Origin of the sequence: Geobacter benzoatilyticus (assembly GCF_017338855.1) — a bacterium.
GTDB lineage: Bacteria > Desulfobacterota > Desulfuromonadia > Geobacterales > Geobacteraceae > Geobacter > Geobacter benzoatilyticus.
The window spans coordinates 2027674-2084655 of the sequence record NZ_CP071382.1 but is presented as its reverse complement, the minus strand read 5'-3'; the positions used below and the strand labels follow the sequence as shown (position 1 = coordinate 2084655).

General features: G+C 62.5%; 51 protein-coding genes (2 of these 51 cut by a window edge). 22 read left to right on the top strand and 29 right to left on the bottom strand.

Going from position 1 to position 56982, the window contains the following annotated elements; translation table 11 throughout:
- On the bottom strand, positions 1-992 hold the 5' portion of the coding sequence (locus tag JZM60_RS09850; RefSeq protein WP_207162167.1) for an OmpA family protein. Its footprint begins 199 nt before the window's first position; 992 of the gene's 1191 nt are visible here — the first part of the coding sequence; it begins with the start codon at positions 990-992; its stop codon lies off the left edge, out of view.
- 268 nt (positions 993-1260) lie between these two features.
- Here JZM60_RS09850 and ligA point away from each other — a divergent pair, with 268 nt between their 5' ends.
- From ligA to JZM60_RS09830, 4 genes are all read left to right on the top strand, one after another.
- On the top strand, positions 1261-3276 hold the full coding sequence (gene ligA / locus JZM60_RS09845; RefSeq protein ID WP_207162165.1) for an NAD-dependent DNA ligase LigA: 2016 nt from the start codon (positions 1261-1263) through the stop codon (positions 3274-3276).
- The gene (locus tag JZM60_RS09840) at positions 3273-3551 is read left to right on the top strand and encodes an acylphosphatase (RefSeq protein ID WP_207162163.1); all 279 of its coding nucleotides are present in this window, start codon (positions 3273-3275) and stop codon (positions 3549-3551) included. Before ligA ends, JZM60_RS09840 begins: the two co-directional genes overlap by 4 nt.
- Positions 3552-3657: 106 nt before the next feature.
- A complete protein-coding gene (locus tag JZM60_RS09835) occupies positions 3658-3867 on the top strand; it encodes a hypothetical protein (RefSeq protein ID WP_207162161.1) in 210 nt (69 codons plus the stop codon).
- Complete coding sequence (locus JZM60_RS09830) at positions 3842-4456, top strand: ATPase (protein ID WP_207162159.1); 615 nt, start codon at positions 3842-3844, stop codon at positions 4454-4456. Before JZM60_RS09835 ends, JZM60_RS09830 begins: the two co-directional genes overlap by 26 nt.
- Here the strand turns inward: JZM60_RS09830 and JZM60_RS09825 are convergent.
- Genes JZM60_RS09825 through JZM60_RS09815 form a run of 3 tightly spaced genes read right to left on the bottom strand, consistent with a single transcriptional unit; the run spans position 4453 to position 6905 of the window.
- Entirely contained in the window at positions 4453-5778 is a 1326-nt protein-coding gene (locus tag JZM60_RS09825; RefSeq protein ID WP_207162157.1) for a radical SAM family protein, read from the bottom strand. The two genes, JZM60_RS09830 and JZM60_RS09825, sit on opposite strands and share 4 nt — an antisense overlap.
- 48 nt (positions 5779-5826) lie before the next feature.
- Positions 5827-6351, bottom strand: a complete 525-nt coding sequence (locus tag JZM60_RS09820; RefSeq protein ID WP_207162155.1) for a chromate transporter — start codon at positions 6349-6351, stop codon at positions 5827-5829.
- Positions 6351-6905, bottom strand: a complete 555-nt coding sequence (locus tag JZM60_RS09815; RefSeq protein WP_207162154.1) for a chromate transporter — start codon at positions 6903-6905, stop codon at positions 6351-6353. The genes JZM60_RS09820 and JZM60_RS09815 overlap by 1 nt, the downstream gene beginning before the upstream one ends.
- Before the next feature lie 141 nt (positions 6906-7046).
- Here JZM60_RS09815 and JZM60_RS09810 point away from each other — a divergent pair, with 141 nt between their 5' ends.
- Positions 7047-8141, top strand: a complete 1095-nt coding sequence (locus JZM60_RS09810) for an AAA family ATPase (protein WP_207165561.1) — start codon at positions 7047-7049, stop codon at positions 8139-8141.
- A 110-nt stretch (positions 8142-8251) separates the two neighbouring features.
- Here JZM60_RS09810 and JZM60_RS09805 read toward each other — a convergent pair whose 3' ends face one another.
- The 4 genes from JZM60_RS09805 to JZM60_RS09790 form a co-directional block, all read right to left on the bottom strand.
- Complete coding sequence (locus tag JZM60_RS09805) at positions 8252-8695, bottom strand: DUF2442 domain-containing protein (protein WP_207162153.1); 444 nt, start codon at positions 8693-8695, stop codon at positions 8252-8254.
- A complete protein-coding gene (locus JZM60_RS09800; protein ID WP_207162150.1) occupies positions 8692-8925 on the bottom strand; it encodes a DUF4160 domain-containing protein in 234 nt (77 codons plus the stop codon). Before JZM60_RS09800 ends, JZM60_RS09805 begins: the two co-directional genes overlap by 4 nt.
- Before the next feature lie 33 nt (positions 8926-8958).
- Positions 8959-10251, bottom strand: coding sequence for a geopeptide radical SAM maturase (gene gptM, locus JZM60_RS09795; protein WP_207162149.1), 1293 nt, complete (start codon positions 10249-10251; stop codon positions 8959-8961).
- Positions 10252-10596: 345 nt separating this feature from the next.
- Entirely contained in the window at positions 10597-10722 is a 126-nt protein-coding gene (locus tag JZM60_RS09790; RefSeq protein ID WP_207162147.1) for a geopeptide, read from the bottom strand.
- 228 nt (positions 10723-10950) lie between these two features.
- On the opposite strand from JZM60_RS09790, the gene JZM60_RS09785 reads away from it, so the two are divergent.
- From JZM60_RS09785 to JZM60_RS09720, 14 genes are all read left to right on the top strand, one after another.
- Positions 10951-12726, top strand: a complete 1776-nt coding sequence (locus JZM60_RS09785) for a TonB-dependent receptor plug domain-containing protein (protein WP_241426213.1) — start codon at positions 10951-10953, stop codon at positions 12724-12726.
- Positions 12727-12746: 20 nt separating this feature from the next.
- A complete protein-coding gene (locus JZM60_RS09780; protein ID WP_207162143.1) occupies positions 12747-13601 on the top strand; it encodes an ABC transporter substrate-binding protein in 855 nt (284 codons plus the stop codon).
- 6 nt (positions 13602-13607) lie between these two features.
- A complete protein-coding gene (locus JZM60_RS09775) occupies positions 13608-15173 on the top strand; it encodes a sensor histidine kinase (protein WP_207162141.1) in 1566 nt (521 codons plus the stop codon).
- Between the two features lie 302 nt (positions 15174-15475).
- Positions 15476-16426 carry an IS110 family RNA-guided transposase gene (locus tag JZM60_RS09770; RefSeq protein WP_207162140.1) on the top strand — a complete coding sequence of 317 codons (951 nt, stop codon included), beginning with the start codon at positions 15476-15478 and terminating at the stop codon, positions 16424-16426.
- A 117-nt stretch (positions 16427-16543) separates the two neighbouring features.
- Entirely contained in the window at positions 16544-18559 is a 2016-nt protein-coding gene (locus tag JZM60_RS09765; RefSeq protein WP_207162139.1) for a molybdopterin oxidoreductase family protein, read from the top strand.
- A gap of 25 nt (positions 18560-18584) precedes the next feature.
- Positions 18585-19238, top strand: coding sequence for a Crp/Fnr family transcriptional regulator (locus tag JZM60_RS09760; RefSeq protein WP_241426212.1), 654 nt, complete (start codon positions 18585-18587; stop codon positions 19236-19238).
- A gap of 161 nt (positions 19239-19399) precedes the next feature.
- Positions 19400-20308, top strand: a complete 909-nt coding sequence (locus JZM60_RS09755) for an NADH-quinone oxidoreductase subunit B family protein (RefSeq protein WP_207162137.1) — start codon at positions 19400-19402, stop codon at positions 20306-20308.
- Entirely contained in the window at positions 20305-20841 is a 537-nt protein-coding gene (locus tag JZM60_RS09750; RefSeq protein ID WP_207162136.1) for an NADH-quinone oxidoreductase subunit C, read from the top strand. The genes JZM60_RS09755 and JZM60_RS09750 overlap by 4 nt, the downstream gene beginning before the upstream one ends.
- The gene (locus JZM60_RS09745) at positions 20838-21917 is read left to right on the top strand and encodes a hydrogenase large subunit (protein ID WP_207162135.1); all 1080 of its coding nucleotides are present in this window, start codon (positions 20838-20840) and stop codon (positions 21915-21917) included. The genes JZM60_RS09750 and JZM60_RS09745 overlap by 4 nt, the downstream gene beginning before the upstream one ends.
- Positions 21918-21946: 29 nt before the next feature.
- Positions 21947-22516 (top strand): 4Fe-4S dicluster domain-containing protein, encoded by a 570-nt coding sequence (locus JZM60_RS09740; protein ID WP_207162134.1) that lies wholly within the window; start codon positions 21947-21949, stop codon positions 22514-22516.
- Positions 22513-24420 carry an anaerobic carbon-monoxide dehydrogenase catalytic subunit gene (gene cooS / locus JZM60_RS09735; RefSeq protein ID WP_207162133.1) on the top strand — a complete coding sequence of 636 codons (1908 nt, stop codon included), beginning with the start codon at positions 22513-22515 and terminating at the stop codon, positions 24418-24420. The genes JZM60_RS09740 and cooS overlap by 4 nt, the downstream gene beginning before the upstream one ends.
- 21 nt (positions 24421-24441) lie before the next feature.
- Positions 24442-25320 carry an ATP-binding protein gene (locus JZM60_RS09730; RefSeq protein ID WP_241426211.1) on the top strand — a complete coding sequence of 293 codons (879 nt, stop codon included), beginning with the start codon at positions 24442-24444 and terminating at the stop codon, positions 25318-25320.
- 73 nt (positions 25321-25393) lie between these two features.
- Positions 25394-26332 (top strand): chemotaxis protein, encoded by a 939-nt coding sequence (locus JZM60_RS09725; protein ID WP_207165559.1) that lies wholly within the window; start codon positions 25394-25396, stop codon positions 26330-26332.
- A gap of 121 nt (positions 26333-26453) precedes the next feature.
- Positions 26454-27563 (top strand): TIGR04283 family arsenosugar biosynthesis glycosyltransferase, encoded by a 1110-nt coding sequence (locus JZM60_RS09720; RefSeq protein WP_241426210.1) that lies wholly within the window; start codon positions 26454-26456, stop codon positions 27561-27563.
- Here the strand turns inward: JZM60_RS09720 and JZM60_RS09715 are convergent.
- On the bottom strand, positions 27523-28395 hold the full coding sequence (locus JZM60_RS09715; RefSeq protein WP_207162130.1) for a diacylglycerol/lipid kinase family protein: 873 nt from the start codon (positions 28393-28395) through the stop codon (positions 27523-27525). The two genes, JZM60_RS09720 and JZM60_RS09715, sit on opposite strands and share 41 nt — an antisense overlap.
- 166 nt (positions 28396-28561) lie before the next feature.
- Here JZM60_RS09715 and JZM60_RS09710 point away from each other — a divergent pair, with 166 nt between their 5' ends.
- A complete protein-coding gene (locus JZM60_RS09710; RefSeq protein WP_207162128.1) occupies positions 28562-28990 on the top strand; it encodes a hypothetical protein in 429 nt (142 codons plus the stop codon).
- Between the two features lie 149 nt (positions 28991-29139).
- Positions 29140-30228 carry an Ig-like domain-containing domain gene (locus tag JZM60_RS09705; protein WP_207162126.1) on the top strand — a complete coding sequence of 363 codons (1089 nt, stop codon included), beginning with the start codon at positions 29140-29142 and terminating at the stop codon, positions 30226-30228.
- Between the two features lie 95 nt (positions 30229-30323).
- Here the strand turns inward: JZM60_RS09705 and JZM60_RS09700 are convergent, their stop codons facing one another.
- From JZM60_RS09700 to JZM60_RS09625, 16 genes are all read right to left on the bottom strand, one after another.
- Positions 30324-30737: a YidB family protein gene (locus JZM60_RS09700; protein WP_207162124.1), complete on the bottom strand. Its 414-nt coding sequence runs from the start codon at positions 30735-30737 to the stop codon at positions 30324-30326.
- 76 nt (positions 30738-30813) lie between these two features.
- On the bottom strand, positions 30814-33240 hold the full coding sequence (locus tag JZM60_RS09695; RefSeq protein WP_207162123.1) for a Lon protease family protein: 2427 nt from the start codon (positions 33238-33240) through the stop codon (positions 30814-30816).
- Between the two features lie 87 nt (positions 33241-33327).
- On the bottom strand, positions 33328-33948 hold the full coding sequence (gene lipB, locus JZM60_RS09690) for a lipoyl(octanoyl) transferase LipB (protein ID WP_207162121.1): 621 nt from the start codon (positions 33946-33948) through the stop codon (positions 33328-33330).
- A gap of 11 nt (positions 33949-33959) precedes the next feature.
- Entirely contained in the window at positions 33960-35210 is a 1251-nt protein-coding gene (locus tag JZM60_RS09685; protein WP_207162119.1) for a dihydrolipoamide acetyltransferase family protein, read from the bottom strand.
- 13 nt (positions 35211-35223) lie between these two features.
- Positions 35224-36210 (bottom strand): alpha-ketoacid dehydrogenase subunit beta, encoded by a 987-nt coding sequence (locus JZM60_RS09680; protein ID WP_207162117.1) that lies wholly within the window; start codon positions 36208-36210, stop codon positions 35224-35226.
- Positions 36203-37180, bottom strand: coding sequence for a pyruvate dehydrogenase (acetyl-transferring) E1 component subunit alpha (pdhA, locus tag JZM60_RS09675; RefSeq protein ID WP_207162116.1), 978 nt, complete (start codon positions 37178-37180; stop codon positions 36203-36205). The genes JZM60_RS09680 and pdhA overlap by 8 nt, the downstream gene beginning before the upstream one ends.
- Positions 37181-37256: 76 nt before the next feature.
- The gene (locus JZM60_RS09670; protein WP_241426209.1) at positions 37257-38504 is read right to left on the bottom strand and encodes a CHASE domain-containing protein; all 1248 of its coding nucleotides are present in this window, start codon (positions 38502-38504) and stop codon (positions 37257-37259) included.
- Between the two features lie 87 nt (positions 38505-38591).
- The gene (locus tag JZM60_RS09665) at positions 38592-40262 is read right to left on the bottom strand and encodes a sensor histidine kinase (protein ID WP_241426208.1); all 1671 of its coding nucleotides are present in this window, start codon (positions 40260-40262) and stop codon (positions 38592-38594) included.
- A gap of 67 nt (positions 40263-40329) precedes the next feature.
- Positions 40330-42270 (bottom strand): aconitate hydratase, encoded by a 1941-nt coding sequence (locus JZM60_RS09660; protein WP_207162113.1) that lies wholly within the window; start codon positions 42268-42270, stop codon positions 40330-40332.
- A gap of 11 nt (positions 42271-42281) precedes the next feature.
- Complete coding sequence (lpdA, locus tag JZM60_RS09655; protein WP_207162111.1) at positions 42282-43691, bottom strand: dihydrolipoyl dehydrogenase; 1410 nt, start codon at positions 43689-43691, stop codon at positions 42282-42284.
- A 26-nt stretch (positions 43692-43717) separates the two neighbouring features.
- The gene (odhB, locus tag JZM60_RS09650) at positions 43718-44896 is read right to left on the bottom strand and encodes a 2-oxoglutarate dehydrogenase complex dihydrolipoyllysine-residue succinyltransferase (protein WP_207162110.1); all 1179 of its coding nucleotides are present in this window, start codon (positions 44894-44896) and stop codon (positions 43718-43720) included.
- A 121-nt stretch (positions 44897-45017) separates the two neighbouring features.
- Positions 45018-47702, bottom strand: coding sequence for a 2-oxoglutarate dehydrogenase E1 component (locus JZM60_RS09645; protein ID WP_207162109.1), 2685 nt, complete (start codon positions 47700-47702; stop codon positions 45018-45020).
- A 90-nt stretch (positions 47703-47792) separates the two neighbouring features.
- Positions 47793-50189 (bottom strand): heavy metal translocating P-type ATPase, encoded by a 2397-nt coding sequence (locus tag JZM60_RS09640; protein ID WP_207162108.1) that lies wholly within the window; start codon positions 50187-50189, stop codon positions 47793-47795.
- Entirely contained in the window at positions 50182-51234 is a 1053-nt protein-coding gene (locus JZM60_RS09635; protein ID WP_207162107.1) for an AI-2E family transporter, read from the bottom strand. Before JZM60_RS09635 ends, JZM60_RS09640 begins: the two co-directional genes overlap by 8 nt.
- Before the next feature lies 1 nt (position 51235).
- Positions 51236-52282: an AI-2E family transporter gene (locus JZM60_RS09630; protein ID WP_207162105.1), complete on the bottom strand. Its 1047-nt coding sequence runs from the start codon at positions 52280-52282 to the stop codon at positions 51236-51238.
- Between the two features lie 33 nt (positions 52283-52315).
- Positions 52316-52753 (bottom strand): UPF0158 family protein, encoded by a 438-nt coding sequence (locus JZM60_RS09625; RefSeq protein WP_207162103.1) that lies wholly within the window; start codon positions 52751-52753, stop codon positions 52316-52318.
- A gap of 60 nt (positions 52754-52813) precedes the next feature.
- On the opposite strand from JZM60_RS09625, the gene JZM60_RS09620 reads away from it, so the two are divergent.
- The gene (locus JZM60_RS09620) at positions 52814-53548 is read left to right on the top strand and encodes a UDP-2,3-diacylglucosamine diphosphatase (protein WP_207162101.1); all 735 of its coding nucleotides are present in this window, start codon (positions 52814-52816) and stop codon (positions 53546-53548) included.
- Between the two features lie 6 nt (positions 53549-53554).
- On the opposite strand, the gene JZM60_RS09615 is transcribed toward JZM60_RS09620, so the two are convergent.
- From JZM60_RS09615 to JZM60_RS09600, 4 genes are all read right to left on the bottom strand, one after another.
- On the bottom strand, positions 53555-53791 hold the full coding sequence (locus JZM60_RS09615; RefSeq protein WP_207162099.1) for a YkgJ family cysteine cluster protein: 237 nt from the start codon (positions 53789-53791) through the stop codon (positions 53555-53557).
- A gap of 61 nt (positions 53792-53852) precedes the next feature.
- Positions 53853-55217 (bottom strand): penicillin-binding transpeptidase domain-containing protein, encoded by a 1365-nt coding sequence (locus JZM60_RS09610; protein WP_207162097.1) that lies wholly within the window; start codon positions 55215-55217, stop codon positions 53853-53855.
- A 133-nt stretch (positions 55218-55350) separates the two neighbouring features.
- Positions 55351-56712: a YihY/virulence factor BrkB family protein gene (locus JZM60_RS09605; protein WP_207162095.1), complete on the bottom strand. Its 1362-nt coding sequence runs from the start codon at positions 56710-56712 to the stop codon at positions 55351-55353.
- Positions 56713-56780: 68 nt separating this feature from the next.
- Positions 56781-56982 carry the 3' portion of a YtxH domain-containing protein gene (locus JZM60_RS09600; RefSeq protein ID WP_207162093.1) on the bottom strand. It continues 113 nt past the right edge of the window, so the window shows 202 of its 315 coding nt (coding positions 114-315); its start codon lies off the right edge, out of view — the gene reads right to left on this strand; the stop codon is at positions 56781-56783.

Sequence of the window (56982 nt, the reverse complement as noted above, 5' to 3'; positions counted from 1 at the left end):
TTATCGGTGTAGCCGCCGACCTTGATGGCCACCTGCGGGTAAGCCTTGAGAATAGCAGCAATATTGCCGAGCTGCTCCTGGGACGAGGGCTTCAGCGCGGCGCTGCCGGTCTCGAACTGGAGCCGGTCGAAGGTGAACCACGTAGTCCGGTCAACGACTCTTCCAGCATCCTGAATGAAGGCCAGGAGCTTCCGCTCGATGCCGAATTCGGGGATGTTCAGGGTGACGCCGTCGGGAAGCGTCACGTCACCGAATGCCCCCAGTTTCGGGTCGATCTTGACGGCCGGCATCTCCGCCGCCGGAGGCTGGACCGACGGAGCCTTCATGGAGCAACGCTGGGGCAGAGTGTACATGACGAAGGCTACGGCAATACCTGCCAGAATCCAGACAACCTTGGACATGGGGCCGGAGAATAGCGCGGCCGGAACGGCACCGCCCCCCAGCCCGGAAAAGCCGGAGAGGCCCAAGAGGCCCGCCAGACCCGCCGGGGCGGCCTGCTGGAGGAACGTCCCCTGGCCGGCAAGAAGCCCCGAGAGCCCCACCGGCCCCAAGTCCTTCTCCTCGGCCTCCCTGCCGATAAGCCCAATGACGAAGGGGGCCAGGAGGCCGAGCAGCGACCGGGCGCCCCCCTTTCCCATGCCGCTCAGGGACGAGAGCCAGTCAGCGACCCCGCCTGCCTTGTCGCCGAGGATCGTCCCCACAAGGGCGGTGCCTTTTTCCAGGAGCCCTTTGGTCGCTTCGCCCCCTGCCAGAGATGCCCCCATCCCCGTCAGGGTGTTCTCCCCGAACCCGCCGGAGCGGACGAGATCGAGAAGTTGCGCGGCGCCCCCCATGGTTGTCCCCTTTGAGGCCACACCACCCACCAGCGCCGCAAGTGCCGCCGGCACCCCCTTCTGGACGGCCGTCGTCCCCTCTCCGAGAAACTGGCCGATCTGACCGGCAATATCGCCGGTAAACATACCGTTTAGCTGCTCCATAAGGTTCGTCGCCATGGCTGCCTCCTTTGACGTGGCATTGATGCTTTCTTCCCTGTTCGCACCTGTTTCCGACACACAATGCATTAAAACACAGTCAATGCAACATTCAATCCTTTCGCGGATTTAGCTAAAAACAGGACCCTTGCGCCCTTGTTCTCCACCAGATACCGGCGTTTGTAGCCAATCCCAACAGCGGATGTAAACCGGCCCGACAAATTGCCATGACCCCTGTGCTATGCTATAAGCACTCGGGCAATATTGATTACTAATCACGGAGATTTTCATGGACAAGCCCGCCGCCGTGCGGCGCATCGCCGAGCTTCGCGCCGAAATAAGGCGCCACGACCACCTCTACTACGTCCTCGACCGCCCGGAACTCACCGACGCGGAATACGACCTTATCTATCGCGAACTGGTTAAGCTGGAGGCGGAATTCCCCGACCTCGTCACCACCGACTCCCCCACCCAGCGGGTGGGCGGGGCGCCCCTGGACAAGTTCGAGCAGGTAACCCACCGCATCCCCATGCTCTCCCTGGAGAATGCCTTCACCGACGGCGACATCGCCGAGTTCGACGACCGGGTGAAGCGCTTTCTCGGGCTTTCGGGAGCAGAGGAAATCTCCTATGTCTGCGAACCGAAGCTGGACGGGCTCGCGGTGGAACTGATCTACGAGAACGGCACACTCACCGTGGGCTCCACAAGGGGCGACGGGGTCGTGGGGGAAAACGTCACCCAGAACCTGAAAACCGTAAAGAGCATCCCCCTGCGGCTCGAAGGGGACAATCCTCCGGAGCTCCTGGAGGTGCGGGGCGAGGTATTTCTCCCCCTGGCGGCCTTCCAGAGGCTGAACGCCCAGCGGGAGGAGGAGGGTGAGCCCCCCTTCGCCAACCCCCGCAATGCGGCGGCGGGCTCCCTCCGGCAACTGGACTCGCGCATCACGGCCCGGCGCCCCCTCGCCATGTTCTGCTACGCGCCGGGAGAGCTTCGGGGCGTCGATTTCGATAGTCAATGGGAGTTCCTCTCCGCCCTCCGGCAGCAAGGTCTGCCGGTAACCTCACTGACCCGGCAGGTGACGGGGGTTGCCGGGGTCCTCGCCTACTACCGCGAGATGACCGAACAGCGCGACACCCTCCCCTTCGAGATCGACGGTGTCGTGGTGAAGGTGGACTCCTTCCCTCTCCAGCGGGAGCTGGGTGAAAAGAGCCGCTCCCCCCGCTGGGCCGTGGCGGTGAAGTTCCCCCCCCGCCAGGCGGTGACGGTCATTGAGGATGTCGTCCCCTCCGTGGGGCGCACCGGGGTCATCACCCCCACGGCGAACCTGCGCCCCGTGGAGGTCTCCGGCGTCACGGTCTCCCGGGCCACCCTCCACAACTGGGAGGAGATGGAGCGCAAGGACATCCGCATCGGCGACACGGTGGTGATCGAGCGGGCCGGCGACGTGATCCCGGCGGTGGTGCGGGTGCTCACCGAGAAGCGCACGGGGAGCGAGCGGTTCCTCCCCATTCCCGCCGCCTGCCCCGAGTGCGGCTCCGAGGTGGTGAAAATCCCCGACGAGGTGGCGGTCCGCTGCATGGGGCTCTCCTGCCCGGCCCAGATCCGGGAGTCCATCATCCACTTCGCCTCCCGCAACGCCATGGACATGGAGGGGCTCGGCGAAAAGTACATCGAGCAGCTCCTGCGGCTGGGGCTCGTGGGGAACGTGGCCGACCTCTACATCCTCGGCAGGGATGACTTCATGAAGTTCGACCGGATGGGGGACAAGCTGGCGGAAAACCTCCTGAACGCCATCGAGGCCAGCAAGAAACGGGAACTCTCCCGCTTCATCTTCGCCCTCGGCATCCGCCACGTGGGGGAGCACACCGCTAAGCTCCTGGCCACGGCCTTCGGGAGCATCGACAACCTGGCCCGGGCCACGGACGAAGAACTCCTCTCCATCCGGGAGATCGGCCCCCAGGTGGCCCGGAGCATCACCACCTTTTTCCACAACGAGGGGAACCGGGAGGCCATCCGGCGGATGATTGCGGCCGGGGTGGAGCCGACGGTTGAAGAAAAAAAGGTGGGGGGGAAGTTCACGGGGAAGACCTTCGTCTTCACCGGGGCCCTCACCCGCTTCAGCCGGAGCGAGGCCCAGAAGATGGTGGAGAACGAGGGGGGCCACGCGGCCGGATCGGTGTCGAAAAAGACCGACTTCGTGGTGGCCGGGGCCGAGGCGGGGAGCAAGCTGGAGAAGGCCCGTCAGCTTGGGGTGACGGTCCTCACGGAAGATCAGTTCCTGGAAATGATGGGGGGAGAACAATGACGAAAATTCGCGCCATCGTCACCGTCAAGGGGCTCGTGCAGGGGGTCGCCTTCCGCCACCACACGGTCCAGCAGGCACTGCGTCTCGGGGTCACGGGGTGGGTGAGAAATCTCCACAACGGCGATGTCCAGGGGTGCTTCGAGGGGGAGGAGCCCGGCGTCCAGGCCCTCGTGCAGTGGTGCCACCACGGCCCCTCCCGCGCCAGGGTCGACCGGGTGATCGTGGAACGGGAGGAATTCCGGGGAGAATTCAGCGGGTTCGACGTGCGGTACTGACGGAGGTGGGCAAGCCCTCTGACGGCAGGCTCCATCACCTTTTTATTGAGTTGACCCCATGGAGCGGTTCCGCTAGATTGAATGTGTACCGATTGTGGAGGCAGCCATGAAATCCATTAAAAAGCAAAAAGAATTCCGAGAGCGGCCCAAGGAGCTCTCCGAGAAGGAATTGAACGAAATCATGAGGGCTGTCGCCGAGCGAACCAAGGCGCAGACCATCGAGTTAAAGCAGTTGCTTCGAGACAACCTGCGGCGCGAGCTTGCGTCGGCCAGCGAGGCATTCCAGGCCCATGGCGAAAAACGTTCTCAGGCATAAGCTGATTGTAATTGCGGGGCCAAACGGCTCGGGCAAGACAACCTTCACGAACCAGGTCCTCAGGCACGACTGGTCGGATGGCTGCATTTTCATCAATCCCGATGAGATCGCAAAGAATGAATTCGGGGACTGGAACTCTCCCGAAGCCGTCATGAAAGCTGCAGCCAGGGCTCAGGAACTCAGAGAGGAATGCCTGCTGGGAAAACGGAGCATGCTCCTGGAAACGGTTTTCTCCGTCCCGGAAAAACTGGATTTTATCAAGCGGGCGAAAGAGGCTGACTTTTTCATCCGCTTTTTTTTCATCGGCACCGACAGCCCCGCCATCAACGCAGCCCGCGTCGCCAGACGGGTCATGGCGGGCGGTCACGATGTCCCCATCGCCAAGATCATTTCCCGCTACCAGCGCTCCATTGCCAACAGCGCCCTGGCGATATCAATGGTTGACCGGGCATATGTTTACGACAACTCGATCGACGACCGCGAACCCAAAAAGCTCTTCCGCACCAGGGATGGACGGGTATTCAAGACCTACCGCGATCTGGCTCTGCATGAGTGGGCCAGCATGGTAGTGGAAGGGGTGCCGGCCTAGCGAATCGGCCAGCTCTTCTCCAGCCCCTCCGGGTAAAAGTTATCCCTGGTCCGGTTGTAGTAGCCGTACTGGATCCGGGGGAATTCCCGCTTCACCCGCTCCAGCATCCGGTACATGCCGATCCCCCGCCCCGTGACCCCCATCCGCTTGTTGTAGAAGTCGGGGTCGATGGAGAGGTTCCGCATCTGAATCATGTCGACGCCGGTGTCGCCGATGAACCGCAGGAGCGCCTCCACCTCGTCGGCGTTGTCCGAGAGCCCCGGCGAGACCAGGTAATTGATCATCACGAAGAGCCCCCGCTCCTTGGCCAGCCGCACCGACTCCCTCACATCGGCGAAGCGGTACCCCACCGGCCGGTAGTACTTGTCGTAGAACTCATCCCGCACCGAATTCATGGAAAAGCGCATGGAATCCATCCCCGCGTCGCAGAGCATGGCAATCCGGTCGGGGAAGGAGCCGTTGGAGTTGAAATTCACGATTCCCCGGCTGGTGGCCTTTTTTAGCCGCCGGGTCGCCTCGGCCACGGTGTCGGCCTGCATGATGGGGTCCCCCTCGCACCCCTGGCCGTAGGAGACGATGGGCTCCGGCGCCTGTTCCAGATGGGGCAGGGCCAGCTCCACGATTTCCTCCGGCGTGGGAACGAAGCCGATCCGCTCGTGGTTGGAGGGGCAGCAGTCCGAGGGCTGGAGGCTGATGCACCCCAGACACCGGGAGTTGCAGGCCGGCGACGTGGGAAGCGGCGCCTCCCAGCGGCGGAAGAAGAGGTTCTTGGCGGCGAAGCAGTGGTAATCCACGGCGCAGCGGGCAAGCTGCTCCAGGAGGCGGTTGTTGGGCATCTCCGCCAGCCGCTGCCGCACCAGGGGGTCCAGCTTCCGGTCGTCGTAGTTGTTCGGGTTCCAGTTGTCGTTGGTATCCACCCGGGAGGCGGCCACCACGAAGCAGTCCCGCTCCTCGTCCCACCCCACGGCGGTGTAGGACCAAAGCGGCAGGTGCACCTTCTTCCTGCCGTAATCGCAGGCGGGGAGCAGGGTCCGCACGTACCCCGGTGCCATGAAGGCCGACACCGCCTGCACCGGCAGGGTTCGCCGCCCCTCCCGGACCGTGGCCACGGTCACGAAACGGTGTTGCTTCTCGTCCCAGGCCATGGGGGGGGTATCGGGAATGGTGAAGAGCCGGCTCCCCTCGGGGAGCGGGATCAGCTCCACCCCTTCGGGGAGCACCGCCTCGGGGCCGCTCATGCCGGCCATGCAAAGGGTCGGGTGGTCGAAGATGTTCCCCTGCGCATCGGCGTAGAGGAGTTTGGGAAGGGTTTTTCGTTTCATGGCGTCACCTTATCACGGACCGTCGGCCGTTGCCAACCGGGCAGTTTTTTACTGAAAATGGAGAAAATACCCCAGCGCCCCGGCGCCGAGGATGACGAACAGGGGGCTCACCTTAGTGAACTGGAGGATGGCGAAACCGGCGGCGAAGATGACGAAATCCCTCACTGAAACCAGGGAGGTAGTGCCAAGCTGCCACCCCGCGGCCGCCACCAGCCCCACCACGGCCGGGATGACGCCGTCCAGCACCTCGCGGATCAGGCGGATATTCCGCAGCCGCTCATAGCGCCGCGAGAGGAAAATCATGAGCGCCGTGCAGGGAAGAAAAATGGCGGCGGTCCCCACCAGGGCGCCGGCAAAGCCACCGGCCCGATAGCCGGTGAAGGTGGCGAGAATCGCCAGGGGGCCGGGGGTGAGTTGGGAGATGGCCACGCCGTCCAGAAACTCCTTCAGGGTGAGCCAGCGGTACTGATCCACCATTATCCGGTGCAAAAGAGGGATCAGGACATACCCTCCGCCCACGAAAACCAGGCCGATCTTCAGGAACGTCCAGGCGATGGTGATGAGAGGCCCCATCAGTTATGCCCCTGTTGGAATCGCGCCCGCCCCAGGGACCAGACGGCTGCCAGGGCCAGGAGGGCGAGCCCGTTCACCGAAAAGAACGCGGAGAGTGCAAAGGCCAGTATCGCAACGGCCCAACGCTCCCCCCCCCGGATATTGCGCCCCATGCCGAGAGCCGCCACCAGAATCAGGGCGATGATGACCGGATTCGTCCCCCGCAGGGCCGCCTGAAGTTCCGGAAGCTGGTGATAGCGGAAATAGAGCAGGGAAAGAAGCGAGACTATGAGAAATGACGGGAGAATAAAGGCCGTGGCCGCCACGACACCGCCGATCCTCCCCCGGAGAAAGGAACCGGCAAAGGTGCAGGAGTTGAGAGAAAAGGGGCCCAGGAACTGGCCGAAGGCAAGGCCGTGCATGAACTCCTCGTGGCCGATCCACTTTTTTTCATGGACGCAAACCCGCTCCACCAGCGCCACCACCGCCATGCCGCCTCCGAAGCCGGTAATGCCGATGGCAAGAAATGTGCGGAAAATCTCCCCGAGGGATACATGTCTCTTCGTTTTTTCCATGGAAACTTTTATAGCAAGGGGCATCCGGGGCGGGCAAGGGAAAAGCTCATGCGGTATACATGCTTGCAACTAAACTTCTGGTAAAATTATACTTGCTTGTTTCTGCATGAATCTCAGTTGACAGAGGTCAAGGCAATCGCCATGTGCAAAAAGGTATTCATAGCGGCCACGGGGATGAACTCGGGCAAGACCACCATCAGCGTTTCACTGATGCACCTGGCCCTGAAGAAATACGGCCGGGTCGGCTTCATCAAGGCCATCGGCCCCAAATGCCAGGTCGTCAACGGGTTGACCGTGGATATGGACGCCGCTCTCATGGCGCGCATCTTCGGGCTCGAAGACAACATAGCCCACATGTCGCCGGTGGTTCTGGAGCGGGGCGCCACCAAGAAATTCATCGACGGCGACATATCACCCCTCTGGCCCGCCGAGCGCATCAACGAAGCAGTGCAGGAGCTGGAGCGGAAAAACGACTACCTCATCATCGAAGGCTCAGGCCACGGCGGGGTCGGCTCCGTCATCGGCATGAACAACGCAAAGGTGGCGAAGCTGGTGGATGCACCGGTCATCATGGTCTCCGGCGGCGGCATCGGCAACGTCATCGACTCGGTCCAGCTGAACCTCCCCCTTTACCGGATGGAAGGGGCCGACCTGCGGATGCTCCTGGTGAACAAGCTCATACCCGAGAAGCGGGAGACCTCCCTCTCGTATCTCCAGCGGGCCTTCAACCCCCACAACATCAGCGTCATCGGGGCCTTCGACTGGTCTCCGATCCTCGCCAACCCCACTCTGAACAACATCGCGCGGCTCCTGGCCCACCCCCTGCGGGGAGACCAGAGCCAGGGGACCCGCATCGTCCACCACATGCAGTTGGGCGCCGCCTCGTCCCAGAAGGTCATCGACGGGCTGGAGCAGTCATCGCTCCTCGTGGTGACCAGCTCCCGTGACGAACTCATCGTCACCCTCTCTTCCCTCTACAACATCCCCGCCTACCGGGAAAAAATCGCCGGCCTCGTCATCCCCGGCCACGCCCCGGTATCGGCCATCACCCAGAAAATCCTCGACGACAGCCTCATCCCCTACATCCGCATCCACGAGACCACCGCCGACGTCTTTTCCGCCATGAAGTACCACGTCTCAAAGATCAGCGCCGAGGACACCGAGAAGATCGATCTCGTCAAGGCCCAGGCGGAGGAAGTGCTGGATTTCGACCACCTGGATAGGCTGTTGTCGTAGGGGGATTATCCCCCTCTCCCCTGCCCCTCTCCCACAAGGGGCGAGGGGTGAAATTCCCTCTCCCCGTTGTGGGAGAGGGTGCCCGAAGGGCGGGTGAGGGGGTATTTGATCTACGCCGCCCGGCGCCCCTTGATGGTCTCCCACCCGATGCAGGCAAGCCAGACGTGCCGCGGTATAGGTTTGCTGCCGGTCCGGTAATTGGCCACCATCCTCCGGGACATGCCGATGGCCTCTGCCGCCGACGCCAGGGAGAGGTTGTTGGCCCGCATCCAGGCATCGAACTCGGCCGGCGACGGCTCGCCCGCCTGGGCGCGGCAACGGGAATAGAGCTCGTCCGCGCCAAGCTCAACCCCTTCTCCCCACTCGACGCTGTGCCCGTACCACCCCACCCGTGCCCCGGAAAAGACCGACGCATCCCGCAGCGGCGCCAACAGGGCGAAACGGTTGATCCAGTCGCCGATATCGGCGGTCAGCGTTTCACCCGTAGACCAGCGGATGGTCAGGGTCGCCGGGGGCGTGGCGGTTACTTCCTCGATCCGCGGCGGCTTGTTCATTGTGTAATCTCCTTCCATTTCTCCAGCAACAGTTCCCTATTCTCTTGGGCCCACGCCATTGCCTCGGCCATCTTCCGCATCGGGCGCACTTCGCCGACGAGTATTTCCAGCGTTTCAATGGCGACGGAGCAGCGGTCGCCATCGGTGAATTCCAAATGAAAATGGGGCGTCCCGTGCTCGTTGGGGTAGATGGTCAGTCGGCAGTGTCGGAAATGCTTGATGGTCGGCATATACAGCAATAGTAGTGCAATGGTTTCACCAAGTCAAGATGGCGTCTGATTTCCCTTCTCCACCCCCCGCCGCACCATCGCCTCCACCGTGGCGTCCAGGTGCTCCCGCTGGCACGACACCACGTCCACGGCCCCCGCTTCCGCCAGCCTCATGTAGCGGCAGCCGCCGAAGCAGAGGGGGAGGTAGGCGCAGTCGAGGCACTCATCCTTCTTCCAGATGTCGCGCCCGTAGGCCGGGGCGATGCCGCCAAGATCGTCGCGCAGGTTCCCCACGGCATACCCTTCGTGCCCCATGAAGGCGGGGCACTTGTAGCAGGTGCCGTCGGCATCCACGGCCAGGTCGCTTTCCAGCTCGATCATGCAGGAGAAGGGGCCGGGCTTCGGCACACTGAAGCCCCGTTTCACCAGTTCATCCCGCAGGGTCAGCTCCGCCTCGGCCAGCCACGGCTCCTCGCAGGTGACGCACCCCTCGGCGAAGTGGGGAAGCGCCTTCCCACCCTTTCCCCCCACGGCCGGGGTGAACCGCACCGCGCCGAGCCGCTCGGGGGTGAACCCCTCCGCCAGGAGCAGGTCCAGGAGCACGGGGTACTCCCGCCAGGTCTCCCTGGTGAAGTTCCCCCCCACCTGGATCTTAACCAGATCCGCCACCTCCCCCATCCCCCGCAGGATGTCGTAAAAACTCCCGGCACCGCCGCCGTAGGGGCGGTAGCGGTCGTGGACCGGGGGCGGACCATCCAGGGTAACCTTCACCGACTCGATGCCCAGGGCCGCCAGTTCCGTCATCACCTGCCGGTCAAAGAGGGTGCCGTTACTGACCAGATGGCCGTGGAACAGATCACCCCCGGCCACCTTCAGGGGCGCGGCGATGCGCCGGATCAGGTCCGGCCGCAGGAGCGGCTCGCCGCCGTAGAAATCCAGATCCACCCGCCACTCCTGAGCAAAGCATTCCCGCCCGATCATCGCCACCAGAAGGTCGGCGGTCTCCTCGGCCATATCCCCTTCCGGCGCCTGCCCACCCTCGAAGCAGTAGGGGCAGGCCAGGTTGCAGCGGCGGGTCATGACCGCCACGATCCCCGCGCGGCGCCGCCGGGCGTTGATCCGGTCGAACCAGGAGAGCATCTCTTCACGTTCCGCCTCAGGGCTCGCCACGAGGAAGCCGTGCTTTTCGAGGGGATCAGAAGCGGCAGAGGAAAGGGTACCGGCCCGCGCCGCTTCGAGAGTGGCGGCAGAAACCCGCACCACCGCGCCGGTGCGGCAGGCAAAGAGGAGGAGATGGTCGGGTGAATCGGGGCAAGGGTAGGAGGTGACGTAGCGGGAGAGGATCATGGGGGGCTCCGGAAGAGTGAACCACGGAAGGACCCCCCTCAATCCCCCCTACCTTGTAGGGGGGAAGCGAGCGTGAGCGAAGCAGGGGGGTAGCTGCCTTTGCGCCCTTGCGCCTTTCCCCCTTTGCCGCAGCCGAGTGAGTAAGGCCGGTGCGGAAGAAGGGGGCACCCTGAGCGAAGCGAATTGTGCCCCCGCCGCAGCGGCCGACGGAGCGAGGGAAGCCGCGTCAGCGGCCAAGGCATCGGGGGCGGTTTTCTTTGCGTACTTTCTTTGGCCGCCCAAAGAAAGTACGTGGGGGCCGGGGGGCAAAGCCCCCCAGTCCCTTCGCACTAATTACTACTCGGACTACTCGTCCGGCTGAACCCTAGTGGCTGCTATTGTCGTCTTGCAGCAGGCCATCAGATCCTCCGGAGGCGTCGGACTCCCGGTGTCAAGAACAGTCACCTCGTCAGTTATTTGACTCACAATCATCCCCCCTCCCTCAATAGGCGTTACCTACATAAGCAGATAAAACCGTGGACAATCACCTATTTTATCTGCTATAAAACCGACGCAATTCATAACTTCATATATTTCATTAGAGCATATTGCATGCCAACATCGAGCCCCTTCAAGACTGCGAAAACAGGCGTCGGAACTTTATTCCGGCGCCTATCGTCGCTATTGCTGGGGCTCTTTTGCTTGGTTGTTCTGCCAAACATGATTACCCCCTGCACAGCACAAGCGGAAACCGGCAGCGACCGCGATCTGCTCGGTCTTTACTACGACCCCCAGGAACTGACCGTCACCTCAACCACCCGCTCGCCGCGACCCCTCTCACGGAGCGCCGAGAACATCACCGTCATCTCTGCCGATGAAATTGAGGCGATGAACGCCCACACCCTGGCCGATGTCATCGCCATCGTCCCCGGCGTCCAGGTCACCGGCAATACCGCCCCCGGCTCAAACACCGCCACCGAGTTTGCAGGGGCCACCACCCAGTTTATCCAAATTCTGATCGACGGTGTCCCCATTGACGATCAGGTTGAAAACATGGCTCTCGCCAGCATGGTACCGGTGCAAATCATCGAGCGGGTTGAGGTCCTGAAGGGGCCTGCCTCCTCAAGCTGGGGGTCGTCACTGGGGGGTATAGTCAACGTCATCACGAAGGAACCGGCCCTCCACGCCCCCTTCAGCGGCGCAGCCTCCTTCTCCGGCGGCGAGAACGGCACCCGCGACGGCCGGGGAGAACTCTCCGGCACGGTGGGTAACCTCGGCTACTATCTGTCGGGCGGCAATCTCCAGAGCAACGGCTTCCACCCCTTTAACGCCACCGAAAACAACAATGCTTACGCCAAGCTCCGCTGGAACCTTGCCGACAAAGGGAGCCTCCGTCTCACCTTAAATTCCATGGAAACGTCCCCACAGGTTGGCCTCATCACATACGCCGACTATTCGGATCGATTTAAGCTTCACATACTCCAGTCGACCCTCGCCTTCGATTACACCCTGACCGACCGGCTATCCTTCAATGTCATGATTAAAGGCACGCGGTACGATTATTCAAAAATCAACAACACCATCAGCACCAGCGAACGATTTGCTACCATCACTAACGACGAGAAAACCTCCGGTGGTACGGCCATACTCACCTGGCGCCAGGGGCTCCACACCCTGACCGGCGGGGTTGAGTTCGACCATGGGCAGAGCAAGACAAAGCTCGATTACCCTCTCTATTCATACAAAGATAAGATTTACGCCACAAACGACAAGTGGGGCTTTTTCCTGAACGACACCATCGCCTGGGAACGGCTAACCGTAACCCCGGCGGTCCGCTACGACATGACCAGCCAAACCGGCAATTTCTTCAGCCCCAGCATCGGGGCAACCGTCGACATAACCGGCAAAACCTTACTGCGTGCCTATGCCGCGCGTGGTTACAACCTTCCGGTATTGACTCCAGGTTATTCCAACAAAGACACCGGCTGGACCGTCCAGGCAGGTCTCGAAACCACCGAAATACCGTTCCTCTGGTTCAAGGGCACATGGTTCCGCCATGAGTTCAAGGAGCGGGGCGACACAGTGACAAGAACGCTGAGGGAAGGGTTCGAGATTGAAGCCCGCACAACACCGCTCTACAACACCTGGCTCACTGCCGGTTACGTCTTTACCGATGCCAAAAACCTCGAAACCGACGAAGACATAAATACTGTAGCCCGCCAAACCTGGGATCTTGGCGTCCATTACGACGACAAGACCATTCGCGGCTCCCTCGTCGGCTATTACCGGGATTGGAACACCCCCAGATCCTGGGGCGGCAAGTACAACAATTTCATCTGGGACCTTAACCTGGGATGGCGCTTCTTCAGAAACAACAATGCCGAGGCGGAACTCTTCGCCACCGGCCATAACCTGTTCGACGGCAACCAGTATCACGACGAAATATTCAAAAACCCAAGCCGCTGGTTCGAAGGCGGCCTACGCATCAAATGGTAACGAACACAATTTAGGAAACCATGACCGCACGCATCCTCCACATACTCGCTTTCCTGCTCCTCTGGAGCTTCCCGGCCCTTGCCGCGGAAGTTGCCGTGGTGCAGAGCGAGCGCCTGGCCCCCTTCGACGCCGCAGTGCGCGGCTTCGAGGCAACGGCCGGCGTGCGTTCCGTGGAGCGGTTCGTGCTTTCCGAAACGGGAGGGGTCAACATCGCGCGGGCAGTGCGCGAATCCCGCCCTCGGATCGTGCTGGCAGTGGGACGCGAAGCCCTTGAGCGGGTGAAGGAAATCCGCGAGCTCCCCATCATCTACGCCATGGTGGCAAGCCCCGGCAGAACCGGCAACAACATCACCGGCATTGAGATGAACGTACCGGCGGAGCGCTACCTCTCCCTCTGCAAGAAGGAGCTGGGCGCACGGCGGGTGGGGATAATCTACAACCCGGCCAGAACCGGGGCGCTGGTGCGGGAGGCCCGCGAAGCGGCGGCAAGGCTCGGCATCACCCTGGTAACCCGCACGGCGGATGACCCCCGCGAAGCTGTCCGGGAGCTCGAAGGCCTCCAAACAAACATCGACGCCCTGTGGCTGCTCCCCGACCCGACGGTGATAACCCGCGACACGATGGAGGCCATTGCCGTATTCTCCCGGCAGAACCGGATTCCGGTACTGGCCTTTGCCGCAAAGTACCTGGCGCAGGGAGCCATCGCAGCCTTTGAAGTGGATGCTGCCGACATGGGAAGGCAGGCCGGCCGGGTGGCCCATCGCATTCTTAACGGCACGCCGGTTGCATCACTACAACCCGAACCGCCCGACCGGGCAAACCTGAAGGTGAACCACTCGGTGGCGCGCAACCTTGGCGTCACCCTCAACGAGTAGGTACCCATGGAAAAATCATCGCGCGACGATTCTGCCCAACCAGCGCAAGGACCGAAGCCAACGGGCATTTACCGGAGTTTCCGCACCAAACTCTTCATGGTGACGGCCACCGTCATCGTCATAGCATCTACCGCTCTGACTCTTTTCTTCCTTAGAAGCCAATACACCATACTCCACAACAAACTTGTCACCGAAGGGCAACTGCTGACGGGGCTCCTCGCCCACAATGCCCGGCCGGGGCTTTTTGCCGGCAATCGCCAGCAGCTTGCCGACCTGGCCGCCGGGGTGCTGGCGGTTCCCGACGTATTGAGCGTGACCGTCAGCGACCATGACGGCCAGGCCCTTGCCCATATGGCCCGTTCATCCAATAACGGCCGGGAGAGCGGCATGAGCCGCGTGATTACTTTTTCGAACAAGGTCTTCGCGCTGGAGGGGAAGGGAAGCGAAGAAGAGCTCTTCTTCAATTCCTCCGAGCAACCGGAGAAGAACGGCCAGTTCCTCGGCACCGTTCAGGTCGTGATGAACGGCGAGCAGGTCCACGCCCACGTGGTCCGGCTCACAATGGCGGCCGCCGCTGGGGCCCTGCTGTTTCTGGCTCTGGGTCTCGGCATGGTTTACCTGGTCATCCGCACCATAACCCGCCCCCTCTCCCACCTGGCAAAAGGGGTCAGAACCGTGGAACTGGGGGACAAGATCGAGGTTATCCCCGTTGAGTCCAACGACGAGATCGGCTCGCTCACCGCTTCCTTCAACAGCATGGCAATTGCCCTTCAGCAACGGAAAGAGGAGCGGGAAGCAGCTTTGCGGCAGCTCCGCGAAGTTAACTCCCAGCTGGAAGCAAAGGTTCAGGAACGGACCCACCGTCTTGAAGAGACGAACAAGGAGCTGGAATCGTTCAGCTATTCGGCCGCCCATGACCTGCGGGCCCCTTTGCTGCGCCTCAACGGCCTCTGCAAAGCCATGAAGGAGGACTGCGGCGAGCGGCTTGACGAAGAGACCCGCCGCTACGCCAGGCGCATAGCGACGGTCGGCAAGCAGATGGAGCGGGTGATTTCATCCATGTCCACCCTTTTCAACGTGCAACGGCGCGAAATGGCTCCCAGGGAGATCGATCTGAGCGCCGTGGTGCGGACAATTGTCGCCAATTTGCGGGAGGCCGACCCCCTGAGGGAAGTAGCGGTCAGGATTGACCCGAAGATAACCGCCTGCGGCGATACGGAACTTTTGTGGACCGCCATGGATAACCTGGTGGGGAATGCCTGGAAGTTCACATCCCGCACACCCGATGCATGCATCGAGTTAGGCCGGACCGAGCGTGGGGACGAAACCGTTTTCTTCCTGCGCGACAACGGGGCCGGATTCAACATGGCCTATGCGAACAAGCTCTTCAAGCCCTTCGAGCGGCTCCACACCCCCGACGAGTTCCCCGGCACCGGGGTGGGGCTCGCCATCGTCCATCGCATCATCGAGCGCCACGGCGGCCGCATCTGGTTCGAAAGCGCCCCGGGAGCCGGCACCACCTGTTACTTCTCCCTTCCCGGGTGCCCGCAACCATCCCCGGAAAACACCTAAAAACACTTCCACCACAGAGACACAGAGACACAGAGAAAAATCAAAGATAACGACGGCTCAGGAGTAACACTTTCCGGGTGGATATCTGCAGTTTCGGCAAGCTGCTTTACAACTCCGTGCTCTCTGTGCCTTGTATGTTCAGTATCAAGCAGCTAGTTTTTCTGTGCCGGGCATGGCAGTTTGGTTGTGTCTAGGGCTTCAAGCCCGTCACAGAGCGTAAAGCGCCATGTCCTTTCTTCGCAGCCCGAACGGTTGCCCGGGCTTTATAGCCCGCATCTTCGCAAGAAAGGGACGGGGAAAAAATGGGACTGAACGAATCAGTTGTCGCAGGAGTTGACGTAAGCAAAGAGAATCTCGACGTATGCATACTCCCTCTGGGGATTACGAAGCGGTTCTCCAACGACGAAAGTGGTTGCACCGAGTTGGCGGAAGCTCTTCTCGCAGCAGCCCCAACACGGGTCATTTTCGAATCAACAGGCGGCCTGGAAATGCTAGCTGTCGGTATGCTTTCAGCGGCTTCGCTGCCCGTTGTTATCGTAAACCCGAGGCAGATCCGAGATTTTGCCAAAGCGTGTGGTCTTCTGGCCAAGACGGACAAGCTTGATGCAAAGGTCATAGCCTTGTTCGGCCAGAAGATCGAGCCGGAGATCAGACCTCTCAAAGACGAGGCGGCCCACGAACTCTCCGCTTTGATCTCACGCAGGCGCCAGCTCGTTGACATGCAGGCGGCAGAGAAAAACCGCCTCTCAGCCGCTCCAAAATCGGTGCGCGCGGGGATTGTGCGGCACATCGAATGGCTTGAGCAGCAAATTTGTTCTTTTGATGATGATATTTCCAAGTTCATCCAGTCCTCTGAGCTCTGGAAGGCAAAGGAGCAAATTCTGACCAGCATCAAGGGCGTCGGCCCTGTTACCGCTGCAACGCTGTTGGCAGCGCTGCCCGAATTGGGGACCGTCTCCCGGCACAAGATCAGCGCATTAGCAGGGTTGTGCCCATATAACCGGGACAGTGGTAAACACAAGGGCAAACGAGCCATATGGGGAGGCCGTGCAGCAGTCCGTACCGTTCTGTACATGGCAACACTTGCCGCCATACGATTTAACCCCATCATCAAGGCCTTCTATGACCGTCTAAGAACGGCCGGCAAAGTACATAAAGTAGCCATTACGGCTGCTATGAGGAAGCTTCTGGTCATCCTCAATGCCATGGTTAGAGACAACCGCTATTGGAACGGCAGTATAACTTCGGCTTGACAGAGAACACGGTTGCTCTGTGTTTAAATTGCTTTTTGGGATTGACTTCTCCGTTGCTCCGTTGCTCTGTGTTATTCTTGTTGTCATTCTCAGTTATTCCCCATCCGAGAGGTTCCCATGGCCACTGAAATCAGACGCTCAGTCTGCCCCTATGACTGCCCCGACGCCTGCGGTCTTCTGGCTGAAGTGCAGGACGGCCGCGCCGTACGCGTCTCCGGCGACCCGGAGCACCCTTTCACCCGTGGCACCCTCTGCCCCAAGATGCTCCACTACGAGAAGACGGTCCACTCGCCGTTGCGGCTCACGACCCCCCTCGTCCGCACCGGCGCCAAGGGAAAGGGAGAGTTCCGCCCCGCCCCGTGGGACGAGGCCGTCGCCATGATTGCGGACCGCTGGCGGGACATCATCGCCAACCACGGAGGAGAGTCGATCCTCCCCTACTCCTACGCCGGAACCATGGGGCTCGTGCATCGCAACTGCGGCCACGCATTTTTCCACCGCCTGGGAGCATCGCGGCTGGACCGGACCATCTGCGCCCCGGCCAAGGAGGAGGGGTGGAAAGCGATCATGGGGGATACGCCTGCCCCCCACCCGGATGAGGTGGCGGAAAGCGATCTGGTCATTCTCTGGGGAATCAACGCGGCGGCCACCAACATCCACTTCCTCCACGGGGTGCGGGAAGCCAAAAGACGGGGGGCCAAGGTCTGGCTCATCGATACCTACGAGACCCCCACCGCCGCCGCGGCGGACCGTGTGATCCTTCCCCGGCCGGGGAGCGACGGGGCGCTGGCCCTGGGGATGATGCACGTCATTGCCCGCGAGGGCCTCGTTGACGGGGAGTTCACGGCGGAGCGGGTCCAGGGGTTTGCGGAACTGGCGGACAAGGTCCTCCCCGGCTACGCGCCGGAGCGGGTGAGCGCCCTCACCGGCATCCACCCCGCCGTCATCGAGGAGCTTGCGGTGCTCTACGGCCGCGCAAAGGCCCCCTTCATCCGCCTGGGAAGCGGGCTTTCCCGCTACGGCAACGGCGCCATGACGGTTCGCACCATCTGCGCGCTCCCGGCCCTGACGGGGGCCTACGGGAAACTGGGGGGCGGGCTCCTGGCGTCCACGAGCACCGGCCCGGCCTTTGTCACGACGGAGGTGACCCGGCCGGATTTCATGGCGCGCCCCACGCGGCTGGTGAACATGAACCGGCTGGGGCACGCCCTGACGGAGCTGGACGATCCGCCGGTGAAGTCCCTCTACGTCTACCACTCGAACCCGGCCGCCGTGACCCCGGACCAGAACGCGATTCTGCGGGGGCTTGCCCGCGACGACCTCTTCACCGTGGTCCACGAGCGGTTCATGACCGACACCGCCCGCTGGGCCGACGTGGTGCTTCCCGCCTGTTCGTCCCTGGAGACGGGGGATGTCTACCGGTCCTACGGCACCTACTGCATCCAGCGGGCATGGCCGGCCGTGCCGGCGGTGGGCGAAAGCAGGTCCAACTGGGACACCTTCGCGCTGCTGGCGGCGGCAATGGGATTCGACGAGCCCTATTTCCGCCGGACCGAAGGGGAGATGATCGAGCACCTCATATCCATCCCCACCCCCATGCGGGAGGGAATCGACCTGGACCGTTTCAGGGAAGGGAAAGCGGTGGAACTCCCCCTCCCCCCCGACGCGCCACGCACGTTCAGAACCCCATCGGGAAAGGTGGAAATCCTGAACCCCCTCGACCCGGAGCCCCTCCCGCGCCACCTCCCTACCCACGAGGAACGGGGGGAACACCCCCTCATGCTCATGACCGCGCCGACCCCCTACGCCCTCAACGCCTCCTTTTACGAGCAGGATGAACTGCGGCAGAAACAGGGTGGGATGCGGCTCTTGGTAAATCCGGTCGAGGCGGCGGCACGCGGCCTTGCCGACTGCGAGCCGGTGACAGCCTTCAATGAGCGGGGCGAGGTGACGTTCATCCTTGCGGTGACCGACCGGGTTCCACCCGGCGTGGCCGTTGCCGAAGGGGTCTGGTGGACCGTCCACGCCCCCGGAGACCGGACGGTGAACGCCCTCACCAGCCAGCGCCTTACCGACCGGGGGAACGGGAGCACCTTCTACGATACGCGGATCGATATCCGCGGGAAAGCCTGACAAGGACGCCGCCATGCCAGCCGCCATGAAACTGATCAGCGTGAACCTGCTCCGGCTCTTCGAAACCACGGAAGGCGCAGACCTGGGTAAGGAGTTCAGAAGCCGGCTCTTCCCTCGCAAGGCCCTCATCTACTCCCCTTCCGACGAGGTTGACCGGGTTTTCATCGTCAAGCGGGGCCGGCTTCGGGTCTATCTCTCTTACGGGGACCGGGAATTCACCCTTGCCCTCCTGGAGGCGGGTGACATCTTCAGCACCCACACCAGGGCCTTTGTCCAGACACTGCAGGAAACCGAACTTCTGGTAACCGACACGGCAACATTCCAGAAACGCGTATCGGAGATCCCGGAAGTCTCCCAGGCAATGGTCAAGGTGCTTGGCGAGTTGCTCAAAAATTCTCTGTCGACCATCGAAGGGCTCGTGTTCAAGGATGCGCGGCTGCGCCTGATTGAGTTTCTCGCCACGGCGGCCGCAGACCGGGGAAAACCCGGCAACGGCGGCATAACGGTGGAACTCGGATTGAACACCGAGGATATCGCCCTCCTGGTGGGGACAACGCGGCAGACCATCTCCACCATCATGAACGACCTGATAAAGGCCGGCATCATCGAAAAAATCGACCGGCAGACCATCTGCGTCCGCAGGTTCGATGAGCTGACCGCCTGGAAGGATTCCCTCTAGCAACGCCCCCCGCAGCTTTCCCCATCTTTTTCCCCAAAACTGTCGGCCATACGACAGACCCTTCTCATTTTTTCCCCTAAAGTCGGACTAACGCACGGAGAAAGAGCGACCGCTAACCGGCCGCCATCCCCGGCGTCACCCCCCGATGGAGGGAAGCCACCATGGATACCGTTTGCAATGCCACATCTGACGAGCCCCTGGGGCTCTACCGCATCAATGCCGGCTCCTGCAACGGCTGTGATGTGGAGCTGGCCGCCACCGCCGCCATTGCCCGCTTCGGCGTGGAGCGGCTCGGATGCCGCTACACCGAATCCCCCGAGGAGGCCGCGATTGTGCTGATCACCGGACCGCTTACGGTCCGGGTCAGGGAGAAAATTCTCAGTCTCTACGATGAAGTGCCCGAACCGAAGGTGACGGTAGCGGTGGGAATCTGCCCCGTTTCGGGCGGGGTCTTCCGCGACAGCTACGCCGTGGCCGGCCCGGTGGACCGCTATCTGACGGTGGATGTCAACGTCCCCGGCTGCCCGCCGCGCCCCCAGGCCATCGTTGCCGGCATCGCCGAGGCGGCAACCATCTGGAAGGGCCAGCAGGGGGGGGAGCCGCTTCAGAGGGCGGAAACCGCCGCGAGCCTCTCCGGGGAGGGAGCAACACCGGCCGGGCTGCGGGGGAAGATGCGCTACAACGCCTCCGCCTGCGTCGGCTGCCGCATGTGCGAGCATGTCTGCGCCGGCGGCGCCATCCTCTTCAACGAAGAAGAGGCGGGGCTCCGCTTCACCCTCTGGCACAACAGCTGCGCCTTCTGCGGCCTCTGCCGCCACTACTGCCGGACCGGGGCGCTCTCGGCGACGGAGGAGTGGCAGCTTGCCCACCGTCAGGAGGATAAGTACCGCCTGGTGGAGGAGGGGGTCGTCCCCCGCGTCCCCTGCACCGGCTGCGGCGTGCCGCTCTTGCCGGTGCCCCCGGAGCTACTGCGGGTCGCCTTCCGGGAGACAAACCGGGAGATCTCCCGGCTGGCGGCCCTCTGCCCGGAATGCCGCCAGAAGGAGAGCATTGGAGGGATAAGACGATGACGGACCTGAAGGACAAGGTGCCGGCCGCGCTGGCGCGCCGGATCGGCGAGGAGGTGGCGGTGGAATGGCGCACCGACGCCAAAGGGGTGCTGACCGGCTGGTGCCGGCTTCGGGAGGGGGCGTTCATCCTCCCGGCAGCGGAGGGGGTAGCGGAGCTGGCGGGACGCCTCTCCATGGTGACCGCATCCCGCTTCGACAGAACAAGGGAGCAGGGGGTGCGGGAGGTGGCCTACCACTTCGACCTGGACGGCACAACCCTGACCCTGGCCATTGAGCTCCCCCTGGATGGGGCGCAGGTACCGTCGCTCACGCCGATATTCCGCAACGCCGACTGGAACGAACGGGAATTCATGGAGCTGTACGATATACGGGTTCTCGGCCATCCCGATCCCCGGCGCCTCTTCATCGACAAATCCATCGAGCCGGCGGCCTTCGAGCGGCTCATCCCCTACTCCACCTTCAGCAACGGCGCCAGCAGCAAGGCCCTGTGGGACAAGGTGATGGCCCGCCTTGGCGGGGAGGAGACCCCATGAGCACGGTAATAACCCTCGGCCCCCGGCAGCTCGCCCTGGAGGAGCCGATGTACTTCCGGGTGGAGGTGGAAGGGGAGACCGTGACGGGGCTAGATGTCATGGCCGGGCAGGTCCATCGGGGGATGGAGCACCTGGTGATGAAGCGCAACCTCTACCAGAACATCACCCTCCTGGAGCGCCTCTGCTCCCTCTGCTCCAACAGCCACCCGAGCACCTTCTGCACGGCAGTGGAGGAGATCGCCGGCATCAGCATCCCCCCAAGGGCCGAGTACCTGCGGGCCATTGCCGACGAGATCAAGCGCATCTCCTCCCACCTGTTCAACTGCGCGGTCATCGCCCACATCATCGGCCAGGGGAGCCTCTTCCGGCGGGTGATGGAGATCCGCGAAATCATGCAGGAGACCAAGGAGTCGATCTACGGCAACCGGATGGATCTGGCCGCCAACTGCATCGGCGGGGTGCGCTACGATCTGGGGCCGGAGCAGGCCGGCTGGCTCGGGCGGCAGATGGATCGCATGAAGGGGCCCCTGGAGGAGCTCTACCGGATCTTCGCAGAAGACTCCGCCATCACGGCGAGGACCGGGGGCGTGGGAATCCTGCCGAAGCGGGATGCGGCAGACTACGCAGTGGTGGGGCCAGTGGCGCGGGCCTCGGGCATCGACTACGACGTGAGGACGAAAAGCCCCTACGGCGCCTATGACCGGCTCGACTTCCGGGTGGCGACGGAGGAGGAGGGCGACGTGCGGAGCCGGGCCCTGGTGCGGCTGAAGGAGGCCCGGGAAGCGGTTTCCCTCATCGAGCAGTGCGTGGCCCAGATGCCGGAGGGGCCAGCCTTCGTCGATACCCTGCCGGAAATCCCCGCAGGGGAGGCAGTCGCCAAGTCGGAGGCTCCCCGGGGAGAGCTGCTCTACTACCTCCGCACCGACGGGACGGACATGCCGGCCCGCCTCAAGTGGCGGGTGCCGAGCTACATGAACTGGGACGCCCTGAAGGTGATGCTTAAGGGGGAAAAGGTTTCTGCCATCCCTCTCATCGTGAACAGTATCGACCCGTGCATATCCTGCACGGACCGCTAAGGTGGAGGCCCCATGCAAAGGAGAACGGAATGAAAAAATTGCTGCGCGAGAATGCAATCATCTTTTCCGATCCGGAGAAGTGTCTCGGATGCCATAGTTGCGAACTATCCTGCGCCGTAGCCCACGGCGGGGGCGACCTCCACGCTGCGGCGGTGCAGGGGCAGACGCTCCGCCCCCGCAACCGGGTGGTGGCGGCCGGCGGGGTGACCATGCCGGTCCAGTGCCGGCAGTGCGAGGACGCCCCCTGCGCCTTCGCCTGCCCCACCGGGTCGATCCTCCAGGAGGAAGGAAGGGTCGCCATCCGGGAGAAGAACTGCGTCGGCTGCAAGGTCTGCGTGATGGTCTGCCCCTTCGGCGCCATAAGCGTCAAGGCTGAGGCTGACCCCCCAACCGACGGGCGTACCAACCGTGGGGTGGCGCGCAAATGCGACCTCTGTGCCCACACCGGCAGGGAAGTGCCGGCCTGTATCGAGGCGTGCCCCACCAAAGCCCTCAGTCTCGTCGACCTGGAGGAGTTTCGCCAGAGCCTGCTGGAAGCGCGGGTGGCGGAACTGGCCCAATCCCACAGATATCTCATTCAGAGGAAGGTGAAACCATGACCATGAACTACTCCATCGATCCGTCCGCGGCAACGCTGCTTCCCCTGGCAAAGAAGGAGGGGATCGCCACCGTCTGGGACCGCCACAAAGCCATGCAGCCCCAGTGCGGCTTCGGCCAGCTGGGAGTCTGCTGCCGCATCTGCTGGAAAGGCCCCTGCCGCATCGACCCCTTCGGCGACGGCCCCCAGCGGGGGATCTGCGGCGCCGACGCCGACACCATCGTGGCCCGCAACGTGATCCGCATGATCGCCAGCGGGACGGCAGCCCATTCGGAACATGGCCGCCACGTGGCCCTGGCCATGCTGGGAGTGGCCGAGGGGAAGCTCCCCGACTACACCATCCGGGACGAGGAGAAGTTGCGGGCCGTGGCCGCGAAGCTGGGCCTCGACACCACCGGGAAAGATCTGCATGACATCGCCGGGGAAGTCGCCCTGGTAACGCTGGGAGATTTCCAGAACCAGGACCATGACAAGCCATGCAGATGGATCGCTTCGACTCTCACGGAGAAGCGTCTGGAGCGGCTGGCAGGGCTCCACGCCCTCCCCCACAACATCGATGCGATGGTGACCCAGATCCTGGCCCGCACCCACGTGGGATGCGACGCCGACGCGACCAACCTGATCGTGGGGGGAATTAAGGGGGCCCTGGCCGATTTCGACGGCATGTGCCTGGCCACCGAACTCTCCGACATCCTCTTCGGAACCCCGCAGCCGACAGTTACCGCCGCCAACCTGGGGGTGCTCAAGGAAGACGCCGTCAACATCGCGGTGCATGGCCACAACCCGCTGCTGAGCGAAGTGGTCTGCGACGTGGCCGTGCTCATGGAGGAGGAGGCACGCCGGGCCGGGGCCGGTGGCGGGATCAACATCGTGGGGGTCTGCTGCACCGGCAACGAGGTGATGGTCCGCCACGGCATCCCTCTGGCCGCCAATTACCTTTCCCAGGAACTGGCCCTGATTACCGGGGCAGTGGACGCCATGGTGGTGGACGTGCAGTGCATCATGCCGTCGGTCAGCGAGATCGGAGCCTGCTTCCATACCGAGATCATCACCACCATGGACGACAACAAGATCCCCGGCGCCACCCACGTGCCGTTCCGGGAGCCGACCGCCGCCGAAAACGCCCGGCAGATCGTCACCCTGGCCATCGACGCCTTCCGGCGACGCAACCCGCAGCGGGTGGTCATCCCCGATGCCAAGCAGACCGCAGTGGTCGGCTTCGGCGCCGAGGCCATCGTGGGGGCACTGGGCGCTCTCAATGCCGATGACCCCCTGAAGCCGCTCATCGACAGCATCGCCAACGGCAATATCCGGGGGATCGCCCTCTTCGCCGGTTGCAACAACACCCAGACCACCCAGGACAGCAGCTTTGTCACCATGGCCAAAAAGCTCGCCCGCAACAACGTGCTGCTGCTGGCCACAGGCTGCGGCGCCGGCGCCTTCGCCAAGCACGGGCTCATGACCCAGGAGGCCACCTTGGAGTACGCCGGGGATTCCCTCAAGGCGGTGCTGACGGCGGTAGGAACGGAGGCCGGCCTCGGGGGCCCGCTGCCGCTGGTGCTGCACATGGGCTCCTGCGTCGACAACAGCCGGGCGGTAGCAGTGGCCGTGGCCGTGGCCAATCGGCTGGGGGTCGATCTCGATCAGCTCCCCCTGGTGGCCTCGGCGCCGGAAGCCATGTCCGAGAAAGCGGTGGCTATCGGCACCTGGAGCGTAGCCCTCGGCATCCCTACCCATGTGGGGACCATGCCCCAGATAACCGGCTCGCCGGCGGTGACGAAGCTGCTGACCGAAACGGCCAAGGAGCTCCTCGGCGGCTACTTCATGGTGGAGCTCGACCCGGACAAGGCCGCGGACCGTCTGCTGGCGGTTATCGACGAGCGGCGGCGGGGACTGGGAATCTGAGAAAGGACGGAGGGACAGATCATGTGTGACGGACATCACGGGCACGACCACCATCACCATCATGACGGTGACGCCACGGCAGGCAAAGGAATCAAAATCGCCATCACCGGCAAAGGGGGTGTCGGCAAGACAACCCTAGCGGGGATGCTGGCCCGCGCCTTCGCTGCGGACGGCCGCCGGGTGCTGGCCATAGACGCCGATCCGGACGCCAACCTGGCATCTGCCCTGGGGGTCCCCGCGGAAGAGGGTGCCCGCCTCACCCCCATCTCGAAAATGAAGGAACTGGCCAAGGAACGGACGGGAGCGGGGGACGGCCAGGGGTCGCTCTTCAGGCTGAACCCAACTGTGAGCGACCTTCCCGAGAGGTACGGGATTGAGCACAAAGGGGTGCGCTTGCTGCAGATGGGAACCGTGGAGCAGGGGGGGAGCGGCTGCGTCTGCCCCGAGCACACCATAGTGAAGCGGCTTATGAAGCATCTTCTGCTGGAACGCGATGACGTGGTCATCATGGACATGGAAGCAGGCATCGAGCATTTGGGGAGGGGTACAGCGGAATCGGTGGATGCGCTCGTCATCGTCGTGGAGCCGGGACAGCGCAGCATGCAGACCGCCCGGCAAATCAACGCACTGGCGGGGGATATCGGCATCAAGAACATCTTCCTCGTGGGGAGCAAGATCCGCGATGACGCCGACTGCCGTTTCATCTCCGCCGCCATGCCCCCCGTGTCTCTCTTGGGCTTCATCTCCCTGAGCGAGGAGATCCGGGCGGCGGACCGGGACGGGGAGTCACCCTTCGACGGCGGAGGGAAGGCCCGTTCCGAAGCCCTCAAAATCAAAGATATCCTGACCTCCCAACTCGGACGGAGCGGACCGGCGCACGAAGTCGGTTCAAATCGCTAAAGTTTTACAGACCTCGGCCGATATGTAAATCATGCCTCCGCTCCGGGGGCCATTAATGCGCGAGGTACCGGCAATGGCTGACAACAAGATTCTCCTGGAGAGCGACACCAACGAGCTTGAAATTGTCGAATTCACCCTCAATGAAACCGATGGATCGGGAAAGCTGGTGCCATCCTACTTCGGCGTCAACGTGGCAAAGGTGCGTGAAATAATCCGCAAGCCCCAGATGTGGAAGGTGCCCAATTCGCACCCGGCCATTGCCGGCATGATGAAACTCAGGGACAAGGTAATCACGGTCGTGAACCTGGCCACGACCCTCGGCAAGGGCATTGACTGCCTCGAACCGGACCGGGTCATCGTTCTGGAATTCAACCGGATGGTGGTCGGCGTGCTGGTGAACGGGGTTTCCCGCATCTACCGCATCTCTTGGGAGCAGGTGGAGCCGCCGGTGCGGGCCATCGAGTCGGCCTACGTAACCGGGGTGGTGAAAATGGAGGACCGGATCATCCTGGTCCTGGACTTCGAGAAAATTGTCGGGGAAATCTGCTGTTCGGACATCCTCCACCAAATCGGGCACGACCAGCTCATGGATGAGGTGATCCTGGACCGGAGCCGCTACCGCATCCTCGTGGCGGACGACTCGTCCTTCATCCGCCACAGCATCTGCACGTCGCTGCGGGCCGCCGGCTATAACGTGGAAGAGGCGGAGAACGGCGAAGAAGCCTGGAACATCATCAGCGCCAAGCTGTCCAGCTGCCGGAACGCCGGAACCCCTCTCAGCAACGAGCTCGACCTGCTCATCACCGATGTGGAGATGCCGAAAATGGATGGCCTGCACCTCACATCCCTCGTCAAAAAGGACGATGTCCTCAAGGATCTGCCGGTGCTGATTTTCTCGTCGCTGGCAACCGATGACAACAAGGTGAAATGGAAGGACCTCGGGGCGCTGGATATCATCACCAAGCCCGACCTCCCGAACCTGGTGAAGATTGCCGACGGCATCATGCATTGACGGGCTGCGGAAAAACTGCCGCCATAAAAAAGCCGTCCCGGATGAAGGGGCGGCTTTTGCTGTTTCGGCATCCCAAAGGCGGTTCTCTTTCGGAGCCGGTTACGGTAGTATGCCGGTTGCCATGCAGAGCAGACCGGTCCACCCTGAAATTTCCATCGTCGTCCCGACCCTGAACGAAGCCGACGGCCTGGAACGCCTCTTCTCGACCCTGGAAGCCCAGCGGGAGGTGACGCTGGAGCTGGTCATCGCCGATGGGGGCTCCACGGACGAAACGGTTCAGCGCGCCCGCACCCTGGCGGCATCCACCCCCTTCGCGGCAAAGGTGATTGAAACCGGACGGGGGCGGGGGCGGCAGATGAATGCCGGTGCCGCCGCGGCCGCAAGTGATACCCTCCTTTTTCTCCACGCCGACAGTTTCTTTCCCGACCCACTGGCCCTGCGAAGCGCCCTGGACTCCCTTGTCCGGGAGATTGCCGCAGGGAAAAGCGGGCGAGTCGCCGGGCACTTCCGGCTCCGTTTCCACCGCAGCACAACGGGTCCATCCCTCCCCTACTATTTCTACGAATGGAAGGCCCGGCTCCACCGGCCCGGATGCATCCATGGCGACCAGGGGTTGCTCCTGACCCGTGATTTTTTTGCCGAAGCAGGCCCCTTCCACGAGTCATGCCCGATATTAGAGGACGTGCGGCTGGCCGGGCGAATCGCAGAACTGGGGGAGTGGTTCCTCCTGCCGGCGGAAATCGTCACCTCGGCCCGCCGCTTCGAGGTGGAGGGGTTGCGGGAGCGCCAGACCCTGAACGCCATCATCATGAACTTTGCAGCCCTGGGGGACGATGCACTCCTGGCGGAACTACCCCGGCTCTACGCCACCCAGGACCGAACCGGCCGCCTTGCCCTGGGAGCGGCCCTCGCCCGCATCAACGGCATGATCCGGGGGTTGACGCGCGGGGAGCGGCGGCGTCTCTGGCGCGAAACCGGGCGCTACGTTCGGGCGAACGCCTGGCAGATCCCCTTCTTCCTCGACGTGCGCCGGAATTTTAAGCGGGGGGCGCCAGTCGGCCAGGGTTCGATGCCGCTCCTCCGCCTCCATGACCGCATCTTCGACCGGCTGACCGACAACCGGCTTGGCCGCGGCATCAGCATGATGCTGACTCGGCTCTGGTTCCGGCTGTCGCCGGCCCGTGAGCCCCTCACACCACCATCCGGGCAAGATCCGCCACGGCGCGGATAGTTACCGGGCCGTGGCAGATGAAGTCGCCATCCACCTGCACCGCCTTATTGCCGCCGATGGTCAGCTCGTCAGCGTCGAAAACCGTGACGTCCCCCCCGCCGGGCCCCTTCCCCGCCAACACTTTCAGGGCAATGCCGAGATAATCGCGCCGTCTCGTCCCCTCGATGCAGACCACGCGGAAACCGGGACCGAACATGTCCGCCCCCGGCGCCAGGACGAACTTCCCGCCATAGCGCGCGGCATTGCAGACAATGACGCTGTGGCATGACCGGCGCTCCCCTCCGGCAGTTACCTCCATGGGACGCCCATCCCAGGCAGCGAGGGTTCGAAGGGCCGACAGAACGTAGGCCCCCTTCCCGAACCGCTTCTTTTCCGCGCCGAGCACCCCCTCCACCACGAAACCGTCGAACCCGATGCCGGCCATGAGCAGAAAGCGCCGCTCCACCCCGAACCCCTCGAGGACCCCCACGGAAAGTGGGCGGGTCTCACGCCGGATAATCCGGCGCACCGCCTCATCGACAGAGCCGATGCCGAGCTCCAGGGCGCAGACGTTTGCGGTGCCCAGGGGGATAAAGGCCAGGGTGGCCTTCCCCGGCGCAAGCCCGTTGAGCGCGCCGTTCAGCGTGCCATCCCCGCCAACGGCAATAATGTAGGGGTTCTCCTCCTGTGAACAGGCGCGGGCGGCAAATGCGGCCGCATCGTCGGGCCCGCCGGTCAGGAGCACGGTGGGTTCGAATCCCCCGGCGGCAAGGAGTTCTGTAATCCGCTTGACCAGGGGGCCGGAATAGCTTCCCGAGGTGGGATTGATGATGAGGGTACAGGGAAGGGGCACGGCAAAACTCCTTATGGAAGGGCATTTGGCAGGCTGTCAGCGGCAGTATAGCACCGCAGGCTTGTGGGCCGATACGATTTTTGCCGGCCGGCGTTGTCAACCACCATGACGCTGGGGCGTTTCCATTACTATACGCCCGGCCAATCATGAACAAGGAGGAATAGCAATGAAACGGATCAGATTTGTGTTGACGGTCGCTACGGTTGTCGTAGCCATTGCAGGGATCAACCAGGCATCATTTGCCCAGACCGGCCCCGGAGGAGGGGGAGGAATGGGAGCGAAGCGGGGTGCGGCCAGAATCCAGAAAATGGACCCGGAACAGCGGCTCAAGCGGATGGGAGTGCAGCTTGGCCTCAATGCTGAACAGAAGGCGAAGATTCTGCCGATCCTCCAGGAACAGGGGAAGGAAATGGACACCCTGCGCGCCGACGGCAACCTCACCCGTACCCAGAGGCAGGAAAAAATGCAGGAGATCCGCAACCGGTACCATGAGAGAATAGGCGAGCATCTCACCCCCGAGCAGCGCACAAAAGCCGACGCCATGCGAGAATTGGCCAAGGAGCGTTGGCAAAAGCGCCAGGAAATGATGAAATGACCTCAAGGGCCGCCCGCAAAGCGGCCCTTTTCTGCGTCTGACATCGTCGGCGCTCCTTGACGCATGGACAAAATAGTCTACTCTTTTCGTGAAGCAGGCAAGTGAACGGGAGAGCAAAATCCCGTCAACTGACGCGCAGGGAAGGAGTGATGATGAAACGCTTGTTCAAACTATGGGGGGTGTGTACCGCGATTATGCTCTGTGGTGTACTTGTCGCAGGGTGCGGCGGCGGTGGAGGAGGTGGTGGGGGTGGAAGCTCCGACAGTCCGACGGTTTCCGATCCCGCTCCAACAGTCGTCTACACGACGCCTGTCAATAATGCAACCGATGTGGGAACTGCCTCGAAGATTACCGTAACCTTCAGCGAAGCAATGAACGCCGCGTCGGTCGTGGCGGACAATTCGTTCCAGATCAACGGTGCCAATGTAAGTTTATCCGGCATTTCCTACGATTCGACCAACAAAATAGCAACCATCACCCCTCCTGCCGCTTTGGGGGCAGGGCAGACTTACACCGTCAGAGTCAATGCCGTGGTACAGGACACTTCGGGAAAAGCCATGCAGTCCGCCTATACCTGGACGTTCACCACCGGCGCGACGGTGGGGGTTGCACCGCAACTGGCTTCGAAGGCACCCGTGGCCGGAGCAATCAATGTGGGGACCAATACGGCGATTGCCATGTCCTTCACCAAGCCGATGGACATCAACACTTTCAATTCTTCTGCCTTTACCCTGCAAAAAACTTCGGATGCATCGACGGTAGCCGGGACATTCAGCATAATCGGGCAGGTCGTAATCTTTACGCCCAGCGCCCCGCTCACGGCCAGTACTCAATACACCGCGACTGTAACCACCCAGGCGAAGGATACGAGCGGCATTGCCCTTGCGGCTCCGGCCCCGTGGAGCTTCACCACGGGCAGCGGCGCGGACGCCACTCCACCGGAAGTGGTTAAAGTTGGCGACGTCTGGCAGGTTTCACCCACCGGAACCGTTGCGGATTTAAGGCCTCCCATGTCCATAGCGTTCAACGAACCGGTCTATCCGTTCCTGTTCGGCACCATCGACGGCAAACCGGTGGAAGTAACGTTCGATTACAGCCCGGCGGGGACCACAACGGTGACCATGACCCCTACCGCCGACAGGGCCCCCGGCACGTACACCACTGGAGTAGCGGTGTCGGACCTGGCGCACAACAAGTCCTATACCTACACCTGGAGCTTTACGATCGTTGCGCCTTAGGAGCCGGCAGTTTCGACCGGCATAAAAAAAAGGGGGCGCCGGCCATGCGGTCAACGCCCCCTTCCTCTTTTTTCATCCTCTCCCGAATGCTCAGGCTAGCCCATCTTCCCCTTCAAAAACTCCAGACCCTTCTCAAGCAGCCCCCCCTCGGGAATGGCGCCGTCGGGGGTGAGTTTATCGACAATACCCGGTAGAAACTGGGATAGCTGGGTGCTCAAATCGTCCGGTGAAATCCCCACCTTTGCGGCCAGGTTCCGGATGGTTTCGCTCCCCAGCCCTTCCTTGATCTGATCGGCGTTTATGGGGAGGTTTTCACCCGTGCCGACCCAGGAGGAGACGATGTCTCCCAGCCCCTTGTCCTTGAAGTTCTGGACGAGGCCGCCCAGCCCGCCCCCCTGGCCGCCGGAGAGCATTCCCATCACCTCATCGAGAAGCCCCTGCCCCTCGCCCCCCTGGGCTCCGCCCAGCATCCCGGTCGCCTTCCCCACCAATTCGTCGAGCAATCCCATAAGATCCCCCTTTCACGTCCTGGTTACCAACAAATCCTGCTTGCTGCAAAGATTACCTCTTGAAGCCTCATTTCCTTCAGTCCTGCTTCTTGTCATCTTTATCCGACGCGCCGAACTTTTTCATGCTTTCGATCATCTGCTTCAACCGCATATCGACCATATGGTTGATTGTCCCCTCGGGCCAGGTGCCGTCTGCCCCTTTCTCCCCGGCGGCAACGCCGGTGAGAATCTCGATCCCCTGGTCGATGGTCTCCACGCTCCAGATGTGGAACTTGCCGTCGCGCACCGCCTGCACCACCTCGTCGTTGAGCATCAGGTGCCGTTCGTTGGATTTCGGGATGATGACCCCCTGCTCCCCCGTTAGCCCCTTGGCCTTGCAGACGGCGTAGAAACCCTCGATCTTGAAGTTGACGCCGCCGATGGGCTGGATCATACCATGCTGGTTGACGCTGCCGGTGACGGCGATTCCCTGCCGGATGGGCACCCCGGAGAAGGCGGAGAGAAGGCAGTAGAGCTCAGTGGAGGAGGCGCTGTCCCCCTCGACCCCCTCGTAGTTCTGCTCGAAGCAGATGGAGGCGGAGAACGACAGGGGCTTGTCGTGGGCGAACTTCCCCCCCAGGTAGCCGGTGAGTATCAGGACCCCCTTGTCGTGGATGGGACCCGAGAGCTTCACCTCCCGCTCGATGTTGACCATGCCGGCCCGCCCCAGGTAAACCCGTGCGGTGACCCTGGAGGGACGGCCGAAGGTGTGATCGGCAAGGGAGATTACCGAGAGGCCGTTGATCTGGCCCGGCACTTCCCCCGCCACGTCCACGAGGATGGTCCCCTCGTCGAAAAGCTCCTGCATCCGTTCTTCGATCCGGTTGCTCCGGTAGACTTTCTGCTCGATGGCATTGGCTACGTGGGCATGGGTGACCGGGCCGCCCCCGTCCTTCCCGGCCCAGTAGCTGGCCTCCCGGATCAGGTCGGCGATCTCCATGAACTGGGAGGAGAGCTTCTCCTGGTCTTCCACCAGGCGGGCCGAGTATTCGATGAGGCCGGCCACGCCGCTTCTGTCGAAGGGGAGGAGCTTCTCGTTCTTGCAGTGGGTGGAGACGAAGAGGGCGTAGTCCTTGAGCACTTCGGGGGTGCGGGCGATGCGGCTGTCGAAATCCACCTTCACCTTGAAGAACTTCCGGTAGTCGGGTTCAAGGTGATAGAGAAGGTAGTAGATCCAGGGTGAGCCGATCATGATGATCTTGGCCTGGAGCGGCATCGACTCCGGTTTCATGGTGGCGATGGTAATGAAGCGGTACTGCTCCAGGGGGTCCTCGATCTTGATCTCGGCGCTCCGGATGCAGCGTTTCAGCGACTCCCACGAGAAGGGGTTCACCAGAACCTCGCGGGCGTCAACGATGAGATAGCCGCCATTGGCCTTGTGGATCGCCCCCGGCTTGATCAGGGTAAAGTTGGTGGTGGCCGTCCCACCCATCTGCATTACGTGCTCGATGCGGCCGAAGAGGTTGCTGTAGGTGGGGTTCGTCTCAAAAACCACCGGCGCCCCCTGGGCATCGTGATTGTCGACGAAGATGTTCACCTCGTACCGCTCGAAGGAGGGCTCCTGCCGGGGGAATTTCAGGCCGGGGATGGGGGACTGCACCGGCTGCTGGGGCTTGAAATCCTCCAGATTGGCGATGATGTCCTCCTGGACGGCGTTCAGGTACTCCACCACCTTGGGATTGTCGCCGTATTTCTCCCGGAGGGGATCGATGTGATGCCCCACCGAGGAATTGCCCAGGTCGCGGTCCAACTGGGAGAGGCTGTCCTTGGTCAGCTTCTCGTTGTCGCGCACCTGCCGGAGCACGTCGTTGAGCTTCTCGGTCAGCTCCTGCCCCACCTCCTCCAGCTTCTCCTTTTCCGCGTCGCTGAGGGCCTCGTACTCATCCTGGGTGTAGTTGCGATCCTCTTTCTGGGGGACCATGACCAGGCCCGAGACGGTCCGCTGGAGCGCAAAGCCGCGCTCCTTGGCCTCGGCCTCGAGCTTCCCGAAAAGCTCGTTGTTTTTCTCCTGGTAGGCTTCGATGATGGTGGACTTGTTGGTCTCATACTCCTTGCTGTCCAAAGCCTTTGGGATGATTGAGCGCACGGCGGTTATCAGCTCCGACATATCCTTGGCAAGCTCGGTTCCCATGCCCGCCGGCAACGCCAGGGCAATGGGGAGGTCGGGGGTCTTGAAGTTGTTCACGTAGACCCAATCGGAGGGGGTCGGCTCGGTCCTGGCTTTCTTCTTCAGGATGTTCTTGATGGTTGACGTGCGTCCCGTCCCCGGCTCGCCGGCCAGGAACAGGTTGAAACCGCTCTCCCGGATATCCAGCCCGAAGTCGATGGAGGTGAGCGCCCTGGCCTGTCCCAGTGTTCCTTCCAGCTCGGGGAGCTCGTCGGTTGTGGCAAAATCGAACTGTCCGGGATCGCAGGTCCAGCGGAGCTGTTCGGGAAGAAGTTTCCTCTGCGTGGTGACTGACATTTTAAGCCTCCTTATTTCATTGCATTGGAATGGCTCAAGTATACCACGTCTTCCAGCTTTAGGATTTTACGCCATGGTTTTCGGAGATTACCGCCACGGAAGCCATGCATCGAGGAGATGGGGAAAGAGCTCCGCCACTGAATTGCGGACATCATCGAGGAAGACGGGGCGGCAAAGGATGGCGGAAAGGGAGACAATGGGACATGAAGCGATGCCGCAGGGGTTGATGGCGCGGAAGGGGGTTGTTTCGTTGGCAACATTGAGGGCGAAACCGTGCATCGTAACCCAGCGGCGGACACCTACCCCGACGGATGCCAGCTTTCCCCCGCCGGTCCAGACTCCGGTCCGGCCCGATACCCGGTGGGCGGCGACGCCGGCACCGGCTGATACGTGAATGAGCAGTTCTTCCAGAAAGCGGAGGTATAGATGCACGTCGCGGCCGCGCCCCCCCAGGTCGATAATCGGATACCCCACCAACTGCCCCGGCCCGTGGAACGTCACATCGCCGCCGCGATTCGTTTCCACTACGCGGACAGCCGGATCGAGCACGTTTGCCCGGCTCTTGCCCCGGCCGATGGTGTAGACCGGCGGATGTTCCGCCAGGAGAAGCGTCTCCGGAACCGTTCCCGATGCAACCCCGGCAGCCAGGCTCTCCTGGATGGCGAAGGCTTCGGCGAAATCGATGGTGCCGAGGTCCCTGACCCTCATATGCCGCCTGATCACACAAGCATCAGGACCGGATTTTCCAGGACCCGCCTGAGCTCGCCCAGGAACTGGGCTGCATAGGCTCCGTCAACGATCCGGTGATCGCAGGAGAGGGTCACCCGCATGGTCTTTGCCGCAACAACCCGGCCATCCTTCACAACGGGCCGGTCTGCCACCGCCCCCACGGCGAGGATTGCCGCCTGGGGCGGGAAAATCACCGCGACGAATTCATCGATGCCGAACATCCCCAGGTTGGAGATACTGAAGGTGCCGCCGGCAATCTCGTCCTGGCTGATTTTGCCGCTGCGAGCCCGGTCACCGAGGCGCACCGTCTCCATGGCAATCTCCTTGAGGGCAAGCCCCTGGCACCCCTTCACCACCGGCACCAGAAGCCCGTTATCCACCGCCACGGCTATGCCGATATTCACATCGCCGTGGGTCACAAGCCGGTCGTTGACAAAAGAAGCGTTAAGCTTCGGATACTTCAACAGTGCCATGGCTGACGCTTTGACCACGAGATCGTTGTAGGTGACCTCGCTGCCGCTCCCCTTCAGCTCCCGGATGATCTCCCCCGACTCCTTCATGGCAATCTCGATGGTTTCGTAGAAGTGGGGGATGGTCTGCCACGACTGGGTCGTTACGCGAACGATGGCGCGTCGCATCCGCGACAGGGACTCGCCCGCCGACTCCTCCCCGGCGGCAACGGCAGGGGTCTCCGACTCCGGCCGCTCCGCCAGATACCGTTCCAGATCTTCCTGGAGGATTCTCCCCTCGGGGCCGCTGCCGGTCACGAGACCGAGGTCGATTCCCCGCTCCCTGGCCATCCGCCGCACCATGGGGGCGGCCCGTTCCCCCTCTCCCCGTTCCGCTTCCGGCGCAGATGGAGCCGACGCCTGCTCCTCGGGGAGCTCCATGACCTTCTCGGGGACATCTCCCGCCGTGGCGGCCGGCGTCGTTTCAGGCGGCGGCTCCTGCTCGTCCTCCACCGGCGGCTTCGACTCCTCGGGCGGTGCCGGGGCAGCCTCTCCCGCCTCGCCGATGACGCCGATCACCGTTCCGACGGCAACCAGTTCTCCCGGCTTCGCCCGCTGTTCGGCGAGGGTTCCGGAGGCGAAGGCCTCCAGCTCCATGGTGGCCTTGTCGGTCTCCACCTCGGCGATGATTTCGCCCCGCTCCACCCGGTCGCCGACGCTCTTTTTCCAGGAAACGAGACGCCCTTCGGTCATGGTGTCCGATAGTTTGGGCATGGTGATATCGGTTGGCATCCGTGCCTCCTTTTCAGTATTTCTGGCTCAAGGTCTCCCGCACCGCCGCGGCGATTGTCTCCACCTGCGGGATGCAGAGCTTCTCGATCTTGCGGGAGTAGGGCATCGGCACATCCAGCCCCGACACCCGCCGCACCGGGGCCAGGAGCCGGTCGAAACACTCCTCGGCGATGATGGAGGCCAAGTGCCCCCCAAGGCCGGCAGCGTGCCAGCACTCCTCCACCACCACGGCCCTGCCGGTCTTTTTCACGGAGGCAACGAAGGTTTCCGAGTCCAGGGGGGTAAGGGTCCGCAGGTCCACCACCTCGCAGGAAATTCCGTCCTTTTCCAGCTCCGCAGCCGCTTCCAGGGCAAGTATCGTCATCCGGGAATAGGCGACGATGGTAACGTCCCTCCCCTCCCGCTTCACCTCGGCTTTTCCCAGGGGAATCAGGAACTCCGGGTCGTCGGGCACATCCCCCTTGCTGTTGTAGAGCAGTTCGTGCTCCAGGAACATGACCGGGTTGTTGTCGCGGATGGATGACTTCAAAAGCCCCCTGGCGTCGGCGGGTGTGGCAGGCACAGCCACATAGATGCCGGGGCAGTGCATGAAGTAGGTCTCCAGGCTCTGGGAGTGCTGGGCTCCCAGCTGGCTCCCCCCTCCCCCCGGAGCCCGGATCACCATGGGGAGATGGGTCTGCCCCCCGAACATGGAGCGGATTTTGGCCATGTGATTCACGATCTGGTCCATGGCGAGAAGGGCGAAGTTCACCGTCATCAGCTCCGCCACGGGTCTCAGCCCCCCCATGGCCGCGCCGATGGAAACCCCCACGATGGTGTTCTCGGAAATGGGGGTATCCCTCACCCGCTCCTCGCCGAATTCGGCCAGAAGACCCCGGGTCACCTTGAAGGAGCCTTCGTACAGGGCCACGTCCTCTCCCCAGACCACCATGGACGGGTCGCGGCGCATTTCTTCCTTCAGGGCAAGATTAAGGGCATCGCGGTAGGTCATGTCAGACATAGATATCCTCCCACACCTCGCCATCCTCGGGCCACGGCGACTCCTCGGCAAAGGCCACTGCCTCGGCAACCGTCGCCAGGGCCTGTTGCCGGATTCCCTCCAGTTGCGTCTCGGTGGCTATCCCTTCCGCCACCAGACGGTTCCCGAAAGCGGGAATGGGGTCGCGGCTCTTCCACAGCTCAACCTCGGCGAGACTGCGGTACTTGCCCGGATCGGCCATGGAATGCCCACGGAAGCGGTAGGTAATCGCCTCTACGAGGAAGGGGCGGTTGTGCTCCCGCACCCACTCGGCCGCCCACTTGATCGCCTCGTGCACGGCAACCACGTCCATGCCGTAGACCCGTTCCGACGGAATGTCGTAGCCGCAGGTCCGCCGATGGATGTCGGGCAGGGCCGAGGCCCGCTCCACCGAGGTGCCGATGCCGTAATGGTTGTTCTCGCAGACGAAGAGGACCGGCAGCTCCCAGAGCCGGGCCCAGTTGAGGGATTCGTGGAAGGTCCCCTGGTTCACGGCGCCGTCGCCGAAAAAGCAGGCGGCGATACGCCCCTCTTTCCTGAATTTGGCGGCAAAGGCGACCCCCACGGCAATGGGGAATTGCCCGCCGACGATGGCGTATCCCCCCATGAAGGAAAGAGCTGGAGCGAAGAGGTGCATGGAGCCACCCTTCCCCTTGCAGATGCCGGTGGCTTTGCCGAAGAGCTCTGCCATGACCCGCAGCGGCTCGGCCCCCCTGACGATGGCCTGGGCATGCTCCCGGTAGGCGGAGAGGATGTAGTCGTCCCGGCGGAGGGCCGCCGTGGCTCCCACGGCCACCGCCTCCTGGCCGCTGTAGAGGTGGAGGAAGCCGGTGATGTGCCCCTTGGCGTACTGCTCGGCGCACGACTCCTCGAACTCGCGGGAGAGGACCATCTGCTCGTACATCCTTAAGAGATCATCATCGGAAAGAATGGCACGGAGTTTTGATTCCATGGAAACCTCACGGGCGGAGCGGGCGTGCCTCCTCCACCTTGTTCAGTTCTGCTGGGGAAATAAGACATTCCGGATTTCAGCCTTGCTTCGGTCCGGAAGTTGCGGTCGCCCCCCGAGTATCGGCCTGAGGCTGCAAAGGGCTCATTTCAACCTGGGCCTTTTGCAGCAGGCTGTCGACATGCAGCTTCATGCGCTGGATCTCGGCAACTATCCGCTCCAGGCACTGCCGCCCCCCTTCATCGATCTGCGCGGCATGATCTTCCGCAAGGATGCTGCTGAAACTCTCCATGTGCCGCAGGGGAGCGCGCAGGTCATGGGACACCGAATAGCTGAACGACTTCAGTTCCTGGCTGGAGCTTTCAAGTTCCGCGGTCCGTTCTGCCACCCGCCTTTCAAGAGCGGCATTGAGGCGGCGCACCTCCTCCTCGGCAATCTGCCGCTCCCGGATTTCCGCCTCCAACTGCCGGTTGGCATCTTCCAGGTCCGCCGTCCGCAACCGTACTTCCTGGCGCAACAATGCCGGCTGCCGCAGCATCAGATAGGCGAGAAGCGCCAGGATGCCGCTGATGCACCCCACAAGAAGGTATTTAAGGGGAAGGAACGGTGACTGCTTCCATCCGCTCTTAGGCGCCACGGCCAGCTTCCATTTGCCGTTGGGAACCTCGATGGTGCTTTCCACCGGCTCCTGCAGCGAACCGCCGGCGGTGGCGAAGGATTCCCACTTCCCGGTATCCGGATTAAGCCTGGCGAGTTCGTACCCATACCCCCCTTTTTCGAGATCGTCCAGATTGCTCGCCGCGAGCAGGTCCGGGAGGCGCATCAACACGTTGACAAAGCCCCAGAAACGCTCCTCTTGCTCCCCCTCCGGAACGAAAACCGCCAGCCGGCCGATGACCCCGACTCCCCCCTGCCTCAACTCGAAGGGACCGGCAAGGGCCATTTGCCGGCTCTTGACCGCACGTAGCGCCTCGGTGCGGCGCTGGGGGTCTTTGAGCAGATTGTGCCCAAGGGCCTTTTCGTTGCCCGTCAGGGGATAAATTTGGGTGAGTACTCCCCCCGGCGCCAGCTGGAGGCTGTTGATCCCGCCATAGACCCGGATCATCTCGGTGGCGAGGGAATCGAAATCCCTGATGGTGCCGGACTGCCGGATAATGGCCGAAAGAGCATAGGTGGCGGAAAGAGACCCGGATATCTGACGCTCCAGGGAATAGGCCGAACCTGCGGCAAGCTGGGTCACGCTACTGCGCTGTTCATGGTGGCGCCAATGCTCAACCTGATACACAAAGGCGGAACCGGCTCCCGTAAAAAGCGCGAAGAGCAGCATCGCTCCCCCTATCGGACCCCAGTTTCCCATGCCTGAATCCCCCGCCCGGCTGTCGAATATGCCTCTCTCAAACCGCAACAACCGCCCTCATCCAAGGGTAAAGAAGAAGGTGGCCCCTTTGCCGACGGCTCCCTCGGCCCATATTCGTCCACCATGACGAATGATTATCCGCTGCACCGTGGCAAGCCCGATGCCTATCCCTTCGAACTCCGACGCGGTATGTAGACGTTGAAATACCCCGAAGAGCCTGTCGGCGTACTTCATGTCGAATCCGGCGCCGTTATCCCTGACGAAGAAAACCCGCTCGCCGCCGCTCTCAAAGGAGCCGAACTCAATCAGGGCACTCTCGGTGCCACCGGAATATTTCCAGGCATTGCCCAGGAGATTTTCGAAGGCAACCCGCAATAGCCCTTCATCCCCCGACGCCCGCACCCCGCCTGCAATTATGAAGGTCGCTGACCGGCCGGGATCGCCCCCCTGGAGCTCAGCGGCAATCTCCCGCACCATATCGCTGATATCGATACTCTGCCGGACCAGTTCGCCACGATTCACCAGGGACAGCTCGAAGAGGTGGCCGATGAGTTCCTTCATACGGTCGCCGGCCTTGCAGATCCGCCTCAGCAACTGCATGCCGTTCTCGTCCAGGGAACCGGCATGCTCTTCCCTGAAAATCCGGAGGATGTCTTCAATGTTGCACAAAGGAGCCTGCAAATCGTGAGAAACCGAGTGGCTGAACGATTCCAGCTCCTGGTGCGCCGTTGCCAGCTGGGAGGTTCGCTCGGCTACGCGCTGCTCCAGCTCGGCATTGAAACGCCGCACCTCCGCCTCGACCATTGCCCGCTCGCGGGCTTCTCCCTCCAGCCGGTTCCGGGCCGACCGCAGCTCGGCCGTCCGCTTCGCCACCTCTTGCCGCAACAGCTCGGGCCGGCGTTGCACCACATAGGTAAGACCGGCAAGGGCGAGGCTGAAGCCAAAAACCATGGAGCCGTAAAAGATGATGTCGGAAACCTTGAACCACCCTGCCACCGGCGACACCGAGAGGACCCATCTGCCGTTGGGAACGTCGAAGGCGAATTCAACCGGGTCGACGGGGGCAATGCCGCCCCCCCGGGCAAAGACTATGCTTTTTCCGGTACGGGGATTGATACGGGAGACCTGGTACACGTAGCCGTTCTTTGCAAGCAGACCGAGATTGCTTGCGCCCTTCAAGGTCGGCAAGCGGATAATCGCCGCCGCAAACCCCCAAAACCGCTCACCGCCCCGGCCGTCATCAAGAAACACCGCCTGTCTTCCAACGACCGCCACCCCTCCCTGTATGAGCTCGAAGGGACCGTCCAGCGTCAACCGGCGCGAATTGATGGTCCTCTCTGCCTCGATGCGCCGGGCCGGGTCCCCCAGGATATTGAAACCGACGGCCCTCTCGTTGCCGGCCAGGGGGTAGACCTGGGAGATAACCCCACCTGGCACCAGCTGGAGGGCATCTATCCCCCCGTAGACGTTGATCATCCCGGCTGCAAGGGCATCGAAATTTTCAATCCTGCCATTTTGCCGCAGAATCGCGGCGAGGGCGTTGGTGGCCGACAGGGAGCGGAAGAGCTGGCGCTCCAATGAGCGGGCGGCGTTTGCCGCTATCTGCGACACGGTCTGCCGGCGCTCCTGCTTCTGCGCACGCAACCGCTCTCCGGCAAACAGCGCACCTATCCCCATGAAAATAAAAAACACCAGCAGGGCCCATTGGGCTGCCCTGTTCAAGCGCACCGGTTTTTCTCCGTTCCACGCTTCATGGCAAACCATTATCAACTGCAGGGCGGTCCCGGGACCAGCCCTACACGTTCCCTTTCTTCACGTAGTTCAGAGTCCCTCCGGCCAACAGCTCCTGACGCTGCCGGTCGGAAACATCCAGGACAGTGATGATCTCCCGCCCTGCCACCTGCACCGGAATTTCCACGGCACCGGAGGCCACGAGCCTGCGCACATCGGGAAGTGTCAGCCGGTCCCCCTGCTTCAGGAGATCATAGTCGGCGGCATCTTTGAAGATGAGGGGGAGGATGCCGAAGTTGACCAGGTTCGCCTTGTGGATCCGCGCGAAGCTCTTGACGATCTTGGCCCGGATGCCGAGATAACGGGGCGCCAGGGCCGCATGCTCCCGGCTCGACCCCTGGCCGTAGTTCTCCCCGCCGACGACCACGCCGTTCCCCTTCTCCCTGGCCCGCTTATGGAAATCGGGGTCCAGCTGTTCGAAGACGAACTGGCTGATGGCCGGGATGTTGCTCCGGTACGGCAGCACCTTGTTCCCAGCAGGCATAATGGTGTCGGTGGAGATATTGTCCCCCACCGCGAAGATAACCTCCGCCTCCAGGGTTTCCGGCAATTCCTCGAAATCGGGGAACGGGACGATGTTGGGACCGGTGACTATATCCACCTTTTTCGCCTCCTCGGGCGGCAGGGGGAAGATGATGCTGGAGTCGTCCAGCACATACCGGGCCGGGTTCTGCACGTCGGGCCACGCCATGAGGCTTTCCAGCTTCCGGGGATCGGTGACCACGCCGAAGATGCCGGCGGCGGCCGCCGTCTCGGGGGAGCAGAGGTAGACCTTGTCGTTCTTGGTGCCGCTGCGGCCGGGGAAGTTGCGGGGAAAGGTGCGGAGGCTCACCTGGTCGGTCCCGGGCGCCTGCCCCATGCCGATGCAGCCGAGGCACCCCGGCTGGTGGATCTGGGCACCGGCCAGAAGGAGCATCATCACCCCCCCCTGGTCGGCCACGTTCTCCAGCACCTGACGGCTGCCGGGGTTCACGTTGAAGGAGACATGGGACGCCACGCGGCGGCCGTCCAGGATGCGGCAGACGGTCATGAGGTCCCGGAAGGCGGAGTTGGCGGAACTCCCCACCAGCACCTGATCCACCTTGAGCCCCTCCATGTCGGCCACCCGCACCACGTTGTCCGGCGACGACGGACAGGCGATGAGGGGTTCCACTGTGGCGAGGTCGATCTCTTCGTACTCGTCGTAGGCGGCGTCGGGGTCGGCCGAGAGCTCCTGCCAGACCTGGCCCCGCCCCTGGGCCTCCAGAAACTCACGGGTCCGGTGGTCCGAAGGGAAGAGGGAGGTGGTGGCACCCAGTTCCGCCCCCATGTTGCCGATGATGGCCCGATCGGTGGCCGAGAGGGTCGCCACGCCGGGGCCGTAGTACTCGATGATTTTCCCCACGCCCCCCTTCACCGTGTGGCGGCGAAGCATCTCCAGGATCACATCCTTGGCCGAGACCCAGGGCTGGAGCCGGCCCGTGAGCTTCACCCCCCAGATCTTCGGGCAGGGGAGATGGAACGGGTGCCCCGCCATGGCCAGGGAAACGTCGAGCCCCCCGGCTCCCATGGCGATCATGGCGAGGCCGGCGGCGGAGGTGGTGTGGGAGTCGGCCCCGAGCATGGTCCGGCCGGGAACGCCGAAGCGCTCCAGGTGCACCTGGTGGGAAACCCCGTTCCCCGGCTTGGAGAGGTGGATGCCGAACCGCTGGGCCGCAGTCATGAGAAAAATATGGTCATCGGCATTGCGGTTATCGGTCTGGAGCAGGTTATGGTCGATGTACTGGGCCGCCAGCTCCACCTTCACCCGGTCCACCCCCATGGCGATGAACTCCAGCATGGCCATGGTGCCGGTGGCGTCCTGCAGCAGCGCATGGTCTATCTTCAGGGCGATTTCCGTGCCCGGCTTCAGCTCGCCCTTAACAAGGTGCGCTTCGAGAATCTTAGTTGCGAGGTTCTTGCCCATGGGGATCTCCTTTACGCGTGTATCGCCCGCTTCTCCACGTCCAGGGCCGCTTCCTTCATGGCTTCAGACAGGGTAGGATGGGCATGGAAGGTCATGGCGATATCGGCGGCGCTGCCGCCGTAGGTCATCACCGTCACCGCCTCGGCAATCAGGTCCGATGCCCGTGGCCCGATGACGTGGATGCCCAGGACCCGGCCGCTGTCGGGTGTGGCGAGGATCTTCACGAACCCTTCGGTCTCGTCCATGCACTTGGCCCGGCCGTTGGCCATGAAGGGGGACTTGCCGACGCGGTACTCGACCCCGTCGGCCTTGAGCTGTTCCTCGGTCCCACCCACTCCGGCCGCTTCGGGCCATGTATAGACGATACCAGGGATGAAGCCATAGTCCACCACCGAAGCCTGCCCCGCGAGCCGCTCGGCAAAGACCTCCCCTTCAACCATGGCCTTGTGGGCCAGCATGGGGCCGGGGATCAGGTCGCCGATGGCGTAAATGCCCCGCACGGAGGACTGGTAGTTGTCATCCACCTTGATCCGCCCCCCTTCCAACCCCACGCCCAGTTCCTCCAGGCCGAGCCCGGCCGTAACGGGGCGCCGTCCCGCCGCCACCAGCACCTTGTCACAGACGATTTCCTCCTTGGCATCGCCCGCCTCCACGGTAACCACCGCCTTGCCGTCCCCTTTGGCAAACCCGGTAACCTTCGTTTCCATCCGGAAGGCGATTCCCTGCTTTTTCAGGGAGCGCATGAGCGTATCGGCCACCTGGCCGTCGGTATTGGGGAGCATCTTGGGAAGCACCTCCACCACCGTTACCCGGCTCCCGAGCCGCAGCCAGACCGACCCCAGCTCCAGCCCGATGTACCCCGCCCCCACCACCAGGAGGTGTTCCGGCACCCGGTCGAAGCAAAGGGCCTCCCGGGCGCTCACCACCGTCTCGCCGTCAAAGGGGATGGAGGGGATAGCCGCCGCCTCGCTCCCCGTGGCCAGGAGCACCCGTTTCCCCCGGAGCTGCTGCGGCCCCTCCGGCGTCGTCACTTCGACCCCATGGGCGCCGTCCCGCTCGCCGGTGAGCCGGGCCGTCCCCTGAACCCGGGCGATTTTGTTTTTCTTGAGGAGGAAGGCGACCCCGTCGGTCAGCTTCTTCACCACCTCGTCCTTGCGGGCCATCATCCGGGGGAGGTCAAGCCGCGGCGGGTCGATGGCGATGCCGTGGCCGGCGAACTTGTCCCGGGCCTGGGCGAAGAGCTCCGAGGAGTCCAGGAGCGCCTTACTGGGAATGCACCCTTCGTTGAGACAGACCCCGCCGAGAGTCTCCCGCTTCTCCACCACCGCCACGGCCAGGCCGAGCTGGGCCGCACGGATGGCGGCCACGTAGCCGCCGGGGCCGGCGCCAATGACGATGAGGTCGTAAATCTGTTCTGCCATGATTCCTCCCGGATTGCTGGTCGTTGCTATCCCTCGAGGAAGAGCTCTTCCGGCTCCTCCACGTACTCCTTCACCTTTTTCAGGAACCCCACCGCCTCCCGGCCGTCGATGATCCGGTGGTCGTAGGAGAGGGCCAGGTACATCATGGGGCGGATGACGATCTGGCCGTCGCGGACCACGGGGCGCTCCTGGACGGCGTGCATGCCGAGGACCCCGCTCTGGGGCGGATTGAGGATGGGGGTGGAGAGGAGGGAGCCGTAGACTCCGCCGTTGGAGATGCTGAAGGTACCCCCCTGGAGGTCCGACAGCTCCAGCCGGTTGGTCTTGATCTCCTCCACGAACCCCGCGATGGCCGCCTCGATCCCGGCGAAGGAGAGCCGGTCGGCATCACGGATGACCGGCACCACCAGCCCCTTCTCGGCGCCGATGGCGATGCCGATGTGGTAGTAGTGGTGGTGGACGATGTCGTTGCCATCGATGGCGGCGTTCACCGCCGGGAACTCCTTCAGGGCCTCCACGCACGCCTTCACGAAGAACGACATGAAGCCGAGGGAAACCCCGTGCTTCTTCTGGAAGTGCTCCTTGTGCTTCTTCCGCAGTTCCATGACCCGCCCCAGGTCCGCCTCGTTGAAGGTGGTGAGCATGGCTGTCTGCTGCCGCGCCGCCAGGAGCCGCTCGGCAATCCTCTTGCGGATGGGTGTCATGGGGGTGCGGGTTACGCGCTCCTCCGCCGGCTCTTTCAGATCGATCGGCGGCGGGGCCGGGGTAACAGCGGGTGCTCCCGATGCAAAAAGTTGCGGCTGTTCCCCTCCCTTCAGCAGATCGTCCACGGTCACCCGCCCGCCCCGGCCGGTCCCTTGCACCGTCTCGGGGCTGATCCCCTTCTCCTGGGCCAGTTTCCGGACCGCTGGCGACAAGGGGGGCGCTTCCTTTGGTACTCCGGTCTCGGCAGGTGCCGGCGCCTCCGCCGCCACACGCCCCTCGGCGATAATGCCGATGATGGCGCCGATCTTCACCGTGGCCCCCTCGGGCGCCATGATGGTGAGGACACCGTCGGCCTCGGCGTTGATCTCCATGGTAATCTTGTCGGTCTCGATCTCGCAGACCGGCTCGTCCTTTCGTACCGCTTCGCCGTTTTTCTTCAGCCATTTGCCCAAAAGGGCCTCGTAGACCGATTCGCCCACCGACGGGACTTTTATCTCCATATCACTCTCCGTTTAAAACTTCTTACCGATCAGGACATAACCAAGTCCCCCTTTTGCAAAGGGGGATTTAGGGGGATTTCCCTTTAATTGCCGCAGATAAAATCCCCCCTACCCCCCTTTCTCAAAGGGGGGGGGTAACATCTACGGCAAGGGCTTCCGCAACAATCCGCTCCTGCTCCTCCCCATGGAGCCGGTGTGACCCCACCGCGGGTACGTCGTTCTCCGGCCGCCCCACGTAGCGGGGCTCCCTTCCGAGGATTCCAGCCAGACAGGGCCGGATGAAGCTCCAGGCACCCATGTTCCGGGGCTCCTCCTGGACCCAGGCCACTTCCGCCGCGCCCCGGTAGGGCTCAAGGGTCTTCGCCAACAGGTCGTTCCGCAGGGGGTAAAGCTGCTCGATCCTGGCGATGGCCGTGTCCTGCCGGCCATCCTTCTCCAGCCGCTCCACCAGATCGTAGTAAATCTTGCCGGTACAGAGAAGGAGTCGCCGTGTCTTTGGAGGGGCTGCCCCCGCTACGATCACCTCCCGGAACCCGCCGGCCGCCAGTTCGTCCAGCCGGGAGACGCAGCGGGGGTGGCGCAGGAGGCTCTTGGGAGTGAAGACCACGAGGGGCTTGCGAAACGGCTGCTTAACCTGACGCCGCAGGAGATGAAAGAGCTGGGCCGGGGTGGAGGGATAGGCCACCTGCATGTTGTTGTCGGCGCAAAGCTGGAGATAGCGCTCGATGCGGGCGCTGGAGTGCTCGGCCCCCTGCCCCTCGAAGCCGTGGGGGAGAAGGAGAACCAGGCCGCTCACCCGCTGCCACTTGGACTCGCCCCCGGCAATGAACTGGTCGATGATGACCTGGGCGCCGTTGGCGAAGTCGCCGAACTGGGCCTCCCAGATGACGAGGGCCTCGGGCGCCTCCACCGAGTAGCCGTACTCGAAGCCGAGGACCGCGAACTCGGAGAGCATGCTGTCCCAGGCCTGGAAGGATGCCCCGCGGGCCGCCACTGCGGCGAGGGGTACATGGGCGTCGCCGGTGTTCATGTCATGGATGGCGGCGTGACGGTGCCCGAAGGTGCCACGCCTGGTATCCTCGCCGGAGAGCCGGACGGGGACCCCCTCGGCCAGGAGCGTTCCATAGGCCAGGGTTTCGGCATTGCCCCAATCGACACCCTCTCCCCGCTCGACGGCATCCCGCCGTTTGTCCAGCAGTGACGCGACTTTGGGATGGAGGCTGAAGCCTTCGGGGATAGAAACGAGCCGCCCCGCCAGCTCCCGCAGAATATCACGGGTAACGCCCGTTTCCACGGAACCGGGGCTGAAATCCCGGCGGTACTGTTCCCACTTCCCCTCGAAACCGCCGGCAACGGTACGGGGCGGAGCGCCCATGGCTGCGTCGAGGCGCTGTGCCATGGCGGACGCACGGGCCGTGATCTCGTCCCGCCCGACGCCCTCATCGGCCAGGCGGGAGGCATACAATTCGTGCACCGGCGGGCGGTCCTTGATGAGGCTGTACATGGCGGGCTGGGTAAAGTAGGGCTCGTCCCCCTCGTTGTGGCCGTGGCGGCGGTAGCAGATGATTTCAATCACCACGTCGGTGCCGAAGGCCTGCCGGTAGTCCAGGGCCAGCCGCGCCACATGAGCCGCCGCCTCCGGGTCCTCGCCGTGGACGTGAAAAACCGGGGCCGCCACCATTTTGGCCACGTCGGTGGCGTAGAGGGAAGAGCGGGCATCGGCCGGAAGCGTGGTAAAACCAATCTGGTTGTTGATGACGATGTGAATGGTGCCGCCGGTCCGGTACCCCTCCAACTGGGAAAGGTTGAGGGTCTCGGCCACCACCCCCTGGCCCGCGAAGGCGGCATCGCCATGAATCAGAACCGGGAGCACCCGCTGGTCGCTTCCAGCTCCGGCGGCATCCTGGCGGGCACGACACTTCCCCTCCACCACCGGGTCCACGGCCTCCAGGTGGGAGGGATTGAAGGCCAGGGTGAGGTGGATGGCGCGGCCGGGTGCCACCTCCCGGTCACTGGAGAACCCCTTGTGGTACTTAACGTCGCCATCCCCGACGACGCCGACGTTGTCGGCAAACTCCGCAAAGATGTTCTCCAGGGGCTTGCCGAGGATGTTCGCCAGGACATTGAGCCTCCCCCGGTGGGCCATCCCCAGGATGAGATCGGTGATGCCATGCTCCGCGGCCCGCGCCACCACCATATCCAGAAGCGGGATGAGGGTCTCGCCCCCCTCCAGGGAAAAGCGCTTCTGCCCCAGGAACTTGCGGTGGAGGAATTCCTCGAAGAGGGCCGCCTCCTGGAGGGAGCCGAGAATGTGGAGCTTCTCTTCCCGGGAGAATGAGGGACGGTTGCGGGCCGGCTCCATCCTCTCCATGAGCCAGGTCCGCACGGAGGGGGCCTGGATATGCATGAACTCCACCCCCACGGAGCGGCAGTAGGTTTCCCGCAGGGTTTCGAGAATCTCCCGCAGGGTCGCCTCCCGTTTCAGGAAGCGGCGGGGATGAAAGGTCCGGTCGAGATCGCTCTCATTCAGGTCGTAGTGATCGAGGGACAGGAGCGGATGCTCCAGCTTGCAGGGTGAAAGGGGGTCGGTGCAGGCCAGCAGGTGCCCCAGGTCACGGTAGCGGTAGATGAGGGAATCCACCGCCGACTGTCTGACTGCAAGCTCTGATGAGGCAGTGGTTCCGGCGGCAAGCTCGTAGCCGGCGAAGAAAGCCTGCCACTGGGGAGAAACGGCTGAGGGGTCGTCGCGCCAGCTGAGATAGAGAGATTCTATGAACTCCGGGTCGGCCCCGGGGAGAATGGTCATGTCTGCGTCCTTTCGACGGGATAACGCCGAAAGTATAACAGAGGGGGGAGTTGTTTCAACGCAGACCGCCGTCACCGTCGCCCGCGACGGTTAACCGAGCCTGCGTACAACCCTCCTGAGAAGAATCGAGTTGGTCACCACCGACACCGACGAAAAGGCCATGGCGAGGCCGGCGTACTCCGGCTTCAGGGTGATGCCGAAGGGGTAGTAGAGGACCCCTGCCGCCACGGGGATGCCGATGATGTTGTAGAAGAGTGCCCAGAAGAGGTTCTGCTTCACCTTGGCCAGGGTGGCGCGGCCGAGCCGGATGGCCCGTACCACGTCCATGAGGTCGTCCCGGACGAGAATCACGTCGCCGGTCTCCTTGGCCACGTCGGTGCCGCCGCCGATGGCGATTCCCACGTCGGCCCGGGCCAGGGCCGGGGCATCGTTGATGCCGTCACCCACCATGGCTGTGAATACCCCCCGTGCCTGGTACTCCTTTACCAGTTCCTGCTTGCGGCCGGGGAGGACTTCCGCCTCGAAGCCGTCAACCCCCGCCTCCCGTGCCACGGCGGCAGCCACGTCGCGGTGGTCGCCGGTAATCATGAAGGTGGCAATCCCCATGGCCTTCATGGCTGCCACGGCCGCGGCCGATCCCTCCTTGAGCCGGTCGGCCAGGGCGGCAACCCCCACAAGCTTCCCGCCGGCCGCCACGAAGACCAGGGACTTCCCCTCCCCCGCCAGCCGTGCTGACGCTTCAGCCAAGGGTGCGGTCACAATGCCCGACTCCTCCAGAAAGCGGGCATTGCCGGCCGTTACCTTCTCTCCCGCCACGGTGCAGGCAACGCCACCCCCTTCGACCTCCCGGCAGTCGGCCGCCTCTTCCGGCACCACGCCCCGCTCGGCGGCACCGGCCACGGCAGCCTGGGCCAGGGGGTGGGTGGAACGGGACTCGACCGAGGCGAGGAGCTTCAGGAGCCGGGCCTCCGTCTCTCCCGGCACCGCTACGATGTCGGTAAGGGCAGGCTCCCCTTCGGTAAGAGTACCGGTCTTGTCCAGAAGAATCGCCTGCACCATGGAGATGTTCTCCAGCACCGATCCCCGCTTCACCAGAATGCCGCGGCCGAGCCCCACGCCGCTCCCCACCATGATGGCGGTAGGCGTGGCGAGCCCCATGGCGCAGGGGCAGGCGATGACCACCACCGCAATGGCCAGCTTGAAGGCAAAGAGGAACTCGGCATGGAGCCCCCGGAACCAGACCACGAAGGTGATGGCCGCCAGAGCGATGACCACCGGCACGAAGACGCCGGAGACCCGGTCGGCAAAGCGTTGTATGGGGGCCTTGTCGGCCTGGGCCTCCCGCACCATCCGGACGATCTGGGAGAGGAGGGTCTCTTCGCCGATACGGGTGGCACGAACCGTGAGCACGCCGCCTTTGTTCACCGTGGCCCCGGTTACCGGATCGCCAGCCTTCTTCGCCACCGGCACCGACTCGCCGGTGACCATGGACTCGTCCACGGTGGAGCTCCCCTCCACCACCTCACCATCCACGGGAAGGGTCTCGCCGGGAAATACCCGCACCAGATCCCCCACCCGGACGGCTGAGGCCGGCACCTCCCGCTCCCCATCCGGGGTCACGAGCCTCGCCTTGTCGGCCTGGAGCCGCAGGAGTTTTTTCAGAGCTTCTCCCGCTTTCCCCCGGGCACGGGCCTCCAGGTACTTGCCGAGGCGGATGAAGGCGATGAGCATGGCCGAGGTTTCGAAGAAGACGTGTCCCCCATGCTCTCCGAAGGCGCCGAAAAAGGCGAAGAGGGAGTAGAAGTAGGCGGCGGAGGTCCCCAGCGCCACCAGGACATCCATGTTGGCGCTCTTGTTTTTCAGGGCAAACCAGCTCCCCCGGTAGAAGGTGAGCCCCGCCGAGAACTGGACTATGGTGGCCAGCACCAGGTTCATCCATCCCACGGCCCGGTTGTCGTGGAGGGTCATGGTGAGCATGATGGGGAGCGACAGGAGGGCGCTCAGGATGAACCAGTTCCGCTGGGAGAGAAGCTCCGAAGCGGCCTCGACGCCACCCTTTTCAGGCTCCACGGGGGTGTATCCGGCGTCGGTCACCAGGGCGAAAATGTCGGCCAGGCCGATGCTGGAAGAATCGAACCGCACCAGGGCTTCCTCCTGGGCCAGATTCACCACGGCGGCACTGACGGCCGGGTGCGAGAGAAGCTTTTTCTCCAGGTTCGCGACACAGGACGCACAATGGAGCCCCCGGACCCCGAAGCGGAGCTCGCCGGCCGCCGCCGGCCGCCGCGTTCCGTACCCCAGTTCCTTCACCCGGGCCGCGATGGCCTCCTCAGAAACTGCTGCCTCGTCGAACTCCACCGCCAGCTCTTCGGTGGCGAAGTTAACAACCGCCATGCCGACGCCATCCATCCGTGCCAGCTCCTTCTCGATCCGGGCCGCGCATCCAGCGCAGCTCATGCCGGTTATGCCGAAAATCGCCTTACGCATCCCGTTCCCCTCCCACCAGATACTCCTTCAACTCCACGGCACAGATTTTCACCACCGCCGTCACCGGCACCGCCAGCACCATCCCCCAGAATCCCATGAGCTCGCCCAGGGCCATGAGAGCAAAGATGACCGCCAGGGGGTTGAGCCGCAATGTTCCCCGCATGAGAAGCGGCTTTATGAGGTTACCCTCTATTATAACGAAGATAACGAAATAGACGGCGCAGACCAGCGGAATAATCCAGAGGTTTCCGGTTTCGGCGTACCCCATGAGGGCTGGAGGTATCACCGCGACAATGACCCCCACGTAGGGAACCACCGATGCGAACCCGGCAACGAGGCCGTTCAGAAGCGGGAACTCGATCCGGAGGAGATAGAGCGCCAGGGCCGACAAAATCCCCGCCAGGAGACAGTCGAAGAATTGGGCCAGGACGAAGCGCTCCAGCGAATTCTTGATCCGGCCTCCCACTATCCGGAAGGAATGGCGCTCGCGATGGGGGATGAAGCGGAGAAGCAAATCCTTGAAGAACTGTTTCGACGAAAGCATGAAAAAGACCAGTATCGGAGCGAGGACCAGGTTGAAGAGCCCGAAAAATGCAGCCTTCAGCTCATAGTACCCCTTGCCCGAGACCTCCAGGGCCAGCTTTTTGAGGGAATCCTCGGCCCGGGCAATGAGCCATTCTCCCTCCGCTCCCCCGTAATAGGGTGCAAGCCGCGCCTTCCAACCCTCCATTACCATCTCCAGATTCCGGGCATAGCGGGGAACCGCCCGGGGAAAAGCCTCCAGCTGATGGCTCAGATACGGGATGAGCGCAAAGAGCGAAAAGAATATCAGCACCGCAATACAGAGATAGAGAATCGCAATGGCGGGGATGCGTCCGAGCCCCTTGCTTTCCAGGTATTTCATGAAGGGGTTCAGCAGGTAGGCGATGACAAGCGAGGTAAGGATGGCCGAGAGGCTGTGCCGGGCCACGTGGCCAGCCAGGAGCACCACCCCCAGTATTCCGGCCAGGAACCAGGCGATATGGGCCGCGTCCCTCGGCCTCATCTCACGCCACCCGCGAAAGATCGCCGCGCCGAATGTGATCGGCCACGATCCGCACCGCGGCGGCAATTGGTATGGCGAGCAGAATCCCCCAGAATCCCATGAGTTCGCCGAAGAGCATGACGACAATGATCGTCACCAGTGGATTTAGGTCCATGGACTCCTTGAATACCAGGGGTTTCACCACGTACCCTTCGAGGAAATAGATTACTGCGAAGGCCCCGACTACCTGCATAAGAACCAGCCCGCTCTGGTATTGGACATAGGCAAAGAAAAGCGGCGGGAGCGTGGCAAGGATGACCCCGATGAAGGGGAGGACCGACGCAAGGCCGGCAAACATGCCGTTCAGGAAGGGATAATCGATGCCGAGAACAAAGAGGGCAATGATGGAGAGAACCGCCACTATGACCGAGACCATTATCTGTCCCCGGATGTAGCCGCCGACACTGGCGTTTATCTCTCGCCCCAGCGTCAGGACCGCTTCGCGCCTGGATGGTGGAAGCCAGCCGGTTATCCCTTCTTTAATCTCCTTCTTGTACCAGAGCATGAAGAAGATGAGAATGGGAGCCAGAACCAGGTTGAAGAGATTGAAGACAAAGCCGGTGGCAGCCCCATAGACCCAGGCCCCGAGGCGGCCGGCCAGCTTGTCGAGCTGAGAGGTTGCCGTTTCCAGGAGCCAGCGCCACTCATCGGCTGCGGAGGAAGGGACCAGCTGCATCTTCCAGGCAAGGACGATATCTTTCCCTTTCTGGAGATAGGCGGGAAGCCCGGTGAGAAACGCCTCCCAGCGAAGGCTGGCAAAGGGGACGATGAAGGCGACGAAGAACACCGACAGGATCGTGAGGACGAGGTAGAGGGCAATGATCCCCCAGGGGCGGCGGAGGCCGCGACGCTCCAGTATGACCACGAGGGGATCGAAGAGATAGGCAAAGACGAAGGAAAGCAGGAAGCAGGAAAGCGTGTGCCGGGTGGCGTAACCCGCTGCAATCACGGCCGCTGCGGCAAGGAGCCAGGTTATCCCCTTCTGTGCGGCCGATGCGTTTTCTCCCATGATTGCCCCCGCTCCCGCGACACCGGAAGTCCGCTAAAATTCCTCTTCAGTACTGAATAGATCATGCTCTTCCAACCAGTGCCTGATCCGTGACGAGATAGTCTCTTCCTTCATGGCCATGTACCGGTCGAACTCCTCCGGATAGAAGGACAGAATCTCATCCAGCTTCCCGTAGGGCTTTTTCCCCTCGAAGGCCCGTTCGAGCATCCGTTTCAACCCGTCGTTATCCACTCCGCGGATAAACTCGTGCAGCAGCAGGCGCTCCTGATCGTAGTCGAAGCAGGGAATCCGGAGGAAGCGCTCGCCGCTCTCCTCAAGGTCAGCCCAGAACTCATCGTCATCGTATTCGCTCGGCACGGAGAAAATTTCCCCCGTCTCCCGATCAAGGAAGAACAGGACGTCCGCATCCGGATTATCAAAGGCTTCCAGGAGATCTTCCCATGCTATCTCCACTTCCCGCATGAACCCCATGGCTACCCCACATCTCTCTCAGTCTTTACCTTTGCACGGCTTTTGTTCTATAGTGCCGCCATGCACGCTATTTTTATCGCCGACGCCCACCTGCGACACGAGGGGGACGAAAACTACCTGCTGCTCATGGAATTTCTGGACGGACTCAAGGGCTCCATCGACACCCTCTTTATCCTGGGAGACCTCTTCGAGTTCTGGGTAGGCTACGAAACCGTCCCCTTCACCCACTATCTCCCCATCCTGGCCCGACTGGAAGAACTGGTCAAAAGCGGCGTTGAAATCGTCTATGTGGAAGGGAACCACGATTTCAACATGGGGCCGTTTTTCACCAAAACCCTCGGCGCCCGCGTCTATCCCGATTCGGCGATCCTGCCCATAGAGGGGAAAAACGTCTATCTCTGCCACGGCGACAACGTGAACAGCCGGGATTACTCACACCGGCTCCTGCGCTGGGTCCTCCACAGCCCCATCATCCCTTTGGCCACCCATATCATCCCCCCCGCCGTTGCCTCGTGGATCGCCGAGAAGATGTCCGCCCAAAGCAAAAAGAAGCATGGCCGGCGCCGGCATCAATGGGACTATACAGCTCTTTTGCGCTCCTTTGCGGCAGAGCGGTTCAGGGAGGGGTGCGACGTGGTCGTCTCGGGACATTTCCACATCCCGTTCAAGGATGAAGCCGACGGCACCGTTCTTCTCTCCCTGGGAGACTGGATCACCCATTTTACCTATGGGGAATGGCGGGACGGCGTAGTGTCGCTGAAGCGATACCGGGAACCGGAGGCCGGGGACCGGTAAAAGCTGTCACTTCCGTTCGAGTCCGAACAGTTCCAGATATTTTTCCACCCGTTCCTCCAGGGTCGGCGCCGCCACCATGGAGCAGATCGCGTCGGGACGGTAACCCCGGCAGACCGCGGGACGCTCATCGTAAATGGTGCAAAGCCCTGATGCGTCCAGATGGATGCACGGCACCCCGGCAGGCTTCCCGAGAGTCGAAATGTCAGGGGCGGTACAACAGGTGCCGCAGCGAAGGCACTGCATCAATCCAACCTATTAAGTGATAATTTCTTGCCGGAATCCGCCCCGATCACCAGTAACGCCATTAGCGCCGGCTTTCCGGCCCCCGCATGAAGAATGCCTCAAGTGCCTGCTCGCCAAGATAGGGCGCTTTTATTTTCCACTTATCGGGATTCACAACAAGGGCGGCAAGCGCAATCTGGGGATTTTCAATGGGGGCATAGGCGGCAAACCAGCTGTAATGGCCCTCGGGATCGGTTCCGTTGATGGAGCCGGTCTTGGCGGCAATGTTGATATTGGCGATCTTGGGGCGGCCATGGCTGTCATGGAATGCCCGGCGGGAAGTTCCCCTGGTAACCGAGGAAGAGAGCATTTGCGAAAGCTGCGCCGTTACCTCGGGAGCCGCTATGGAGCGGATGGTACGGGGTACGTGGGTGTAGGTAACCTTGTCTTTGGTGTTTCTGATTTCATCGACAAGGGAGGGGGCGAGCATGGTGCCGCCGTTGGCGATGGCGGCCATCATGACGGCGGCATGGACCGGGGAAATCTTCACCTCGCGGCCAAGACCGGCTCCCATGAGCCGAAGGTCGTCTTCGGTCTGGGGGTGCTCCGCCTTGCTCGGCTGGACAGGCGTTCCGGGCAGCAGGTAGTGGTTGAAACCATAGCGCTCAGCACAGCGCAGCACCGACTCCCGCCCCGCTATGTCGCTGGCGAGCCTTCCGAAAACCGGATTGACCGACTTGCCCATGGCGGTCGTCAGGTCCATCTCCTGGGCTCCCCTTTTTGGCAAGGTGCTCCAGTAACGGGAACTCTCCGAATAGAGCCCCCCCCGGAAGGGAATTACCGTATCGGGGGTAACCTTTCCCTGCTCAAGGGCCGCCGTAGCGGTGACGATCTTGAAGAGGGAGGCCATGGGGTAGACGCCATAGTAAGCCCGTTCCGCCCATGCCGGCGACATGGACGAATGGGAAGCCAGGGCCAGGACTTTGCCGGTCTTGGGCTCGATTGCCACAAACACCCCGTAGGGGACGTCGAACTGGGCCATGACCTGCTCAACCCGCTGCTGGAGCTCGTTGTCTATGGAATAGACAATGGTCCCCCCTTCGGGAATGGGGGCCGTGAACCGGTTGCCATCGAACCGGGCCGTCGGGAGAAGTCCGGCGCCAAGGCGGAAAGAACTGAAAACATCGAGGTCGCGGGGAAGCTTTGATGTGGAATCCGTATCCTGACTGGTACTGGAAACGGCCGGGCGCCCGGAAAAAACGGACGAGAATATCGGATAGGACGCAATGGCCGCCGCAAGCAACGGAAGCATGACGCGGAGCCTCGTTTTGCGGGGTTTCGGCTCTTCGAGCCTCTTGAAGGAGTTACGGGGAGCAGCTTTCTGCCGCCTCTTGAGAGAGGAAAAAGAAAAACGGCCCTTACTGGTCAAATGTTTGAAATCTTGCATATATTATAGAAAACGGGTCTCGTGTCCCGAGCAGCAGGAAATGGCGTTAATGCGGTGATTCACGGCTGTTACACTGCCGCCACTATATGCAAAACCCCTCTTTTTGTCAACGACGGCCCCAGTTATCACCCTCTCATGAAACATGCTCCAGAGTACTATTGCCGGGTACCGGCAGCCGGGACGCCAAATCCCGGAAATTCAGGTCCCCGACCGCACCCTGAACAGCTCCCTCTATCGTGTCCCACAGGTCATTCACCACTGAAGAACCCTCTCCCTCCAGCCTCTCCGGGAGGTCAACCCCCTGGCTCCTCATTGCCGCAAGTACATCCCGCACCAGTATATGCTCCAATTCCCTTGCAGGCAGACAGAGGGGATCATCACCACACCCGGTCGCCACTATTCCGGCATCCACCAGGGATTCAAAAATCTCGCGCACTGACCGCTCGGGCACATCGAGGCGCTCGGCAAGCCCCGCCATGCTCCAGGCAGGGCGATCGTGATGAAACGCCAGCGAAATCTCGTAGAAAAAAGCCAGGGCCAGACGTTCGCGGGCAGCGCTGCTCAAGGCCGGGGTGCGCACCTCGCGCAGGAATGTCCGCAGATGCTGGTGAGCGTACACCACCTCCCCCCCCAGCAGAACAATGACCCAACTCGTGTAGAGCCACACCATGAAGACCGGCAGCACCGCCAGCGTACCGTATATGGCGTTGTACTTGGCCACCCCCACCTGGAAGGTGATATACCCCCACTGCGCCCCCTGCCAGAGGGTCCCGGCAATGACACCCCCCACCAGGGCCGACCGGAAGCGGATCTTGGTGTTGGGTATGAACATATAGAGGAAGACGAGGGCAAGCCAGATACTGACGTAGGGGACAAAATGGAAGATGAGAACCAGCAGATCGCCCAGGTACATGGTCTTCAGCAGCCACTGGACCAGAGCCTGGTTTTCGATGGTGGTGGTAGCGCTCACCGCGGCCAGGAGAAGAATCGGACCGCTCACCAGCACGCTCAGGTAATCGCTGAATTTGCGGTAAAGGGAGCGGGTCTCCCGGACACCCCATATTACGTTGAACGCTTCCTCCACGTTCCCCAGGAGCGTCACCACGGTAATGATGAGGGCGGCAAGGCCGACGGCGCCAAGGGAGCCCACCTTGGTGTTGTTGATATAGGTCACGATGCCGTCGACGATTTCGTGGGAACCAGCTGCCACCTGGTCAAGAATCAGGGGCTCCAGGGTATTCTGGACCCCGAACCCCTTCAGCACGGCGAAGGCAAGGGCAAAGAAGGGAACTATGGAAAGAAGCGTTGAAAAGGCGAGGGCCGACGCCCGGATGAGACACTGGTCGTCCAGGAAATCCTTTACGACCAGGGCACCGATCTGAAGCCAGCGCACGAGACGCCCCTTGACCGGGCCCAGGGAATCAGCCTCCATGGCCCACAGGGCATGGGTAAAAAAATCAACGATTTTGTCCGCCGCTCCCGCTTTTCGCGCCATGGCCCACCGTCCGCGCACATGAAAAAGCCCACGCGAAGTGGGCTTTTTCATGCTGCGATGTACAAATTCTACATCTGACCGTACTTGTCTTTTTCCCGCTCCATCGCTTCCTTGCCGGCTTCGATGGCCGAAGTGATGATCGACTTCTTCTCGGAGATCAGATCCTTCGTCTCTTCGTAGGTATCCTTGATCTTGCTCTGGGCCTCCTTGGTGAACCCCTTGATCCTGTCGATCGCATCATCGGTCAGGTCAAGAATATTCTCCCGCATC

Bases quoted from the DNA above. Each gene is read 5' to 3' on its own strand.
- ligA (WP_207162165.1), top strand. From the start codon at position 1,261: ATGGACAAGCCCGCCGCCGTGCGGCGCATCGCCGAGCTTCGCGCCGAA.
- JZM60_RS09840 (WP_207162163.1), top strand. From the start codon at position 3,273: ATGACGAAAATTCGCGCCATCGTCACCGTCAAGGGGCTCGTGCAGGGG.
- JZM60_RS09835 (WP_207162161.1), top strand. From the start codon at position 3,658: ATGAAATCCATTAAAAAGCAAAAAGAATTCCGAGAGCGGCCCAAGGAG.
- JZM60_RS09830 (WP_207162159.1), top strand. From the start codon at position 3,842: ATGGCGAAAAACGTTCTCAGGCATAAGCTGATTGTAATTGCGGGGCCA.
- JZM60_RS09825 (WP_207162157.1), bottom strand. From the start codon at position 5,778: ATGAAACGAAAAACCCTTCCCAAACTCCTCTACGCCGATGCGCAGGGG.
- JZM60_RS09820 (WP_207162155.1), bottom strand. From the start codon at position 6,351: ATGGGGCCTCTCATCACCATCGCCTGGACGTTCCTGAAGATCGGCCTG.
- JZM60_RS09815 (WP_207162154.1), bottom strand. From the start codon at position 6,905: ATGGAAAAAACGAAGAGACATGTATCCCTCGGGGAGATTTTCCGCACA.
- JZM60_RS09810 (WP_207165561.1), top strand. From the start codon at position 7,047: ATGTGCAAAAAGGTATTCATAGCGGCCACGGGGATGAACTCGGGCAAG.
- JZM60_RS09805 (WP_207162153.1), bottom strand. From the start codon at position 8,695: ATGAACAAGCCGCCGCGGATCGAGGAAGTAACCGCCACGCCCCCGGCG.
- JZM60_RS09800 (WP_207162150.1), bottom strand. From the start codon at position 8,925: ATGCCGACCATCAAGCATTTCCGACACTGCCGACTGACCATCTACCCC.
- gptM (WP_207162149.1), bottom strand. From the start codon at position 10,251: ATGATCCTCTCCCGCTACGTCACCTCCTACCCTTGCCCCGATTCACCC.
- JZM60_RS09790 (WP_207162147.1), bottom strand. From the start codon at position 10,722: ATGATTGTGAGTCAAATAACTGACGAGGTGACTGTTCTTGACACCGGG.
- JZM60_RS09785 (WP_241426213.1), top strand. From the start codon at position 10,951: ATGATTACCCCCTGCACAGCACAAGCGGAAACCGGCAGCGACCGCGAT.
- JZM60_RS09780 (WP_207162143.1), top strand. From the start codon at position 12,747: ATGACCGCACGCATCCTCCACATACTCGCTTTCCTGCTCCTCTGGAGC.
- JZM60_RS09775 (WP_207162141.1), top strand. From the start codon at position 13,608: ATGGAAAAATCATCGCGCGACGATTCTGCCCAACCAGCGCAAGGACCG.
- JZM60_RS09770 (WP_207162140.1), top strand. From the start codon at position 15,476: ATGGGACTGAACGAATCAGTTGTCGCAGGAGTTGACGTAAGCAAAGAG.
- JZM60_RS09765 (WP_207162139.1), top strand. From the start codon at position 16,544: ATGGCCACTGAAATCAGACGCTCAGTCTGCCCCTATGACTGCCCCGAC.
- JZM60_RS09760 (WP_241426212.1), top strand. From the start codon at position 18,585: ATGAAACTGATCAGCGTGAACCTGCTCCGGCTCTTCGAAACCACGGAA.
- JZM60_RS09755 (WP_207162137.1), top strand. From the start codon at position 19,400: ATGGATACCGTTTGCAATGCCACATCTGACGAGCCCCTGGGGCTCTAC.
- JZM60_RS09750 (WP_207162136.1), top strand. From the start codon at position 20,305: ATGACGGACCTGAAGGACAAGGTGCCGGCCGCGCTGGCGCGCCGGATC.
- JZM60_RS09745 (WP_207162135.1), top strand. From the start codon at position 20,838: ATGAGCACGGTAATAACCCTCGGCCCCCGGCAGCTCGCCCTGGAGGAG.
- JZM60_RS09740 (WP_207162134.1), top strand. From the start codon at position 21,947: ATGAAAAAATTGCTGCGCGAGAATGCAATCATCTTTTCCGATCCGGAG.
- cooS (WP_207162133.1), top strand. From the start codon at position 22,513: ATGACCATGAACTACTCCATCGATCCGTCCGCGGCAACGCTGCTTCCC.
- JZM60_RS09730 (WP_241426211.1), top strand. From the start codon at position 24,442: ATGTGTGACGGACATCACGGGCACGACCACCATCACCATCATGACGGT.
- JZM60_RS09725 (WP_207165559.1), top strand. From the start codon at position 25,394: ATGGCTGACAACAAGATTCTCCTGGAGAGCGACACCAACGAGCTTGAA.
- JZM60_RS09720 (WP_241426210.1), top strand. From the start codon at position 26,454: ATGCAGAGCAGACCGGTCCACCCTGAAATTTCCATCGTCGTCCCGACC.
- JZM60_RS09710 (WP_207162128.1), top strand. From the start codon at position 28,562: ATGAAACGGATCAGATTTGTGTTGACGGTCGCTACGGTTGTCGTAGCC.
- JZM60_RS09705 (WP_207162126.1), top strand. From the start codon at position 29,140: ATGATGAAACGCTTGTTCAAACTATGGGGGGTGTGTACCGCGATTATG.
- JZM60_RS09700 (WP_207162124.1), bottom strand. From the start codon at position 30,737: ATGGGATTGCTCGACGAATTGGTGGGGAAGGCGACCGGGATGCTGGGC.
- JZM60_RS09695 (WP_207162123.1), bottom strand. From the start codon at position 33,240: ATGTCAGTCACCACGCAGAGGAAACTTCTTCCCGAACAGCTCCGCTGG.
- lipB (WP_207162121.1), bottom strand. From the start codon at position 33,948: ATGAGGGTCAGGGACCTCGGCACCATCGATTTCGCCGAAGCCTTCGCC.
- JZM60_RS09685 (WP_207162119.1), bottom strand. From the start codon at position 35,210: ATGCCAACCGATATCACCATGCCCAAACTATCGGACACCATGACCGAA.
- JZM60_RS09680 (WP_207162117.1), bottom strand. From the start codon at position 36,210: ATGTCTGACATGACCTACCGCGATGCCCTTAATCTTGCCCTGAAGGAA.
- pdhA (WP_207162116.1), bottom strand. From the start codon at position 37,180: ATGGAATCAAAACTCCGTGCCATTCTTTCCGATGATGATCTCTTAAGG.
- JZM60_RS09670 (WP_241426209.1), bottom strand. From the start codon at position 38,504: ATGCTGCTCTTCGCGCTTTTTACGGGAGCCGGTTCCGCCTTTGTGTAT.
- JZM60_RS09660 (WP_207162113.1), bottom strand. From the start codon at position 42,270: ATGGGCAAGAACCTCGCAACTAAGATTCTCGAAGCGCACCTTGTTAAG.
- lpdA (WP_207162111.1), bottom strand. From the start codon at position 43,691: ATGGCAGAACAGATTTACGACCTCATCGTCATTGGCGCCGGCCCCGGC.
- odhB (WP_207162110.1), bottom strand. From the start codon at position 44,896: ATGGAGATAAAAGTCCCGTCGGTGGGCGAATCGGTCTACGAGGCCCTT.
- JZM60_RS09645 (WP_207162109.1), bottom strand. From the start codon at position 47,702: ATGACCATTCTCCCCGGGGCCGACCCGGAGTTCATAGAATCTCTCTAT.
- JZM60_RS09640 (WP_207162108.1), bottom strand. From the start codon at position 50,189: ATGCGTAAGGCGATTTTCGGCATAACCGGCATGAGCTGCGCTGGATGC.
- JZM60_RS09635 (WP_207162107.1), bottom strand. From the start codon at position 51,234: ATGAGGCCGAGGGACGCGGCCCATATCGCCTGGTTCCTGGCCGGAATA.
- JZM60_RS09630 (WP_207162105.1), bottom strand. From the start codon at position 52,282: ATGGGAGAAAACGCATCGGCCGCACAGAAGGGGATAACCTGGCTCCTT.
- JZM60_RS09625 (WP_207162103.1), bottom strand. From the start codon at position 52,753: ATGGGGTTCATGCGGGAAGTGGAGATAGCATGGGAAGATCTCCTGGAA.
- JZM60_RS09620 (WP_207162101.1), top strand. From the start codon at position 52,814: ATGCACGCTATTTTTATCGCCGACGCCCACCTGCGACACGAGGGGGAC.
- JZM60_RS09615 (WP_207162099.1), bottom strand. From the start codon at position 53,791: ATGCAGTGCCTTCGCTGCGGCACCTGTTGTACCGCCCCTGACATTTCG.
- JZM60_RS09610 (WP_207162097.1), bottom strand. From the start codon at position 55,217: ATGCAAGATTTCAAACATTTGACCAGTAAGGGCCGTTTTTCTTTTTCC.
- JZM60_RS09605 (WP_207162095.1), bottom strand. From the start codon at position 56,712: ATGGCGCGAAAAGCGGGAGCGGCGGACAAAATCGTTGATTTTTTTACC.